The 55995-nt window shown below is 43.8% G+C and carries 40 protein-coding genes and 1 pseudogene; 18 read left to right on the top strand and 23 right to left on the bottom strand.

Annotated features, from left to right (window positions below; translation table 11 throughout):
* Both RTV33_RS02085 and RTV33_RS02080 read right to left on the bottom strand, forming a co-directional pair.
* Positions 1-5869, bottom strand: a 5869-nt coding sequence (locus tag RTV33_RS02085; protein ID WP_312641045.1) for a lamin tail domain-containing protein, incomplete at its 3' end; no start/stop codon positions are given.
* 69 nt (positions 5870-5938) lie between these two features.
* Positions 5939-7009 carry a hypothetical protein gene (locus tag RTV33_RS02080; RefSeq protein ID WP_312641043.1) on the bottom strand — a complete coding sequence of 357 codons (1071 nt, stop codon included), beginning with the start codon at positions 7007-7009 and terminating at the stop codon, positions 5939-5941.
* Between the two features lie 367 nt (positions 7010-7376).
* Here RTV33_RS02080 and RTV33_RS02075 point away from each other — a divergent pair, with 367 nt between their 5' ends.
* The 8 genes and pseudogenes from RTV33_RS02075 (at position 7377) to RTV33_RS02045 (ending at position 15884) form a co-directional block, all read left to right on the top strand.
* A complete protein-coding gene (locus tag RTV33_RS02075; protein WP_312641041.1) occupies positions 7377-7682 on the top strand; it encodes an imidazolonepropionase in 306 nt (101 codons plus the stop codon).
* A 390-nt stretch (positions 7683-8072) separates the two neighbouring features.
* Entirely contained in the window at positions 8073-10541 is a 2469-nt protein-coding gene (locus RTV33_RS02070; RefSeq protein ID WP_312641039.1) for an Ig-like domain-containing protein, read from the top strand.
* Positions 10542-11368: 827 nt separating this feature from the next.
* On the top strand, positions 11369-13846 hold the full coding sequence (locus RTV33_RS02065) for a bifunctional UDP-sugar hydrolase/5'-nucleotidase (RefSeq protein WP_312641037.1): 2478 nt from the start codon (positions 11369-11371) through the stop codon (positions 13844-13846).
* 130 nt (positions 13847-13976) lie between these two features.
* Positions 13977-14102 carry a hypothetical protein gene (locus RTV33_RS02060; protein WP_312641035.1) on the top strand — a complete coding sequence of 42 codons (126 nt, stop codon included), beginning with the start codon at positions 13977-13979 and terminating at the stop codon, positions 14100-14102.
* Positions 14103-14179: 77 nt separating this feature from the next.
* Positions 14180-14785 (top strand): DDE-type integrase/transposase/recombinase, encoded by a 606-nt coding sequence (locus RTV33_RS02055; RefSeq protein ID WP_312641033.1) that lies wholly within the window; start codon positions 14180-14182, stop codon positions 14783-14785.
* A complete protein-coding gene (locus tag RTV33_RS15620) occupies positions 14778-14921 on the top strand; it encodes an integrase core domain-containing protein (protein ID WP_396327203.1) in 144 nt (47 codons plus the stop codon). The genes RTV33_RS02055 and RTV33_RS15620 overlap by 8 nt, the downstream gene beginning before the upstream one ends.
* 66 nt (positions 14922-14987) lie before the next feature.
* Positions 14988-15518, top strand: coding sequence for an MATE family efflux transporter (locus RTV33_RS02050; protein ID WP_312641347.1), 531 nt, complete (start codon positions 14988-14990; stop codon positions 15516-15518).
* Positions 15499-15884, top strand: a pseudogene (locus RTV33_RS02045) (DUF2871 domain-containing protein). Before RTV33_RS02050 ends, RTV33_RS02045 begins: the two are co-directional and overlap by 20 nt.
* A gap of 336 nt (positions 15885-16220) precedes the next feature.
* Here RTV33_RS02045 and RTV33_RS02035 read toward each other — a convergent pair.
* Entirely contained in the window at positions 16221-16508 is a 288-nt protein-coding gene (locus RTV33_RS02035) for a hypothetical protein (protein WP_312641031.1), read from the bottom strand.
* An 889-nt stretch (positions 16509-17397) separates the two neighbouring features.
* Between RTV33_RS02035 and RTV33_RS02030 the strand changes: the two genes are divergently transcribed.
* The 9 genes from RTV33_RS02030 (at position 17398) to RTV33_RS01990 (ending at position 27982) form a co-directional block, all read left to right on the top strand.
* The gene (locus tag RTV33_RS02030; protein ID WP_312641029.1) at positions 17398-19167 is read left to right on the top strand and encodes a histidine kinase; all 1770 of its coding nucleotides are present in this window, start codon (positions 17398-17400) and stop codon (positions 19165-19167) included.
* A complete protein-coding gene (locus tag RTV33_RS02025) occupies positions 19167-20723 on the top strand; it encodes a response regulator (protein ID WP_312641027.1) in 1557 nt (518 codons plus the stop codon). The genes RTV33_RS02030 and RTV33_RS02025 overlap by 1 nt, the downstream gene beginning before the upstream one ends.
* A gap of 116 nt (positions 20724-20839) precedes the next feature.
* On the top strand, positions 20840-22357 hold the full coding sequence (locus RTV33_RS02020; RefSeq protein ID WP_312641025.1) for a glycoside hydrolase family 31 protein: 1518 nt from the start codon (positions 20840-20842) through the stop codon (positions 22355-22357).
* Between the two features lie 214 nt (positions 22358-22571).
* Complete coding sequence (locus RTV33_RS02015) at positions 22572-23870, top strand: extracellular solute-binding protein (RefSeq protein ID WP_312641023.1); 1299 nt, start codon at positions 22572-22574, stop codon at positions 23868-23870.
* Between the two features lie 74 nt (positions 23871-23944).
* A complete protein-coding gene (locus tag RTV33_RS02010; protein WP_312641021.1) occupies positions 23945-24826 on the top strand; it encodes a sugar ABC transporter permease in 882 nt (293 codons plus the stop codon).
* Positions 24823-25656 carry a carbohydrate ABC transporter permease gene (locus RTV33_RS02005; protein WP_312641020.1) on the top strand — a complete coding sequence of 278 codons (834 nt, stop codon included), beginning with the start codon at positions 24823-24825 and terminating at the stop codon, positions 25654-25656. Before RTV33_RS02010 ends, RTV33_RS02005 begins: the two co-directional genes overlap by 4 nt.
* Before the next feature lie 492 nt (positions 25657-26148).
* The gene (locus RTV33_RS02000) at positions 26149-27030 is read left to right on the top strand and encodes a hypothetical protein (RefSeq protein WP_312641018.1); all 882 of its coding nucleotides are present in this window, start codon (positions 26149-26151) and stop codon (positions 27028-27030) included.
* Entirely contained in the window at positions 27002-27610 is a 609-nt protein-coding gene (locus RTV33_RS01995; protein WP_312641016.1) for a hypothetical protein, read from the top strand. Before RTV33_RS02000 ends, RTV33_RS01995 begins: the two co-directional genes overlap by 29 nt.
* Positions 27611-27805: 195 nt before the next feature.
* Positions 27806-27982 (top strand): hypothetical protein, encoded by a 177-nt coding sequence (locus tag RTV33_RS01990; protein ID WP_312641014.1) that lies wholly within the window; start codon positions 27806-27808, stop codon positions 27980-27982.
* A 9-nt stretch (positions 27983-27991) separates the two neighbouring features.
* Here RTV33_RS01990 and RTV33_RS01985 read toward each other — a convergent pair whose 3' ends face one another.
* From RTV33_RS01985 to RTV33_RS01890, 20 genes are all read right to left on the bottom strand, one after another.
* Positions 27992-28261, bottom strand: a complete 270-nt coding sequence (locus RTV33_RS01985) for a hypothetical protein (protein ID WP_312641012.1) — start codon at positions 28259-28261, stop codon at positions 27992-27994.
* Positions 28262-28382: 121 nt separating this feature from the next.
* Positions 28383-29120: a uroporphyrinogen decarboxylase family protein gene (locus RTV33_RS01980; RefSeq protein WP_312641010.1), complete on the bottom strand. Its 738-nt coding sequence runs from the start codon at positions 29118-29120 to the stop codon at positions 28383-28385.
* 834 nt (positions 29121-29954) lie between these two features.
* The gene (locus RTV33_RS01975; protein ID WP_312641008.1) at positions 29955-35408 is read right to left on the bottom strand and encodes a glycoside hydrolase family 97 catalytic domain-containing protein; all 5454 of its coding nucleotides are present in this window, start codon (positions 35406-35408) and stop codon (positions 29955-29957) included.
* A gap of 160 nt (positions 35409-35568) precedes the next feature.
* The gene (locus tag RTV33_RS01970; RefSeq protein WP_312641005.1) at positions 35569-36195 is read right to left on the bottom strand and encodes a cohesin domain-containing protein; all 627 of its coding nucleotides are present in this window, start codon (positions 36193-36195) and stop codon (positions 35569-35571) included.
* Positions 36196-36359: 164 nt separating this feature from the next.
* A complete protein-coding gene (locus tag RTV33_RS01965; RefSeq protein WP_312641003.1) occupies positions 36360-37415 on the bottom strand; it encodes a galactose ABC transporter substrate-binding protein in 1056 nt (351 codons plus the stop codon).
* An 18-nt stretch (positions 37416-37433) separates the two neighbouring features.
* Positions 37434-38399: a substrate-binding domain-containing protein gene (locus tag RTV33_RS01960; RefSeq protein ID WP_312641001.1), complete on the bottom strand. Its 966-nt coding sequence runs from the start codon at positions 38397-38399 to the stop codon at positions 37434-37436.
* A complete protein-coding gene (locus RTV33_RS01955; protein ID WP_312640999.1) occupies positions 38396-40201 on the bottom strand; it encodes a sensor histidine kinase in 1806 nt (601 codons plus the stop codon). The genes RTV33_RS01960 and RTV33_RS01955 overlap by 4 nt, the downstream gene beginning before the upstream one ends.
* Positions 40191-41819, bottom strand: coding sequence for a response regulator (locus tag RTV33_RS01950; RefSeq protein WP_312640997.1), 1629 nt, complete (start codon positions 41817-41819; stop codon positions 40191-40193). Before RTV33_RS01950 ends, RTV33_RS01955 begins: the two co-directional genes overlap by 11 nt.
* Positions 41820-42400: 581 nt before the next feature.
* Entirely contained in the window at positions 42401-42586 is a 186-nt protein-coding gene (locus tag RTV33_RS01945) for a hypothetical protein (protein WP_312640995.1), read from the bottom strand.
* A 573-nt stretch (positions 42587-43159) separates the two neighbouring features.
* Positions 43160-44071 (bottom strand): RraA family protein, encoded by a 912-nt coding sequence (locus tag RTV33_RS01940; protein ID WP_312640993.1) that lies wholly within the window; start codon positions 44069-44071, stop codon positions 43160-43162.
* Positions 44058-45041 (bottom strand): beta-propeller fold lactonase family protein, encoded by a 984-nt coding sequence (locus RTV33_RS01935; RefSeq protein ID WP_312640992.1) that lies wholly within the window; start codon positions 45039-45041, stop codon positions 44058-44060. The genes RTV33_RS01940 and RTV33_RS01935 overlap by 14 nt, the downstream gene beginning before the upstream one ends.
* Positions 45042-45044: 3 nt before the next feature.
* Positions 45045-45515, bottom strand: coding sequence for a RidA family protein (locus RTV33_RS01930; RefSeq protein ID WP_312640990.1), 471 nt, complete (start codon positions 45513-45515; stop codon positions 45045-45047).
* 24 nt (positions 45516-45539) lie between these two features.
* Positions 45540-46004, bottom strand: a complete 465-nt coding sequence (locus RTV33_RS01925) for a RidA family protein (RefSeq protein WP_312640988.1) — start codon at positions 46002-46004, stop codon at positions 45540-45542.
* Positions 46005-46043: 39 nt separating this feature from the next.
* Entirely contained in the window at positions 46044-46886 is an 843-nt protein-coding gene (locus RTV33_RS01920; protein ID WP_312640986.1) for a carbohydrate ABC transporter permease, read from the bottom strand.
* 3 nt (positions 46887-46889) lie between these two features.
* Complete coding sequence (locus RTV33_RS01915) at positions 46890-47759, bottom strand: sugar ABC transporter permease (RefSeq protein WP_312640984.1); 870 nt, start codon at positions 47757-47759, stop codon at positions 46890-46892.
* Between the two features lie 116 nt (positions 47760-47875).
* Positions 47876-49141: a sugar ABC transporter substrate-binding protein gene (locus tag RTV33_RS01910; RefSeq protein ID WP_312640982.1), complete on the bottom strand. Its 1266-nt coding sequence runs from the start codon at positions 49139-49141 to the stop codon at positions 47876-47878.
* Between the two features lie 54 nt (positions 49142-49195).
* Entirely contained in the window at positions 49196-50428 is a 1233-nt protein-coding gene (locus RTV33_RS01905) for an AGE family epimerase/isomerase (RefSeq protein WP_312640980.1), read from the bottom strand.
* 12 nt (positions 50429-50440) lie between these two features.
* The gene (locus tag RTV33_RS01900; RefSeq protein ID WP_312640978.1) at positions 50441-51553 is read right to left on the bottom strand and encodes an aminotransferase class V-fold PLP-dependent enzyme; all 1113 of its coding nucleotides are present in this window, start codon (positions 51551-51553) and stop codon (positions 50441-50443) included.
* 125 nt (positions 51554-51678) lie between these two features.
* Positions 51679-52464: an SDR family oxidoreductase gene (locus tag RTV33_RS01895; RefSeq protein WP_312640976.1), complete on the bottom strand. Its 786-nt coding sequence runs from the start codon at positions 52462-52464 to the stop codon at positions 51679-51681.
* 14 nt (positions 52465-52478) lie between these two features.
* Complete coding sequence (locus tag RTV33_RS01890) at positions 52479-53522, bottom strand: LacI family DNA-binding transcriptional regulator (protein ID WP_312640974.1); 1044 nt, start codon at positions 53520-53522, stop codon at positions 52479-52481.
* A gap of 289 nt (positions 53523-53811) precedes the next feature.
* Between RTV33_RS01890 and RTV33_RS01885 the strand changes: the two genes are divergently transcribed.
* Entirely contained in the window at positions 53812-55044 is a 1233-nt protein-coding gene (locus tag RTV33_RS01885; protein ID WP_312640972.1) for an amidohydrolase/deacetylase family metallohydrolase, read from the top strand.
* Positions 55045-55995 lie beyond the last annotated feature (951 nt).

The raw sequence follows: 55995 nt of genomic DNA, 5'->3' as shown, positions 1-55995 counted from the left end.
GCTTGCCCGGCTCAATGTTTGTAATATCTATGGTTACAACATCATCGGGCAGAGCATCGCCTTTATCAACATCAACGGTTGCTGTTCCTCCAATTACTTCTACGGAAACAGGATAACTACCTTCAGGTACAGGTCTTAGTACAATTTCGTCGGTATCGCGTACCCTCATTCGGTTTCCTTCAGGGTCCATAGAGATCATGCCGCAGGCAGAAATAGTACGTCCAACCTTAATATTGGGATCCCATTTACCCGTCTGTGCATATTTCCCCGAAGAACTTCCGATATAACCCTCCACAAAGATTCTTGCTTCACCGGTACCATCATTGACATAAAGATTTTGATCATCCATTCGGACAACCTTACCCTGTATTTGAGCCAGCCAGCCCATATTTGCCTTTGTAATATCTTTAGTTGCAAAGTTCCTAGGCTGAACAGATTTAACGGGAGTATTCAACACTACAATGCCCATCTGCTCACTGTCAAGCTGAATTTCAACATCTCCCGCGTATTCATCCACAAAACCTCTTACAATGACCTCAGTGCCAAGTGGGATATCCCGCTCTGAAACGCCAAACACTGTGATACCACCAGTAGCGTCCTGAACGTACATCACATCAAAGAACGAGTTGGAGCGTCCAAGCCTCTTAGATGTTCCGCCCGGTTGTGTGGTTACGCGTCCTTTAATCTCCACATACTGATCTTGCATGTTGTCAGCATTTTTCTGGACGTGTGCAATCGTAGTATTCTTGGTCTGGTACATCATCCAGCCCAGAATATTTTCAAATATTTCAATGTTGCTATACTGTGCCGCATTGCTCCCATCAATCTCAAAATCTGAGAAGAAGGTGCTTCCTCCAACCACTAGGCGTCCGCCGGAGGGTAAAATTTCTGCAGCAAGTGAAAATTTCTGGTCGCCTTCCTTCAGCATCATATCGCCCGCACGATCCTTATCATCTTGGAAGCAGTCCTCGTGCAGTTTGACAAGTACTTCGATATTTTCTTTGTTGGCGTTTCCTTCATCCACATAAAGCGATGCGCCTGCATAAGAGCTGTACATTTTAGGCGTTGTAGGGTTTCCGGAATCATCGAGATCGTAGCCAATATTAGCGGTAAGATTGTATTTCGGGCTCTCACCGTAGCGCGTATAATACATACGATAATTGTTGGCGTCACCCTGACATATGGTATCGTCGTTGGCACGCAAGGCACTGCCGATGGGTACTAGAATTTGATTGAGCTGATAATCTTTAGAAAATACCTTGTCACCCGCAATATCATAAGAATCGCGTTCGGATGACATAATCAGATTACCGCCATTATCCATATACTTCTTAATTGCATCAAGCTCTGCCTGTGTATATTTTACTTTTTCTTTATCTGCAGCCACAATTTCCCTGGTGCAAGGGTCCGATATAATTAGTATATCCACACCCTGTAAAACAGCATCACTGAATCTTTGTTTGTTTTCTTCCAGGAATATCCCTCTGCCGTTGAGAAACTTTTCGAGCGAGGTCATCTTGCCATTGTAGTAACCTGACACATAGTTATTGCGATGAGCTGCGTCGATCATAACGCGTGGTGTATCTGTCGGGTTTTCAACTCGTAAAACAAGCGATTTATAGAAAGCTTCCTCTACATCGTTGATATTCATGGTTACTTTAATAATATAGTTTAATTTGCCAATTTCTGATGTGGGGAAATCGTAACTGCCGGTAAAGGTCGCCCCAATCATTTGTTGATTAATGCTTTGGGTCCAGACTGGTTCTCCCTGTTCTTCATCTTTCCATATCTCGACTCTGTCTACCTTAACACTGCTATTAGTGTTATTGTTATACAGCTCGACATTCAATTTCAGCGATTCATTCAGCTTAACGAGCGATTTTTCAAACGCAATATTGGTAGCGCCCGCCATTTTCTCTTTTCCTGTCCAAATCGGTGCGGAAACTGCAATATCTTTATCGGGTTGATCGACTCTTACATAATAATAAGCATTATCGGCTCTCAACTCCAGTTTCCATTCCGCAGTGCTTTCGCTGAAATTCTTACTGGCTACCGTCTTGCCACCATTGGTGATGATAGATATCTTTCCTATTGATTCGCGATCCGGATCGGAAATCTTGATTTCCATGGCCAGATTTGTAGGGTTATTTAAAATAGTACCCATAACCTCGCCGTTTACAAAATAGGACATAACAAGGTTTTTATCCTCGGTTGCATAGACATGCCGCTCTCGCATAGCATTTTTCAGCTCATCGCGATTTATAGAGGGAGCAAGAACGACACTGCGGGCGTCATTTGCGGTGCCCCAACCTTTTTTGTGATTATCCTGATTATTGGTGGGGGCAACATGCCATCCTTTATCCAAAGCCTTGTTGTATTCATCGTAGCTTGGGAAGTATCCAGTACCACGGATAGGACCTTCACCATTTCCTACTTCCAGTAGATTAATAACATTATCGTATTCAGGCTTATAGCTTCCAAACTCTTTAAAAGATCCAAATAGGGTGCCAGGATGATTGAATTGACTGATAGATTGGGTGTCTTGTGCGATTCTATCATAATATTTCTCCATATCCTGCATTTTAGAGTCATTACGGTCGGCGAACCATGCTGTATTAAAGGTGTTCATATGCCCATGAGGCATTTTCTTTCCATTTAGAATATATGGGTTTGTACTGGTGCTGCCATTCCAAGTCATTTCAAATCCAACCAGCGTTACAAAGGGATTGGTTGGATCATTTGGCTTGTTAAATTCATCCGCTACTGCATGCTGACGAATCCATTTGCTGTTACCGGTTCCCTCCACTGTGGTTGCATTCAGGCAGCTGTCTGCGGTTCCATAGCTCTCACCGGTTCCGCCCTGCATGTACCAGTTGGAGTGATCGGTAATTGCCATAAAATCTAAATCCGCTTTGTCGCGTGCCCAAGCATAAGCCTCTGCCAGAGTTCCGGTACCGTCCGACTCGGCTGTATGCGCATGCAACTGCCCGAAAAACGGCTGGTAATTTACCACCCCAACACGGAAGGTCCATTCCTGTGAGAAAACATAAGTATGGCCGGAGATACTTTTGTCAATCAGCTCTGCTTTCATTTTGTGGATTCCGTCCGGAAGAAGCTCTGTAAATTTTCCGGTAACCTCCGAAGCAGTTTGGTCAACCGACTTGATAAGCTCTTTGGGTGCTGCCGCATCATCTACCAAAGAAACTTTAATATCATATTTCGTGGAGTTAATCACTTTTACTAAAATATCCGGTTTGCCGTTTTCACCCACACCGCCGTTGGGAGCAAACTCGCCTACAGCAGGTAAGTTTTTAATGTTTACCGTAGCTTCCGCATTCTTTTTGCTGTAATTTCCGGCAGCATCCTTTACTCTGGCGTAAACAGTCATTACGTCAGATGACTTGGTGGGCAAAACTTTTACTTGCTTCACCAGGTTTTCCACTTTGGATACATTGCCGTCAATCGGGTATGCCGTCCACTTAAGCTCATCGGCAGTGTTGTAGGTTACTGCAATTTCAACTGCCGCAAGGGTGGATTCTTTAGAGTGTGCCGAAAGAATTGTGACATCCATCGTACCGCCGTAAGCACCATCGTAACTCGGGGCAAGTGTAATGGTCGGTGCATCCACATAAACAAACGAGCTGTTTCTGGGGGTGCACTCAGCGGGGTAAAAATCGTTTTTATTGTCGTTGGCGTTATAACCGTTGGTGGCACCGGTTGTTCCGCCGTCGTTATCTTTTCTTTGATGAGACTCTCTATTGTTACCGGTATCTGTGGTAGGCCCCGTGCCTTTAAACAATTTGGCGCCCGAACCATAACCCACCAGATCTACGATTGCAGGGTCATCTTTACCCGTAATTTTTGCCGTACTGTTGGAGAGCGTTACAATACCGGAAGTACCCGACATATTAAAATTATTGGTAAAATCGGGTTTCGGCAGGTCTATGGTGCCGCCCGCTCCGGCTGAGCATTGAATCAAATAGTAGCTGCCTGCCTTTATGGTACCGCTTAAAGCGCTTGGGCTAAAACTGGTGCCTGCTGAACTGGCATACTGAATCGACCATCCCGTTAGGCTTATATCTTGGGAAGTGGGGTTGTACAGCTCGATATAATCATTTTTATAATAAGCACCGGCGTTTCCGCCCGCACCATACACCTCGCTGATAACCAGCTGCAGCGCGGAGGTAATGTCTTTCGCATCGGCTACTCTAATTTGGTACACGTTAAACTGTCCGAGCACACCGACGACGTTTACCAAATCCCCTTGCTTTAACGGTGCTGGATCTGGAATTTTAAACATGTTGAGGCTGGAGTCCCCTTGAATCAGCGGGGTGTCACCACCAGTATTGACCGCCCCGAGCACAGCCCCCATAATTTGAATACGACGCGACTCATAGGCCTCTGCTTTTGCCGGGTCAGAAAGCTCTTTGAGGGTGACAGTTACAGGCAAAGGTGATTTTTGACCGGTAGCTTCAACCGTAACCTTGTCATTTGCCGGGTTGATTTGGAGCAGACCGTTGTATTGGCTCAAATAGCCAATCGCTGTAATCTTATCGCCGCGGCCAAGCTTGAGTGAACCACCATACCTTACACAGATTCCGGCCTCATCATCCTGAATGGTGTAGCTTTTTCCGTCCACAAAAGTGACGATGCCACTAACTGTAACAAGCTTATTTTTGTCCTCTACAGGGTTTGCAGTCCATTTGCCCCTTGCTTGTGCAATACTGCTGACTGCATCCACAGTATAAGCAAACAAGGCCTCGATGGAATCACGCATATCCGTTTTAGACGCTTTTGCATAGAGGGTAACTTCTTCATTGACTATAATTTTTGTAGTTCCAGCAATATAATTTGTATAAGTGCCCTCAGCACCCAGCTTGTACTGGATTTGGGCATCAGCCGTTGCAGTGGTTAGGATTACTTCAGTGCCCGGAGCAACTTTGCCCGCCGTAGGTGCCGCGGTTACTGGTTGTACACGGTCAAGTGCTTCTTCCGTTACAACAATATCCGTTACCGGGTCACCGATAAAGATTTGATAATCCTTATCAAATTGCCCCACCACACCGATGATATCGATGGTATCACCTTCACTGACAGTGGAACCCACAGGTAGTACAAGTTTGCGGATAATGATCGTCCCACTCGAATCGGTCAGCAAAGTATTCCCTGTAGGAAGAATATCACCGATTATTGCCCCGCTCACTTTTATTCGCATGCCTTCAAGCTCTTCACCAATCACCGAAATGCTCGCAACTTCTGATGCGGCTGGCAAGTCTGCCGAGGCATTTGTAACCGTGATATCAGTGTTTTCCGCGAGCTGAAGCTGCAACATCTCTCTATATACGTTCAATGTTCCAGTCGCCTGAACCTCTTTGCCAATGGTAAATTCTTTTACCGTGTCATTTGTTTTTAGGAAGACACAGATGCCGGCAGTGCTGTCTTGAATAAAAATACTTTTTCCATCCACAGCCGTTACCACACCTTGCAGGGTAAATCTACCCTCCTGAGCTTGCCTTGCAGCGGCAATCGTTGAAACTGTCTCCTCCAAGGCTGTGGTTGCCTCAATTGTATCGGCAGGCAGCGGTATTGTCCCGGTGTCTTCCGACTCTCCCTCGCTGGGCTCTGTCCGCGATGTTCCAGTTTCTATTTTTTCCTCATCAGGAGCAGGGACTAGAGGTGCTGCTTCAGGGGTATCTTGAATTGGCGCAGGAGAAGTGTGTGTTTGCTCTGCTTCACTTTCGTTAGAAACTGAAGACGATACCTCAGCTGATACGGGAATTGATGTCTGAGCAAATACGGTTACGCTCATATTCAGTATCAGAGAAAGTGCCAGTAGAATTGATATACATTTAGAAACACTTTTTTTCATATTATCCTCCCACTTCTTGATGTCGTATACTATGCTGCTTCTTTCATGTGCGGGGGCACCCTCTATTGTTTATCCTCCTCCTTTTCGCATAAGCCCCGTAATTTCTTTTTCCAATTCCGTTTTTCCGAAGGATCCAAGCATCGGTTCACCCGTCATTGTACCATCACTTGTAATGAATATCGTTGTTGGCTTTATACTGACTGCATTCATTACTCCTTCACGCAATTGGTCATTCGGCAAAATATTTAGAAAGGTAACTCCGTTATTCCTTAATTTTCCTTGTATAGAGTCCGCATTACCTTCATCTCCTTCTATTGGCACACCTAAGATTAAGATGGATGGATTCCTTTCACCAATTTCTTGTAAATTCTTCAACTCTTCCATGCAAAAGTCGCTTTCAATACTCCAAAAGCACATAGCTGTTAGCCCGTATTCTCTGAAAATCTCTTGCGTAATAGCGGTTTTATCTAGGGTTTGAGTATCAAAGCTGATCTGCCCAGTTTCCAGTAGCGCATTTTGAGGCGTTTTTGGGGTAAATACCTCTATAGAATCTTTTACCTGCTGCAAATCTTTTGCTAGTTCCTTTAGCATCTCTACCGCTTCATCCGAAAGCTCGTCTGGAGAAAAATTGTTATTATACAGGAAATGATAATCCTGATTACCATTGGCTCCAATGAAGTCGTCATAAGAATAAACGGATTTAAATTCTTTTATAAAGTTTAGGTATTCTTTATTTGTATTTTCTTTCTCGCCAATTAAAACTGCACATATTGGTCTCATACGATCGGGCAAGGTTTCATTAAATGCTTTTTCTTCTTCGATAGTTAGTAAATTATCTTCTATATCACGAATTGTTTGGACATCCTCCCGTGACATAAAATAGAGCGACATACCATAAGGCACATGATTGTACTGAATCAATACATTTTCTAAAGAAAGACTACGCCAATCAGCTGGAATCGTAAGTGTAAATCCTAATTCTGAGTAATCGTATGTATAGGAAAGAAGTTCTGCCTCCGACCGGGTGACAGCGGATGCTTCCGGTTGCAATGAAGTATGCGCTTTTTTATCTGTGCATCCCGTAATACATGCTAGTATTAGTGTTAGAGTAATCAAGAAGAAAAATTTCAGCTTTCTCATTGTCTTTCCTCCGCATGTAATTTATTTACATAAATTTAAATTTGAGTTAACTTTTCCATTGTTTATTATATAAATAGTATTACTTTTACCAATAATTGTCAAGGATTTTTGTTTTAATTCTAACATTATAACATTAATAAATTGTTGTTTTGTTTCATTGTTAACGTTTATCGTTATATAGATTAATTTGTAAATATAAAGTTAAAATTCAAATATTATTTTAGATTTTCAAAATATTTATTAACCAATTAGGTCAAAAGTTAAATATAAAAAGAGTCGTACAGAATGTGAACTATACCGCAGAAAACGGACAATGACAAAAAGAGCCTCCTGTCGTAGAATAGAAACTACGACAGGAGGTTTTGTTATGCATAGAAAAAAAGGGACGTTGAACACACCACAAACAATTATAGACGAAATCGTGGTCAGGCATAGGGCTGGCATTATGATTAGGGAATTGGCAGAAGACTGCAACAAGTCATATAAAACCATTAAGTCGATGATATACAGAGAAAACTGCAAAGAACGTCAAAAAGAATTCGGTTTGCCACCTAGAAAAGCACGCGGCAGGAAGCCGGCCGTATCATTGCAAGATTACAAATATGAAAACAAACGCCTGAAGATGGAGAATGAATTATTGCTGGATTTTCTCTATCTCGCTGGAAGGAAGTGAAAGCCACTACCAAATATCGTGTCATTTATAAGCATAGGGACAAGCATGCCATATCCACCATGTGTAGCTTTTTCTCAGTTTCACACAGCGGTTACTATGATTTTGTGGGGCGCATAGATAAACCGGATAGAGATGAAGCATTAAAAGAACTGATTGAGGAACGTAGAGCACAGCGATATGGGCAAACACTGGGATGTTGCAAGATTTTGTTGTATAACAATTTCTTTATTTTCCTATATTTTAGTATGAGTATAATTTACAAAAAATCAAAATAATGTAATTTTTAACTAAATTTATAGAAATTATTACCTATTTGGTGATATAATAAATTAATAATAATTTTAAAGAGTTTTGCACATTGTATCATAATTAAATAAGGAGAATCAGGACATGAAAAAATATTATTTGCGCTTTGCCAATGTTTTTCTTGCAGTAGCACTTGTTACTCAAACAGCGTTACCGGTATTTGCATTAGCAGATGCAGCGAAGACTCTCCCCACATTGCCCGTGACCGAAGTAACGGATGTAGAAAATACGCAAACCGAACCCACATTGCCCATGACTGAATTAGCCGATGCAGAAAACACGCAAATCGAACCCACATTGCCTATGACTGAATTAGCCGATGCAGAAAAAGACGAAACAGAAAAGGTTACTGCCGAGGAAGCAAATCTGAATACTATCATGGAAAATGAAAGCACGATGGCGCAAACTGTTCCCGAAGACAGCTATCCGATAACCACACAGGTGATTGGTGGCAAGGCAACAATAAACGTTGATAAAACAAATCCCAAACCAGGCGAGCTAGTAACAGTAGAAATTACGGACATTGAATTAGAGAATAATAAGCATATAAATGTTTGGATTCATCTAACAGAGAATAAAAATATATATGTTAGAATGAAGGATATATCTGAGAGCAATCTAAAATACCAGTTTCAAATGCCGTCAAAATCCGTTAACGTTAAGGTAGAGTTCCAAGATATCATAACCATCATATCCCAGCCAGCATCACAGACGGTTACAGAAGGCAATACCGCGGTATTTAGGATTGAAACAAAAAGTATAGGTAGTTCGGATAGAACTTCATATCAGTGGCAAACGCTGAACGAATACAATCAATGGACCGATATTTACGATGCAACACAAAAATTTTATAAAACAAAAAACACGGCATTAGATGATAACGGTAAACAATTCCGCTGTATAATAACATGTAGGAATAATTATACTTCATCTTATAGTTCAACAATAGCCAGTGACACCGTAACTCTCATAGTACAGGATGTTCAGCCAACTGATAGAACAATTATTGCAGTGGCCGACTTTCAACCGATTAAAGTGAAATATTATGAAAAAGAAAATTTGCTGAATTTGCCAAAGGTGGTTACCGTTACACTGGATGACAATAGCCAAGAGCAACTGGCTGTTGCGTGGGATACCTCTAATTATGATAAGCACATCCCCGATGATTACATTTTAATTGGCAATCTGGTATTACCTAACGGAGTTACCAACAGCAAACAGCTGACAGCCCAAATTAAAGTAACAGTAAGTGAAGGTGGCCCAGAACAATCACATAGAGATGATTTAATTGTAAGCTTAGAAGTTGCATACAGCAGATTCCAATTAATACCGTATAGAATAACAGACAGATCTGCTCTGATTCAAGCCATTATAAAGGCTGAAAAAGCGATGGATATGGAACAGCCGACATCACGCGATTACGTAACAGCAGTAAGAGAATTAGATGAGGCATCAGATAATTACTCTCCTGATATTATTGCGGAAGTAATTGACCCCGAAAATCCCGGAAGGGAAGGGCTTAATACATGGGTTAAATACGCACCGGATTTGGCAAAAATCAATTTGTTTACGCAGCACAGCCGAGACCGTTTAATGGATGAGACAGAAGCGGCACAACGGGTACTGGATAATGAAAATGCAACGGAAACTGAATTCAGTGATGCTTACAAAGCGCTCTTAAACGCAGTCAAATCTTTGGAACGAGTAAGAGCATCTGAATATCCGGGTAAGAATGCATTAAAAGCTTTACTCAAGGTTGCTCAAGAAAAAGCTGCTGACCGCAAGTATACGCAGGAAAGCCGAGATACTTTAAATAAAGCGATCAAAACAGTACAAGCGGTTCTTGATAATCCAAAAGCAATTGATAATGAAGTTTTCGATGCTGAGTCGGCATTGATGAGTGCAATAGAATATCTCGAAGTAAAACCGAATACAGACAAACCTTCGACAGGAGGAGGTTCAAAAAGAAATCGCTCTTCTTCCTCGGGCGGCGGAAGTTATGTTCAGCCTAATCCGGATACCATATGGGATATTAATGACAGCCTAACCAAGTCTTTATACGGTGTAAATGTCACCGTAAGCCCCAATTACAAGCTGAGCACCGCTTTTTTAAATGAGTTGATGGTGAATAAACAGAAATCGGTCACCCTAAAAGGTGGCTGGTATAACTGGAACTTTTACGGCACGAGCATCGAAAGCACAATGCCCGGTGTGATGTGGTTTGATACCACAATCAGCACTGTAACATCCATACAGCCGCAAATCAGCAAGCTTACCGGTAAAAGCGACATCACGGTTCTGCACTTTGCTTATCAAGGCAAGCTACCAGGCAAAACAAAAATTGATGTAGATATCGATAAATATGCAAACAAAAAAGTATATATCTATTACCACAACGCAGCCAAATCACAGTTGGAGTTGGTGCAATCTAACGTAAGTGTAAATGCAAACGGTATTATGGAGTTTACCATCTCTTATTGCGCGGATTATGTTATCAGCCCTACTGTCATCAAAGGTGCAGTAACGGTTGCAAAGCCTGCACCCAAAAAATAAATATCATTAATCAAAAAGCCCTGCTGTACCGAAAAGTATAGCAGGGCTTTTTTAGAATCTCTATTCCATGGCGACTATTCCATTTTTCTAAGTTCATCATTATTTTATCTTTACGGATCAGGTTAACTTGCCGATACCCCTTTCTTTGCGCGGCTCATTTTGCGTTTGACCGCTTGCTTGATATTCCGATACTGGTTTTCACACTACGTTTAGTTGCGATAATTTACCTCCGACCTTTGGATCATTATGATATTTCTTTTTCAGCTTTTACAGGCGGGTATTATTTGACGGTTATCCATTTTGTTATGAGCTAAACTGTGTGGAACCACTTGGCAGGCGTTCTCTTTCGTAGTACGTCCATAATAGAAACAAGGGAAACACAGGGAGACACAGCATACATTGCTCTCGAATGGATAAGGCCCAAACATAATTGAGCAATCTCGCATCGCAATTGGGTTCGCTGTCCGCTGCAACCAATTTAATATTACGTCCATCTTAATGTGCTGCTTTACAATCAGCTTCTTGGTTTCATCGGTAATTCTCATATCGAATCGCTCTTTGTCTTATAGATACTAAAGTCCATTAGATACCGGTGTCATAAATTTAATATATCACTACAATTTGAGCACCATATGTCAATAGTATTTTAGCCAAGATTGTAGAGTTTTGACTTTATAAACCGAATGGTATCGTAGTTGGCCTGTGATGAAATCAATATTTAGTAATTGAAAGCACTATATACAACAATGTTACAAATTTTTCCAATGTGCATTTCTATAATAAAAGTACGAGGTCATTCTAATAAAGAGAGGAAGAGGAATATGAATATGACAGCACAAAAAAGAATATGGTCTGGTATTTTGGCACTGGTCGTATGCATCTCGATGGTTTATGGTAGCACAATTTCCGCTTTTGCCGAAGGAGTGGAGCCCGATGCGCAAACAACAGCGGGCGAGCAACCCCCTGCCGCTCCCGATGTTTATGACAGTGGCAATCCCGTCGTTGATTCAGGAACACCTAACGATAGTGAGAACCAGCCCTTGGAAGCAGCAGCGCCACCTAGCGACTATAAGACTATCACTATTTTACATACCAACGACATACATGGCAACTTTGCAGGTGATAAGTTGGTAAGCGCAGACTATGTGGCGGCGCTCAAACAAAGCATACCGGGTTCCATTCTGGTGGATGCGGGTGATGCAACGCAAGGTAGCTCGTTTGCAACGCTGACCAAAGGAAAAGATGTAATTCGCCTGATGAACTCCGTGGGGTATGATGTAATGGCGGCAGGCAACCATGAGTTTGATTACGGTTTAGATGCGCTTTTGAGTAACGCTAAGCTAGCGGAATTCCCGATTCTTTCGGCAAACGCAATTAAAGATGGAAAACCTATTTTAGAAGGAGTCGCATATGGCTCGAAAGGTAAGGTTAATAACGGTGCCTACGAAATATTCGAAGCAGACGGCATAAAGTTAGGCTTCTTCGGTATTACAACCCCTGAAACTGCGGTAAAAACCAATCCAGCCGGCATTGTCGGGGTGAGTTTTGGTGAGGATAATGTGGATACGGTGGCAGCTATCTGCCAGCAAAATATCGACGAACTGAAAGCCGCAGGTGCTGATGTGGTAATTGGTATGATGCACGTGGGCATTGATTCTTCCAGTGAAGTTACCACCCGGAAATTGGCAGAAAAACTCACCGGAATTGATGTTATCATCGACGGCCATAGTCATTCAATGGTAACCGAAACCCAAAATGGAATTCTGATTGGGCAAACCGGTTCCGGCTCCAAAAATATAGGAAGAATTGAAATTGCAATTGGTACCGACGGTAAAAAAACTATGACCAACAAGCTGTTGGACCTTGACGCAGTCAAAGCACTGGGTATTACCCCCGATGCAGAAGTGGCTTCGCTTGCCAAGTCTATTGTGGATTCACAAAAAGAGCTGCTTTCCCCTGTGGTAGGTAGTACAAAAACTTCACTATGGGGTGGTACGGTCAACGGCCTCAGTGAGGCGCGGCTTTTTGAGACCAACCTTGGTAGCTTGATCGCCGACTCAATGGCCGATGCCGCAAAAAACCTAATTCGTGATGAACGGTATAAAGACCTGCCAATCGTGGCGCTGCAAAACGGCGGCGGTGTGCGCGCTGTTATTAAGAACGGTAAAATTACAAAAGGCGATGTCATTAACGTACTTCCGTTTGGCAACAGCCTTGCGTTTAAGCTGGTTTCACCTAAAGTGTTGTATGAAGTATTTGAAACCGGTTTGGCGATAACAGGTCAGGATTTCGAAACCGGAAGAATTGATGGTCCGGTAGGTGGTTTTCCGCAAATTTCGGGTGTACGTGTAGAATTTAATCCTGATTTAGCAAAGGGCTCCCGGGTTTATGCCATTTATCTCAGCGGGAAAGATCGGGCACTTGACCCAAACGATGAAGCCGAAAGCATCATTCTTGCATCAAACGACTTCCTCATTGCAGGCGGTGACGGATACGATGTACTAAAAGGACTTACCCATGTGGGCGAAGGCGGCGTACTGGATGAGATTTTTGAAAAATACTTAACCGAACTGACTGCGAAAAGTGGCGGGGCGTTTTATTATCCCATCACTGCAGGCCGCATGAAGACAGTGGGTGCCTATCAGCCCAAGCCTTATACCGCATCAATTTTAGTAACAGATGAAACGCAAGTACCGCTGAAGGACGTAAATATCCGTTACCGTATCGACAATGGAAGTTATCGGATAGGTACGACGAATGCAAATGGTATGCTGGTGCTTTCTAATTTACCGGTTGGACCTCATGGTGTACTGATTGAAGGCGCCGATGAAGTGTTGGTGAACAACTACAGCGGTGCGGGTATGAGCAAAGAAGTAAAAGCGATAGGTGCAATTAAGCAGACTGCAACTTCAACGAATACCTCTTCTTCTGAAAAACAAGCATCGAAAGACTGGAGCAATGCAATTGACCGTGCAAGAGCAGCGGCAAGCGGCGACAAGCTTTCTCTGTATCTGGAAAAAGATGATCAGATTTCGGCTACTATCTTGGAAGCAATTGCCGGCAAAGACGTAACCCTTACCGTCAGCTACAATGGCAGTGATTATGTTATCAGTGGCAAAAATATAAAAGTAGATGCCTCTCGAATTTACTATACCCCCGAAGACCTGATTAAAATGGTAGCACCAATTGATTCGGATACAGCCGTGAACCCCGACACCGGTTTATATGTCGATGGCGGCTTGGTATTTTCCACAATCGTTCTATTCGCCACAAGTGCATTACTTCGTAAAAAGAGAAAAGTATAAGGCTGTTCCTCATCAAAAGAGTAATCAAAATTCAGTTTATATCTATTAGCCAGATTAAGAGCAAGAGCGACATAGGGAAATTCCCCATGCCACTCTTGCTCTTTGTGTTAAAATACCCTTCTACGGTGGTATGGAGGTCAATGAGGCAAAACGGCTCAAGCAGCTCGAAGAAGAAAACCGACGTCTCAAGGATCTAGCAGCAGACCTGACGTTGGACAATCATATTTTGAAGGATGTGCTCTCAAAAAACGGCTAAAGCCTGCCGACAGGCGCAAAATCGCCTGTGAGATACAAGAGCAGTATCATCTCAGCGAACCCAGAGCGTGCAGGCTTATGGATCTTGGACGTAGCAGTAAACGCTATGTTCCCGTGGATAAGACTGAAGATGCAGCAACCATAGAGCGACTCACTGTGTTAGCAGCCAGGTGGAAACGTTTTGGGTATCGACGATTGCACATCATGCTCGAGCGTGAAGATATCCACATCAATCATAAGCGCACTTATCGGCTGTACAAAGAGGCCGGATTGAGCATTCGGAAACGCAGTAAGAAGAAACGTTATGAAAAACGTGGCATGCCAGATCGGACATGTCTTACATACAACTCCAGATGGTCTATGGATTTTGTCTGTGATCGGACTCGGTATGGCGGACATATACGCATTATGACATTGATTGACGAGGCAACAAGAGAATGCCTTGCCCTTGAAGTAGACAGTTCTATCACCGGAAGAAAAATAACTTCCGTGTTAAATCGGGTTGCCTTGTTTCGTGGATTGCCAAAAGAAATTCTGCCTGATAATGGTTCCGAGTTTACAGGTAGCGTATTGAATGCTTGGGGTCATGACCATAAGGTAGAACATATTTTTACGGATCCCGGTTGTCCTACGCAGAATGGATATATAGAAAGTTTTAACGGTAGCTTCGAGATGAATGCCTGAATCAAAACTGGTTGCAAACCTTTCAGAGGTCAAAGGAATCATTGAAGAATGGCGACTGGAATATAACAAATTGAGGCCACATTTCTCTCAAGGCAATTTGACCCCAGAAGAATATGCCCTCAAAATATCGGGGTGATGACTAACATTCCAAGTGGTCGGATCTGGGGGGCAGATCGATGCTGGGGGGTAAATTGATGTGTTTATGGGGTTCAGCGCCGGCTGCCAGCCCTTGATGGGCTACAACTACGGCTCTGGGAATTATGAGCGCATGACAAGCTTTATCAAAACAGGAATACTATCCACCAGCCTGGTTGGAGTGTTTATAACACTAGTGTTGGGAGCTTCGTCCCCCTTTCTTGTTTCCGTGTTCACACCATTGGGAGAAGTTTGCAGCAGCGGTTCCACCATCCTGCGCACTCTGATTCTATCCCTTCCCTTTATGGGTGGCATAACGCTGTGTTCGACTACTTTTCAGGCTATGAGTAAGCCTCTTAAAGCTTTCATTTTAACCATATCGCGGCAAGGCTTATTGTATATTCCCTTATTGTTCCTTCTAAACCACCTGTTTGGCCTGAGTGGAATGGTATACTCACAACCCATAACCGATTTGATTATGCTTCTTGTCTCCAGTTCTTTTATATTAAAGGTACTACATTCACTTAAAACAGATATGCGAGAAACGGATAATTTGAAGGATATATGCGGAGGGGTTGATGTTGAAAAAATATATTAATATTTCATTTGTTTACGCAATAATCGCAATTGCTTGCGGCGTATTCTATCGGAAGTTCACAAAATTTCTTGGCTTTTCTGGTAAAACAACTTTAGCGATCGCACATCTACATTTTTTTGTTTTGGGTACAATCATGTTTTTACTGATTGCCGTTTTATGCTACTTTACAATACCGGATTACCTTTTATGGTAACAATGTTTTTTGTAAGAGGTGTCACTCAAGTGCTTGGCATAGAACTTTCAAAAGGGGCTTCTGTAGCGATTTCAGGTGTTTCAGGTATTGCACATATTATCATGACAGTTGCTATTGTTATGATGTTTTTGGCACTTAAAAAGAGTCAAGTCGTGACTAATGCGGTAAAATGAGCAAATGCCCCGCAAACACGCATTCACAACCATTGAATAAAATTCGACTAGCTTCAAGCAGAATAGAGCCGCTACACTCCAACTTTGGTGCAGCAGCTCTTGCTTTATATCCCCCAAATAGTCCAAGCTATCATCCGCAGGTAAAGGCAAGGACAATGCATGCAGTAGACAGTTCTATCACCGGATGAAAAGTAGCTTCCGTGTTAAATCGGGTTGCCTTGTTTCGTAGATTACCAAAAGAAATTCTGGCTGATAATGGTTCCGAGTTTACAGGTAGCGTTGACCATTTCAAGTGGCCGGATTTAGGGGGCAGATCAGGGGATCTATCTTTACTATTTATTTTTTATGCTGACTCCCCTGTACGTCTATATTGAAATTATCATAGTAAATGATCTCCCCTACTGTCTTGAAAATGTAGCCTTTACCCTTTAGTTGGGCAATAATTTCCGGCAAAGCTTGTACAGTGTTCTTCTTCCCCACATGAAACAGCGTAATGCTGCCGTTTTGCACACTGCTCACCATCTTCTTTATCATCTCATCGGCAGGCGGGTCTTTCCAGTCACGGGAGTCGTTATCCCATACAGAGTACAACTTCATGTTTTTGTCTAGAAAAACAGGCGGCACATTTTGTGCCGCCTGTTTGAAATAATAAATTTTTATAAGATTGGGGATTGTTGGCTTTCTACTTTAATTCATCTGCCAAATCTATATATTTTTTGTACAATATTATCCCTACGACGCCTGCAATTGCTACTATTCCAACAACGGTAGTTATCCATGGAAAAAATTCACGGCGTTCTCTGTAGCTTCTGTAATAATTTGCTCGTTTGATATTAATGATTGTATTTTAACGCATTTATCAAACCCATATCTGCCAAAGTGCTTTGGGGATTTTTGGCTCAACCCGGATATTTTTGCAGTTACCAATTGATGAGAAATAGAGCATGGTATTGCTTTCAAATTACCTTATAGCGAATTTTTGGTTTTTGAATATACTTTACCAGTTGTTTTCGGGTTTCGGATACACAATAAGTAGGCTTCCATCTTTCGATGATTTTCAAGGAAATGGTAGTGGGTACTTGAATGCGTATCTGCAATATATTAAGGGCTGAAAAAACCTCTACCACTTTCAAATCATTAGAAACTGGTAGAGGTTTACCGTATTCAGTTTGCTTTTCCTTAAATTGTCCTTGTTGGAATTTGCCATTAGCCACATTTCCATAGTGAAACATTAAAAAGTGGCTAATGGTGGGGCATCTATCGGCAGACAGTGAAGATTCGCTGTCTGCCGATTGCCTTTTTGTGCAGCTGCCCTTGGCTTTGTTTCATAATTGCCCTTAGGAGCCAGGCTATGAGGGGCAATTATTCCACGGTCAGGTTGCATTAATTAATTAATTTGCCTTTATACGATGAGGGTAATATAGTGATAGAATAAATTGCATTGTCTCGCCGTGGTATTTTATATATAATTAGTAGAGTTAAAGCGTTAAATAATTAAAGGACGGTGGATAACATGCAGTTATCCTTGCGGCAAAAGCTGGTTATTAGTTTCTCGCTGGCGTTTTGTGTAATTATCGCTGGCTTTGGCATTCTTATACTGCACAATAATGGAGAGCGGTATCAGGCGCAGAGCTACGCCTATTGCCGACGCATTGTTCAAGCCAATATCTCGCTGATTGATAAATATCTGGGGCAGCTCAAAACCGTTACGCAGATTGTCGCCTCCGATCAAGACATACTTAATGCAGTAAATTACCGTGAGAACAATCGGAATATTGATTATTCGGTAGAACTCTATAGCCAAAGGCGGGTGTCGGTAAAAATTAAGCAGTTTGATGTGCTTAGAGATGTGCAAAATGCGGTTATTATAGGCTCTGACGGAACTTACCTCTATTATTATGGTGAGTCACCGGTACCCAGCTATAATTTTAAGCAGCAAAAGTGGTTCCGGGAGGCAGCAGACGGCGATAAATCTGCTTTTATTAACTACCACCCTACCGATTATTTGCTGAGCAGCAATGACGGGCGACAAACAGTTTCGCTGCTATTACCAATACTAAATTCCAGCCAGTTTTTCTATGGACAGCCCACGCATCTTTTGTGTGATTTTGGGCTGGAGCCAATCATTTTGCATGCAGAGCGTGATGATGAGGTTCAGATTGCAATTTACAGCGGCAGTGAGCCGGTGTATTTCCCATCTCAGTTCGAGCTCAGCAAGGATCAGATGGATACTTTAAGCCACAATATCAAGAATGGCGAGCATTCCTTTGTTCTTAATGGCGAAAAAGGAACCGCCAAAGCTTTTTTAGTCGTGGTAGAAACCTCTCAAGTCTCGGGCTGGTCAATGCTGGGCATCATGCCACTGGACAGTATTAATGCCTTGCGACAGACAAATACAATGTTTGTGGTGTTTTTGATGCTGGCAGCATTCGTGCTTATCCTTTTGGTATCCAACCTGCTTGCACGCTCGGTACTTGTGCCCATGAATGCCCTTATTAATACATTCAACGCAATCGGGCGTGGGGAAAAGGGCGTACATTTTGAAAAAACCTCCAGCATGGAGGTGGATCGCATCGCCCAAACAGCCATGCAGATGCTGCAAAAAAACGATGAGCTGACTGCCGCAGTGGTGCAGGAAAGTCAGCAGCGAGCGCAGGCACAGATACGTGCGTTGCAGCACCAAATCAATCCGCATTTTCTCAACAATCTGCTGCAATCGATGAAAGCACTGGCAATTTGCGGTGATACCGAAACAATTTCTAAAATGACAACCCTTTTAGGTAAACTGCTTGCATATTCGGTATATAACCCTTATGAGATGGTGCCCCTAGAAAAGGAGTTCGAACATACTGGAATCTATATTGCACTGCAAAATATCCGCTTTGAAAACAAAATTGTTTGCACGCAGCATCTGGCTGATGAGGCAAAGGATATTTTGGTGCCCAAGCTTATTATTCAGCCTCTGGCAGAAAACGCCATTGAGCATGGCTTCTCTGCCGCAGAAGGCGGACAAATCACCTTAAGCGCAGATGTTGACGAGGACGAGATCTGCATTGTGGTTACAAATACTGGACAGGTCATCAATCCGGAAAGGGTTGAGGAGCTGAACAGCAGGTTGCACCAGAAATCAGCAGACGCACAGAATACCAGTATCGGGCTACTTAATGTTCGGGCGCGTATATGCAGTAGCTTCGGCGAGGCAGCCGACTTGCAGATAATGTCCCGGAATGGTATGAACACCAGCATTGTTTTAAGCCTGCCACGGCGAAAGGAGGATGACTAATGTTGCGTATCATGTTGGTTGATGATGAGGAGCTGTCCCTGCGAATGCTGGAAAGCATTGTGGACTGGAGCCGCTTCGGAGTGGAGGTTGTGGCAGAGGCGCGCAATGGTAATGAGGCACTGCAGCTTTTTATGGAGCTGCGCCCCGAAATTGTGCTAACCGACATTAAGATGCCGGGGTTAGATGGGATATCGCTAATGCGCAGTATCAAGGAGCTTGCACCCCAAACCGAAGTGATTTTGATAAGTGCTTATGCGGATTTTGAATATGCTAAGGAGGCCCTTGTGCTGGGTGGGGCAAACTATCTGCTCAAGCCGATAGATGAATTTGAAATTGAAAAAACACTACACAAAATCTCAGATAAGATTGATTCCAGGCAGGTCGCCCATCGCATGGCGGAAAGCACACAGAGGCAAAAGCAAATAATGGTGCTACACTCCTACATGCGTAGCGGAACAGGCAAGAGCGGTGCCCAAAAGAGCGCCGGTCAGCTTGGATTGGATTTCAGCAGTTTTGCGCTCATGGGTTTTATGCTCAATGAGACATCTATGAATGATTACATTGAAAACAGCTTGCAGCTTGATACACAGTTGCCCTATTTACAGGAGAGGATGTTAAAGCGGCTTGGCTGCTGGGGCGAATCCTTGCTCTTCGGTTTTTTTGATGCTTCATGGTGTGCGTTGATTTCGGACAGGCAGATTGTCTTGGAGGATTGCTCAAAGGATATGTCCACATTTTTTGCAGAAGAGCTACATATGGAGATACATGTTTGCTTTACGCAGTTTGCAAGTGGGCTTGATGCGTTACCTCAGGAGTTTCGTGCGCTTCAACAGCTAAATCAATACAGTTTTTTTATTGGTGCGGATGTGGTTTTGGGATATGGCTACAATTGCGAAAAAAGCGAATTTGATCAAGTTGCGCTGGCAGATGCACAAAAAAGCCTGGAGGTTGCAATACGACAGAACGATCAGGTAAGAGCGCGGCAGATACTTGAGTCGGCGTTGCAGGATATAGGTCATGGCAACCCCGCCGAGCTTCCCTATGTCTACGATTTCTGCTATACCTGTGTACGAGCTGTGCGTGCGGCGCTGCCGGATGAGGCTTCCCCGGAGCTGCGAAACCGCCTGTCCCGCATTACCTCGCAAACTCTTATCGGATATACAACGCTCGACGAGCTGCGGCTGTTTGTATCCGATATTTTGGCTGCTCTGCACGGACAGGAAGTGGGGCGAGAGCGGTACAGCGAGCTGGTGGAGGAGGGCATGGAGTATCTGAAAAAGAATTTTGACCGCAATATCTCATTGGAAGAAATCTGCAACACTTTGGGGGTCAGCAAAAATTACTTTTGCTATCTCTTTAAAAAGGAGACAGGGAAAAATCTGTGGGCATACCTGACCGATATTCGATTGCTCAGGGCAAAAGAGCTTTTGAGCACCACTCAGGACAAAACCTACACCATAGCCTATCAAGTGGGCTACGACAATCCAAGTTATTTTTCTAAAATATTTAAAAAGAATATTGGTTGCTCCCCAAATGAATATCGTAAAATTCAGTAATAAAGTGTTATAAGGTCGGAAAAAGCTTTCTTGTATGGCAGGGCATCTCTTCTTATAGTATAAACAGACAGTTAATATAACCGTGCAACTGTTATATTTAAAAGGGAGGAAGAGATATGAGAATCAAGATACTCAAAGATGAGTTTTGGTATGGCGGGTGCACATCGTGGGGGACGGAGATGCCGATAGGCAGCACTACGAGTACAGAGTTGATTTTTGCCCCAAACCAAACACCGAATCAAGCCGTGCCGCTACTGCTTTCCAGCAAAGGCAGGTTTCTTTGGCTTGACAGGGTTTCCCACGTAGCCATTGAAAATAGAGCCATTGTATGTGATGACTGTGCAGTGCTGGGTGAAAGCGGCAGCACGCTACGCAGTGCCTATCTTGCAGCAATGCAGCGGTGGTTCCCCTTTAGCGGAAAAATGCCTGCCGAGGAGCTTTTTTCAGCTCCAATCTTTAATACATGGATTGAAATGACCTTTAACCAAAACCAAGAGGATATTTTGCAATACGCCCATAGCATTGTGGAAAACGGCTTTAAGCCGGGCGTGCTGATGATTGATGATGGGTGGTCGGAGTGCTATGGCGACTGGAGCTTCCACACAGGACGCTTTCCGGACCCCTCTGCAATGTTAGATGAGCTGCACAAGCTGGGGTTTTCGGTGATGCTGTGGATCTGCCCTTACATTACACCCGATACGCAGGCATACCGCGAGGCCCTCAGCAGCAATGTTCTGCTCAAGCAGCCCGATGGGCGACCCTACATTGCCCAGTGGTGGAATGGATTTTCGGCTGCGCTGAATATATCTTCCCAGACTGCCCAACAATGGCTGGCTGCACAGCTTGATAGGCTGCAGAAGATGGGGGTAGACGGCTTCAAGTTTGATGGAGGAGATCCGCTGCATTATGCGGCAGGCGGCTGTGGCTGCGACGGTGCCACTCTCGATGCTAATGAACTGTGCCGAAGCTGGGCTTTGTTTGGCGAGAGCTATCCATTCAATGAATACCGTGTGACATGGAAAGCGGCAGGACGCCCGCTCTTTCAAAGGCTGTGCGACAAGGAGCATAGCTGGGGTGCCAAAGGTCTGGCAGCTCTTGTACCCGATACGCTGGCTCAGGGCATAACGGGCCATCCTTTTGGCTGTGCCGATATGGTGGGCGGCGGAGAATATCTAAATTTTTTAAATAATAGTAGCAGCTTGGATGGCGAGCTGTTCGTGCGACATGCAGCGGTAAGCTGTCTTATGCCTGCAATCCAGTTTTCGGCAGCTCCGTGGCGCATTTTGACCGATTATCAGAATAGACAGATACAGCTTCAGCTTAAATTGCGCAGTCAGCTTTGGCAATATCTAAAAAACGTATTGTACAACTGCTGTGATACAGGCGAGCCGGTCGTTCGCTACATGGAGTATGAATTCCCGCATCAAGGCTTGGAGGCTGTCTGCGACCAGTTTATGGTGGGTGATAGCCTGCTTGTGGCACCTGTGCTAAAAAAGGGAGACAATGAACGTTCAGTGTTTGTGCCGGCGGGTAAGTGGATTTTTGAAAATGAGATTTTGGAAAGCCAAGGCGGCAGACGGAAGCTCGCAGCAAACGATACCGCTGTTATAGTACTTAAACGCTGCGATGCTTAATTTAGTTTTATAAAATCAACAATAAAGCAGAATAAAGTGATAGCATGCAAAAAAATGCACAAAAAACTCTTTTATGCTTTGGTAGCAGCTCTGAATTTATTTGCAGTGATGCGAAACAGAGTTGATTTCTTTTCCTATTGCACGGCAGTATACTTATAACTGTAAAACGGAGCACACAAACAAGACGATTTTACAGTAAACAGGAGGAGATATTATGAAAAAGGGAATGCTCGCATTAATTTTAGCAGCATCTATGCTCACTGCGGTATTCGCAGGATGCGGTGCAAAGCCGGCAGCGCCAAGTGCAGATACACCCACCCCTCAAAATAGCGGCACTCAAGCGTCCGAGACGGTGGAAATCCGCCTTATGGCTTACAACGCAGAGGCATCTCGTGCAACCTATTTGGCACTGCTTAAAGAAAAGTTCCCCAACATCAATGTCACATTCGAGTTTGTTTCGCTGGATAACTTTAACAATGTACTTAACTCGCAGCTGCAGGCAGGACAGGGCCCCGACATTATCGAGGTGGGCGGCGAAACCCGTCTGTTGGCAAACGCAGGCTATCTAATGGATCTTAGCGGCGAAGCTTTCACAGGCAAATATGCGCAAGCCGGTTTAGCACCATATACAGTGGACGGCAAAGTTTATGCCAACCCGCTCCAGAGCTGGTATGAGGGCATCTTCTACAACAAGGCTTTGTTCCGTGATGCAGGCGTTACCCCGCCAAAAACATTTGATGAATTTATTAAGCTGCACAAGGATTTGGCAGCAGCAGGCATTAAGCCGCAGATTATGGGAGCGCAGTCATGGGAACCCATGATGAAGCAGAGCATAGGACTGGTTAACAATGAGTTTTATTCCGATCCTTCAAATAAGGCTTTTGATGAGAAGTTCAACAAGGGCGAGGCAAAGCTTGCTGAGGCATGGCATCCCTATGTGACAGCATGGAGCAAGGTAATCAGCGAAGGCTGCATCACCCCGCAAATGCTGGGTCTGAGCTACGATCAGGCACTGGATGAGTTTGCCACCGGCAAGGCGGCTATGTGGGAGAGCGGTCCTTGGGCAGTTAACACCATTATGGAGAAAAACCCCAATATCGAGCTGGGTATGTTCCCAATCCCTGGAATAAAAGAGGGCCCCGGTTGGCTGGTGGGAGGCCCCGGAAGCGCACTGGCTGTTAACGCAAAGACCAAGCACCCTGATGAGGTAAAACGGATTTTGGAATTTACAGCAACTCCCGAGGCACAGCAGGCACTTATCAAGGATAACGCAGGTAGCTCCTTCCTAATTGGAGTACAGGTTGACTTGGGCGATATCTATGCAGACTGTGATGAAGCCTTTAGGGCAGGCAACGTATATGCTCCTTGGACTGCTGCATGGATTTCCGGCAACCCGATTGTTGAGGGCTACGGCAAATCACTCCAGGAAGTGCTGGCAGGCACCAAGACTGTGCAAGAAGCACTTGCCGATGCCGACAAAATCAATGATGCAATGCGAGAAAGCCTGGGCTAATCGCAAGCGTGGGAGGGGCCGGAGCATTTCTCCGGCCTCTCTTTAATATTGTCTTGGAAGGAGCTGAAACCGGGATGAACATCCAAAACCGTGATCGTATACTTTTTGCAATGATTTTACCTGCTTTTCTAGGCTTTATGGTTTTATTCGTCGCACCAACGCTGATGAGCTTTGCTTACAGTGTCACCAACTGGTCTGTGTACAATCCACAAATCAAATTTGTAGGCCTGAATAATTTTACAACCCTCTTCTCGGACGAAAAAACAATGGCGGCTATAGGGCATTCGGTAAAATACGCTTTGCTGATTACCGTTATACAAAATTCCCTAGCTATTCTCTTTGCCGTTCTGCTATCTCGCAAGCTGATTATGTCTGGCATTGTTAAGTCAATCTTTTTTCTTCCCGCTGTTTTGAGCATACTGGTAGTTGGCTATCTGTTTCAATATATTATGACCAGTGCGGATTACGGCTTGCTAAACAATATTTTGCAGTACTTCGGCTTTGCGCCAGTAAACTGGCTGGGCGATAGTAAAATTGCTCTCTATTCGGTGCTTGCTACGCAGGTTTGGCAATGGACGGGCTGGAGCATGGTAATCTATGTAGCCAATCTGAAAAGCATCGACGGCAGTCTATACGAAGCAGCGGACATTGATGGTGCGGGAAAGATTCAGTGCTTTTGCCGCATTACCTTGCCGCTTCTCTATCCCGCAACATCCTTTAATGTGCTTATGAGCCTAATCGGCGGTCTAAAGGTGTTTGATGCCGTTTTTGCAATGACCAAGGGAGGCCCCGGATATGCCACAGAAACGATTATGACCACTATGATACGTGAGGGCTTTAATAACGGGCGCAACGCATACGCCTGTGCATTTGCCGTTGTGTTCTTTGTAGTTGTATTCTGCATGACAAAGGCCATTACATGGCTGCTGGGGCGTTGGGAGGCGAGTATTTCATGAAGATAAAGAAAAAAGCTTGGAGCATCCTGCTCAATGTGCTTTACGCGCTGGTTGGTGCAGTTATGCTACTGCCGATCTACTATCTGCTAGTGACTACCTTTAAGACACCGGCTGAGGCTGCTGCCAGCCCGCTGGGATTGCCGGTATCCTTTACCCTGAGTAATTATCAAAAGGCGCTGGGTGCCATGGATTACATGCGTGCTCTGAGAAACAATTTGATAATAACCGGTTGTGCAGTAATTTTGCTGCTTATTTTCTCCTCTATGGCTGCCTATGCCATTGCACGTAGCAAACGCAGGGTGTTTAAGTGGATGTATTCGATATTTATGCTGGGGCTTATTGTCCCTTTCCAGGTCGCAATTATCCCACTTTACAAGATTATTTCGGGGCTGCATCTTATGAATACACTGCCGGGTGTTATACTAATTAATGTTTTTTGCATCAATCTGCCACTCTCCGTCTTTCTCTTTAGGGGCTTTATAAATACAGTGCCTAAGGAGCTGGAGGAAGCTGCCTACATAGACGGGTGCGGCACATTTCATACCTTTTGGCTAATCATATTTCCCCTGCTTAAGCCAATTGTATCTACCGTGGCAATACTTGATGCGCTGGCTGTATGGAATGATTTTATGACGCCGCTGCTCTTTTTGCAGGATCCAAACAAAGGGGTTCTTTTGCAGGAGGTTTACAAAAATATAGGACCCTTTTCCACCAACTGGACTTCGTTTTTCCCCATGCTGGTACTGGCAACACTGCCACTTGTCATCTTCTACCTTATAATGCAGCGAAGCATCATTGAGGGTGTTGTTGCAGGCTCGGTGAAGGGATAGGTAAGTTTGGCGTGCAGACGATTGATGATATAGGGTTGGTAGGCTGATATTGGATACAAACCCCGCAATGCTTTAGCTGTAATGCAGGTAGCCTCAAGCTCTACCTTTATTACATTTTTTAGTAAATGGCTAAATCCGCTGCTACAATGATTTATATTTATCTTTAATGTTCCGGATGGTAAAAACATCCGCAAGAAGCTGACTCTCCGAGCTGAGAGTGAAGCAATCATGCTTCTTATAAGTGGCATCAATTCCAATATAAACCATGATGATACCTCCGGCATATTACTTGGCACTGTTTAGGAGCACAGCACACTTTACCCTTGCGGCCCTGTTCTAAATAAACCATACGCCGGTATCTAACTGGTTAACAATACTGAAAAGGGCTGTGGTAGGAGCCTAAAACCAATCCACAGCATCCCAAACAGTGTTGCACATAGCCCTTGGAGAGGGGCTCTAATAACTACTACTTCATAATGCGAGGATTTCCGTATGAAAAAGAAATGTAAATCTATACGTTTTTGGGCTTTTCTTATGCTATCCTCTTTGGTTTTAAGCGCCCTTGCTATTCCGGCTTTAGCTGCCGAATGGTTGCAGCGGATTGAAGCTGAGAGCGGGACAATGACAGGTACTGTTCGGACAGAGAACATTATAGGTAGTTCCGGAAAAACCGTCAGCTTTATCGACAATGGATCGGCCAATGCACTGGAAATCAAAATTACTCCGCAAACAGCAAATGGATATGTAATGAAGCTGCGCTATCGTTCGGGCGAGATGCGCAACCTAATGTATGAAATAAACGGGCAGAATGCAAGTATAATTACAGGTTTTAACAGCGGAAGATGGAGCCTTTTTGCTGATATGGTTCTGCCTGTGGTGTTGCAGCCCAACGTTCAGAATACAATCAAATTCTATGCGCCGGACGGTGAAAACGGTCCAGGATTGGACTATATCGAGTTTTCGGCATCCAAAGTCCCGTCATTAGAAAAAGCGGGTTATCGGCTGATTTTTAATGATGAATTTGATGGAAGTACACTTGACAATACGCTCTGGGTGCCGGAGTATCTTTCGTCGTGGACATCTAAACCTGCGCTGGCAACACCCACATATTCCTTGGAAAACGGCCTTATGCGACTGCAAATATTTGAAGATACTGCACCGTGGTGTCCGGAGTATGATGGAAAAACGGTGGTTTCAGGATTTTCCACGGGAAACCGCAACGCACTGCATAATTGGAATGGCAACAATGTTGTTCGCAATCCGGTAGATACTCAGATGACGCATATAAACCAGTATGGGTATTATGAATTGCGAGCAAAAGGACAGCCTGGTTCTTCTGCCTGGAGTGAAATCCTATGTAAATGTTTTGTATAACGATGGCGTTGAGACACAAGAGTTTGTAAAGTGGCCTACGCTGAGCAAGGAGCAGTTTGCACAGCTTCAAAACGGGCAGGATGTGGTATTGCAGGGCTTTTTGCCAAACCTATCGATTGATACTTGGGGCTATACCCCACCTGTTTTGACCCTGGCGCCAACACCTTGGGATACTAACCTAAATCCCAACGGCATAGAAAATCTGTTTGATGGTGACCCTGTAAGCACAGCCTCATGCTGGACAGAGAAGATGAACCCCCTGCCGAAGGGCGGATATATATCCTATAACTTTGGAGAGGCCTGCACTGTAAACCGAATACTTTTTTCTGTCAACTATGGAAACGGACAGGGAATAAGCAACTTTACCCTTTCGCTATGGAACGAAGTCACCCAAGCCTGGGAGGATCAGGGAATTACATATACAATTCCATGGACATCGGCAGGTAATGTTGAGGCGGGAGAGACTGTAGGTGTGCAGCTAGCCGAATCAATTACCACCCCAAAAATACGCATAAATATTACAGGTGCGAACACAAAATGGGAAAACAAAATAGTAATGCGCGAGATAGCTTTTGATTAAGAGAACTTTTTAATGTGGTCAGCTCACAGCGCGTGGATATAGCTAAATAGCAAAATCCCCTTGATACAGCCTTAAAATCTGTATTCAAGGGGATTTTTGTGTGCATTTTTGTTAGGAGCTGTTAGTGTCACAGCCCATCATTCGGTATTCAGTTCGCTTTGCCTAAATTGTCTCTATGGGAGTTTATCTTTCTGTGTGCCGATTTTTTCAGGTTGCGCGGGAGTGTTCGGGGTTTCAGGTGTTGCCGGTGTCTCCACCACTGCCGGTACTTCTACCAGAACACTGCCCGTTTCGGAGTTAGTACCACTTACAATGGCATTCGCCGCGCCTGCAATTGCGGTTTTGCTCAGACATAATCCGAGCAATGGGTGATGACAAACTTCACCCAGCCTTTTGTATGGCTTTAATGTTCTGTTGTATTAGCTCCGCACAGTTTTTCTCGGTGTTACTATAATACAGGTTCAGCGTTTTGCCTGCTTTTTCGGGTATCTGAACGCTCATTTTCACCTTACTGGGGAGTTGACCGTGGAAGTTAAAGTACAGCGCAACTACTTCCGTGCCACCGGTCAGTTTCGCGATTTTCTCCGCGTCGGGGGAAACATCGCTGATGGTGGTATCGAACCACACAACACCCGTCATGTCATTCATCATCTCCGCGCCTTCAAAATGTCACTCGTAAACATATACTGTTTCGAGTAAGTGTTTTCGTTCCGGTGAAACACTTCCATATAGTTCTGGAAATACTCAATTCCATGCCCTCACCTGAAGGACATTATGCTTTTTCGCGCACAATTCTAGATAAAAGCTCAAACTTTTCAAAGGAAACGCCGGGCGGGCGGCTATCGGAGTTTGCCAGTACAAAAGGACGCCCTTTCATCACGTTCAGCAATTCTTTTGTGTAAGCTTCAAGTTCATCTAAATTAGAACTTTCAAATATAACCGCTTCGACCCCGCCCACAACAAACTTTTTCGGATCAAGTCGCCTTGCAACCTCTGACATTGTGATATCCCCGGTAGGCGGCGGTGACAATGATTCTATGCCGCTCACCTTGGAAGCTGATATGATATCGATAATATTTTTAAGATGCCCGCACGCGTGCTGCATGTACATCTTGCCTTTTCCAGCCAGTATGTCGCTCCATTCATTGAGTTCGGGGACGATATAATCTTTGTACATGGATGGCGATATGTTTGTGGTAGATGAGTCCTCCCATGTGATAAAGCATTCCGCTTGCGAATCCGCACAGAGCTCGGCCGCAATGCGGCTTATGCGATGCATGCTTTCCAATGTTTTTTTAACTTCTTCCGGATAATCGGCCATTGCGTAAGCGATTCCTTCTGTTCCCAACCAAAATTCCACCATGGACTGGAACCCGCTTTTCATGTTGATTTCAGGTGCCAGCATCGGAATAATGAGCGCATCCTCGCCATATTGCTCGCAAAGCACGTCATAATCGGTGCTGTTTGGCATAAGCGTCATATCGTCAAACAGGGCGCGTACCGCTTCCAAATCCTCCGGCTGCTTAACGGGATGTTCCTTTAAGAACCAAGTTTCGCCTCTGGAGGAAAGTATATATTTCGCCTCGAGATTTCCTGCGGGCGTAAGCTCTTAGATAAGCCCACAAAGCGGACAATATCAACAGTATGCGGCATGACCGCTGTTTTAGCGAGTGCAAAAACTTTCGCCCTCTTGAAATTCGGCTTCAAACACCATATGCATGTGTGGTGTGGATTTTCGCAATTTGTTCATTAGTATAGAAACCGCATTGTGGGCTATTTTTTCTTCTGGTTGCTGAAGAATATGCCCTCAAAATAACGGGGTAACGACTAACATTTCAAGTGTTCGGATTTAGGGGGCAGGTCAAAAGCTTTTCCGAACCACCGACACAGTCGGCGGTTTAGTACTACAAAAGAATCCCCAAGCACCTTTCACGGTGCTTGGGGATTTCGCGCATCACAGGGTTGCCTTAGATAATAAATTCTCAACCTATTTGCTTGACAGCCTTGAATTTACTTGTTTTTCTGCAACTTCCCTATGGAGTCCACCCTTTCGTTGGACTTTTTCGACATGCTGAGGCGGTACAAAAATGTACCGCCTCTTGCTATAAAGAGAAAAATGAATGAAAAAGCTATTTTTTAGGGCAGCCAAGGTTACTATGTGGAAACTTATCAAGATAGGGGAGCGCAGAGCATACAACAACGAGCGTATTTGCCTAAAAACGAAGCTGAGATATTCTGTGATAGCCCTTTTTATTTCTGTCCGTTTCCATTGGAACAGTTCAAGAAATGACAGCCTGTTTCTTCTTTAATGGAAAGATTGAAAAGCTACTAAAATAATGCTTGTTTAAATCGATTCGTCTTTTGCAGCTTTACGTTTTTTGTAAGTTGTTACTCCGGCAATACCTACAATTATACTAACTAGAACAACTATAGTAGCCCATGGGAATTCGCTGGATTTTTCCATAACTTCTTTAATAGTTTGCTCCTCTGGTGTTGCCGGAACCACGATTTCGGGTTCTGCTGATTTCTGAACTTTAGCGTTCTGTAAAACAGGTTGCGCTAAATCTACTCCCCCTGTTTCCGGATTCTCAATGCTTGCCGCTGATTCGGTACCGGTTACTGCCCCCGCAATGGGAGTGGTGCTCACTACATAATCAGAACAATGGGTAATTGCAAATTCAATCCAGCCGTTTTCATCTGCTTTAGCATTTGATTTGACAAGTTCCAGCCTGTTTTTTACAGGGTTAAAGTAATAAACATAGATTGTTTTGTTCGCGTAATCGTTAAGTCTTACACGGATAGTTGTCTTGCCCGGAAGTTCACCCTCATAATTAAAGTAAAGATTAGAGGTATTTGCATTCCCGGTTAGCTTCTTGATTGCGCCTGCATTTGGGGAGCTGGTGTTGATTCTGGTATCAAAATAAACAACACCCGGCATATCGTTTATTATATTCTTACCATCGAATATCCACTGGTACCAGCCGCCTTCGAGCGTAATGGATTTATCTTTATTTTTCAGAAGCACGCCAAATACACTGGTGCCAAAGTTATAGTTTCTTTCTACATTTACCGAAACATTAGCATTTTCAGATGCACCTTGGAGCTTATCCTTTACATCGGACACCGGAGCTATATTGGGAATCTCAGATCCGCCGGATGGATTTTTTGATGGGCTGCTAGGTTTGGAGCCATCTTTAACAATTACCTCAATGCTTGCTTTTAAGCTATCGGGGTTCGTGATTCCATCCATCATGGTCAGCGTACCTGTCAGTGTATAGGTGCCTACGGCATCGCGATTGTAACCTTCGCCACTCCACACAACTGCAAAATCTTTGTTTTCGCCCGTTGCGAGGGTTGCGCTTACCGTTTTGGGCAAAGCTATTTTGTCAAACGCTGTACCTTTATTTACGGTTATACTGCTCGGGTTTTCAATTGCGGTTACAATGGTGGATTGAGATTTTTCTTTAACCTCCACATCAATGCTTGCTTTTAAGCTGTCGGGGTTCGTGATTCCGTCCATCATGGTCAGCGTACCTGTCAGTGTATAGGTGCCTACGGCATCGCGATTGTAACCTTCGCCACTCCACACAACTGCAAAATCTTTGCTTTCGCCCGTTGCGAGGGTTGCGCTTACCGTTTTGGGCAAAGCTATTTTATCAAACGCTGTACCTTTATTTACGGTTATACTACTCGGGTTTTCAATTGCGGTTACAATGGTGGATTGAGATTTTTCCTTAACCTCCACATCAATGCTTGCTTTTAGGCTGTCGGGGTTCGTGATGCCGCCCTCCATCGTCAGTGTACCGGTCAGCGCATAAGTACCTACGGTATTTGCATCGTAACCCGCATCGCTCCACACAACCGCAAAGTCTTTGCTTTCTCCTGTTGCGAGTGTTGCGCTCACGGTTTGGGGCAGAGCTATTTTATCAAAAGCTGTGCCTTTATCTACAGTTATGCTTCTTGGGTTTTTAATTGCAGTTACGTAATTGGTTTTTGTGGCTGCGAATGCAATTGTTTCACCATTTACTGTAAAGTCTTCAAATACAACAGGAGTAGGGGCATTAACACCATTTCCGTTGGTAGCATAAAGTCCAAGCTTAAGGTTTTGGCTCCCCGTTACATCGTTATTTGGATTCGCTGTACCAATTTTCACCCAGTTGAGATTATCGTAGCTGTAGTAACCGGTAAAGGTATCTCCTACTCTCTCAAGCTTCAGCCACGCTGCGCCATCCTTTTTATTGTCTGAGAGCTTTTTCTCATCGTATCCCCCATTATAAGAGAATAGCTCAAAAACATTGCCGCCCAGACCTCCATGATGCCTTCTCATAGTCGATATTACTCTTGTATCATTTGCATACGCGGTTAAAGCAATTGTCTGATAGTTTTTTGCAAGCGCTGAGTTGTTCACCTTTACGGTGGCAATAAAGTCGCCCTTTGGCGCATCCCGGAGTAAAACGTTTTGCGCTGTAGTGTGCTCTCCAAGGTCGCCCGGCAGTGTTACCATCTGCAGCTTGTTTTCTCCAAGCAGCTTTTTGTTTGCAGTGTTTTCACGGATAAATCTCCAGCCGTCCGCCAATTTGTAGGGCCACATCAATACGGTTACAGTACATTCTGCTTTGATGCTTGCATCAACCTTAGAGCTTGCCGTAATGGTTGTTTTGCCGGCTTTTAGGCCTACCACAACACCATTGCTGTCAACGGTTGCTACCTCAGGGTTGCTGGAACTCCATACAATTTGGCTTATATCGGGATTTACCGGATCGATAGTCGCTTTCAGGGTGAGTGCTTCTTCCTCCACCACGGTAGCTACGGTTTTATCCAAAGTGATATTACGAATTAAATTGGGCGCTTCGGTTGTTATTTTGACAGTGCAACCGCCGCCAAACGACATAGGAATGGTAAGCACGCTTTCAGAGGTTACTTCTTGATAATCGACAATAAGATCCCTTCTGCCTGCACCATCTCTATAAATCGTTGCATGATAATTTCTCCCGGTATCCAGAAAATCCAGTGGAATCTCGGCATCGCGTGCTTGATTTGTAATTGAAGATGCAAACCATGTATCCCCGCTTCTGCGTGCCATGGTCATAAACTTTCCGGGGTACCCATCAATAAAATGGGTATCGTCCCATGCGGCAGGCAGGTTTTTAAATAGCGGCAGCGCCGGGCTGCTCTTGTAATCTTCGATACTGCTCGCCATACAAGGCATACCGCTTTCAAAGATTATATTCAATGCAATTTGCTGGCCGGTTGTAGTTTTGCTGCCACCGCCCGGATAGATACGCGGAGTCCAATCAGAAGGGCCTACCACACCGCGTGTAAAGGGTAGTATGGTGGTTTGTAAAGGTTGGTTGTTATTCTGTTCCTCACCATAAATCGCCTCGCGGTTGAGTGCATTCGGCCAAGTTCTGATTTCACCTGTGGGCTTGTTGGAGCCATGGTAATTCATAACCAGTCCCAAATCGGCGCATTTCTCATACAGGACATTAAACAACTGCATACGATCTTGCGACTCGCGGTCAAAGAAATCTGCTTTAATGCCCTTTATTCCAATTTCTGCCCATTCATCTAAGATCTTACGTTCCTCGGGGGTATCCAAATCTCCGCAGATTACCCATGCAATAAGTCCGATACCTTTAGATTTAGCATAGTTTACAATACTGGTAGGGTCGTCCTTATTTTCGGGATCATAAAACCATTTGAAGTAGCCATTATACTTCTTGCCACTTCCACTCTGTGCGTTTGGCTGCCATCCCTCATCCAGAATATAGTATTTCCAGCCCATTTCAGCGGCAAAATCAATTGTCTTTTTGATATTGTTGTAATCACGCTGACCATCAAAGTAGCTGGTCATCCATGTCCAAGCGGTAACTCCCGGTTCAATCCATGAAGTATCGCCTTTAATTTTGTTTGGCGGGCTTACATTTTCCACCATAGTGCTTTCCACAATATCCCCCAAGGTTCCGGAAATCGCTAGCCTCCATGGTGATGTGAAAGGAACCTTGGTTTTTACATTGCCATTTTGCTGAGCAGGGAACTTCAGGCCAAGCTCTGTGCCGGCTTCACGTTTTACCACAGAACCACTATAGGTTCCATCCAGTACCGCTTCGGTCAGTAGAGTCCATGCCCCATTGGGGGCCTGATACAGCAGAGGTAGTGTTTGATCCCCGTTTAAATTTTCAATTTTTTTCTGGTCAAAATAGTCTTCATGCGAAGTTGTATCGCCCATTCTGTTCGGCATCGCTGTAACGTCGGAACCAGCCGGAATTACGAATGAGCTTGTCTCTTCTGAAATCTCAATCTCCGCGCTACTACCATCCGCTTTGCGGATTGCATTGCGAAACGCAATGCCATCATCGTATGCCCTTACAATCACGTCAAACTCCATATCGGCTTTTGTATTTGTAAAAGTATAGGTCACTTCATTTGCGTGGTTAATATACTTCGATTTCTTTCCGGAAATGGTATCGTAGGTTTCATTAATCTCTTTTATCTCTCCGCTGTCTTTATAGGTGAGCCCGTTAGAAAAATCTCCAAGAGTTGTTTTCATTCCAATGGGAGAAAGCTCGACAATCCGTTTTCCATCCTGAGTTGCAGAATAAAAAATCTTGCCGTCTATTAAGCTGACTTTTATTTCCGATCTCTTGGACGGGGACTGTACAACGCCCTTCACATTGGTATCTGGAACAACCTCAATTGCAAAGGTTCCTTCTTTCGTAATGCCGTCAACAGTAGCTTGGCAAGTAATCGCCGCAGTACCCACCGATACCGCTGTAGCCAGGCCAGTATCAGACACAGTAGCCACTGCAGGATCGCTGCTTGAAAAACGGGGGCTGCTCCCATCAAGCGAAATATCGGTGCCGTTGATAGCGACCCCTTTGGCGATAAGCTGACTGATTTCTCCTTGTGGAATACGTGGGGCTCCACTAATTTCAATATACTTTAAGCTAGTAAGATCTGTTACCGGCATATAAAGCCTAGGCTCTACCCATACAGCATGATCACAGGTGTTCCTATCTCCTGCGTCTCCGCCAATCAGTTTTAAGCTTTTTGCTCCTGCCGGAATTTCAATATCGATTACACCATGATTATTTTTCCTGTAGATAGTTCCGCTTTTAAACACCTCTTTACCATCGATTTCAACAGTAAAGTCGCAGCTGCCCGCCTCTTCAGGCTTCTTATCTCCTGCTATGTAGTTTACACCAATCAGGGCAGTAAAACGGGTTGCATCCAATCCGGAAATATCGTAGGTGACATAACCCGGTGCATGGTTACAAATACCTTTTGTATAGGTTTTAACTTCACCGCTATCTAACAGCTGTAACGGACCGCTTACAGCTTGGCCGTTAAATCTGTAATCATTCTGCCAGCCACATACCAGATCCTGATATTTCAAATCGGTCAAATATATGTATCCTGTGTCGTCTGCCTCTTCTAAAGGTTTCTCCTGCTGGAATTGATCCTGCGCAAGAGTCTCCCCAAGCGGGAGTGCCTCCGGTCCAGCTACCTCTGCTGTAGGCGTCTCGGGTACGATTTGCTCGGGTATAGAAGCTTCTGCCTCAGGTATCTCGGGTATGATTTGCTCTGGTATACTGGTTTCTGCCCCGGGCGCTTCCGGCGCGATTTGCTCAGGCACATCCACAGTTATCAATTCTTTTTCTTCTGGCTGAGCTGCGGATACCGTGATATCAGTGACAGTGCTTTCTGCCACTTGTGCAAATGTGATGACTGTACTGCCCAATGTCATTTGCACGGCCAGAACCAGTGCAATAACTGGCCTCCAAATACTTTTTCTCACGCTACCATCCTCTTTCTTTCCTTTTATTATGCTAAAACAAACATAATTTTTACTTTCCACATTATATAAGATCCTTTCTTACAATTCAATGAATTTAAGCAAAGTCAATATAAAATCTATAACAATAGGAAAGAAATCATATGATTTGACATTAAATTACTTATTTAACCCAAAGAGCCGCATTCTTTACAGACAGAGGATTGATTGGGTTTGATGTAGACAAGCTCGCCGTATTTGCATCTCCTGACAGCGTTGAAAATACTACATCGGTCAAAAGAAAATACACTTTCCTATCTTGCAAAGGTATATCTTTAAGTTTAAAATTTAATCGCAATACAATATTTTTTGTTTTTTTATCAAACCCCGCCTTGCAATAAGCAGTGTTTTCTCCCGTCATATCAAGGTACATCGTCTTAATCTCTCCCGACTGATTTGAAACATCCACATCGCAGTTCCATAGAGGCACACTTCCGGACAAGGTGTCACTCTGCAATTCATTGGAAGGGGGGCTGCTTCTACAGGCCATCATGGTACCTGGTTTAACACCAATAAACTCAAGTTTGCTGTTATCAAATTCTACAGTTATGCTTGCCGCCGGGTATTTATCGTTTGGCAGATTAGACATCACCAGATCTACCGTAAATTCTTCATTGCATGAGGCCACGATTGATTTTGGTGGTACTACAGATAGGCGCGGATTTGACTCTGTCTTCACGAAAATCCACACTGCCCAAGCTATAAAAATGATAATTAGTAAAATACAAATACTTTGCTTTCTGTCTTTCATCGATACTTTCCTCTCGGCTGGTATTTTGCCATTATAGCGTAAGCCTTTAAGCCACTCAATAGAGATTGGATAAGTACAGATGAAATCCACAGTATTAAGCATAAAAACAACAGATTTATAAAAAACGCCCCCTACCGGTTTTACCGGACAGAGGACGTTTTTATTCAGTATCCCATTGTCTGTACTACTTCATCAACATTATCAATTGTTACGGCGCTATGCGGAATCCAAATATAACGCTGAGAAATATCTTGCGGGTTTTCTACAGGATCTTCATCCATAGCCAGTGCATAGGCAAGCTCGAAGATTGCCTCCCCCTGTCCCTTTGCGTCGTTAAGCACTGTACCTACCAACATGCCGTTTTTTATTGCCTCCAGTGCCGGCTGAATTGCATCAATTCCCACAATTAGCGGCACATTTGTAATTTGCGCTTCCTGATATGTATCAATGGCGCCAAGTGCCATATTGTCGTTGTTACTGATAATCATTTCAATTTGATCACCGAATTCTTCCAGCCACTGCGACATGATTACACCGGCCTGAGTGCGTTGCCAGTCCGCAGTCTTATTGCTTAATTTTTCAAGCTTAATACCGGCTTCCGTTATTGTTTTAATCGTCACCTCGGTGCGGATTAGAGAATCCTGATGACCTTGTTCTCCCTCCAGAATGACGTACTGCAATATTCCGTCACCATTCTTGTCCCATTTTTGCGGATCAGCCTGATAGATCTTTACCACAATTCCTCCCTCCAAGTTTGCGGATTCGCTTGCAAGAGAACAAACATAGTAAAGCTTATCCCAGCGCTGCATATCCTCCTCCACCGGTTCCCGGTTAAAAAAGACAATTGGTACATTCGCAGCCTTGGCACGATCTATAATTACAGAGGCCGCCGTGCGGTCTACCATATTAACACAAATAACATCATAATTCTGCGCTAAAAATTTATCCACCTGATCATTTTGTAGATTCTGGTTTCCTTTTGCATCCATAACATTGACCGTAATTTTCATATTTTTAGTTAGCTCTTTTGTTTTTGCAATATTCCCAATATAATCCGGAATCGTTGAAATAAACGGATCTTCCATCTGATATATAGTTACACCAATTTTAATTTGCTTTATTTTACCGTCTGACCTTGAAGCAAATTCCATCATAGCGCAACTACTACTCAATATTCCTATGCCAATCAATGCTATCAGTGTCGGTACTATTTTTTTCAATTCATATACCCTCGCTTTTTATCTGACGAATGGAAACAACAGCCTCTGATTGTCCATATCATACATATTCCTTTGATCTATTACCCGGTATTCTACGGTTATTTGTTTTGAGACAGTTCTTCTTTCCAATGCATCCACTGCAGCTTGAATGCTTAAATATCCAATTCCAAAATCATTTTGTACCACCGTGGCATTCACAACATCCTGCTCAATATAATGGGCAATTTTACTTGATGCCCCAATTCCAAAAAGATTAATATTTTTAATCTTCTCGTCAGAAAGCATTTGTGCCATATCCTCAAGATCTAAAGAACTAAATGCTACAACTGTACCCAGTTTTTTTTCCTTGCATAGGTTTAGGAATCGGTAGGTAGAAGACTCGGAGTTATTCAGGTCTTCCCAATCAATAGTATGAATTCCGTTCGCGTCCAAAACGGAGAGTAATCCATTACGGCGCTCCTTAATATTGTTACAATCTTTACTGCCTTCAACCAGCAAAACATTTTGATTGGGATTATCTGACAGTAAAATTTTCCTACCTACCTCTACACCCATAGCATAGTTATCTGTCGAAACATAGGAGGTAACATGGCTGTTATCCATACCATATTCAAGACAAACAATCGGAAATTTTGCAGCGATATTGTTCATTGCTGCCGCTAATTTGCCACTTTCCATTACGGATAAAATGATTGCATCCACACCGCTACCCTTTTCGCGTTCCAGAAGAGAAATTTGCTCCGCTAAACTGTCTTCTGCTGAAACTGAAATAAATGTGAGTTCCACATGCATTTCATCAGATGCCTGCTCCATACCCTGTTTTATAGATTCCCAATCGTCACCAGTCTTTCCCTGTACTATAACAGAGATATTTTTTAGCTCCGAAGGGCTTTCGGCTTTTAGCATTGCATAAGTCAGTATCAAAAAAGATGACGTTAACATGATCAGCAGAAGAACAAAAACAATTACTTTTTTTCTTGTCATTTGATGTTCTCCCTCGATTCCATGTGATGATTAATGCAAGGTAGGCGAATTCGAGCCGTTGTACCATAGCCCAACCTACTGATGATTTCAAGCCCATACTGCTCTCCGAATGCAAGCTGAATTCTTTTATTAACATTGCTAAGCCCTAAGCCAGAGCCCTTCGAGTGTGTAGTGACAGCCGCATTTAATAAATTCTCACAAACCTCCTTCGGTATTCCATCTCCGTTATCCACAACATCAATATACAAATCCTCTTTATTAAAATAGGTTTTCACTGTAATTTCTCCATCACCATCCATCAACTCCATGGCATGATAAATAGAGTTTTCCAATAGAGGCTGTACAATTAGTTTTATCGTGGTACACTTCAGGGCGGCGGGGTCGGTTTCAAATTGAACCGTAAATTTATTCTTGTAGCGCATCATTTGAATCGTGAGATAGTACTGTGCATGTTCCAACTCATCCTTCACCGTAATTCTATTATTTCCCTTGCTCAGGCTGATGCGGAACAGCCTTGCAAGTGAAGTTACCATCTTAATGGCTTCTGGATAGCGTTCATTTTCGATCATCCAAACAATTGAATCCAGTGTATTGTAGAGGAAATGCGGGTTAATCTGGCTTTGCAGCGCATCAAGCTCGCTTTTTCGCTTCGACTCCTGCTCTGCCACTATGTCATCCATCAACTTGCGCATTTGTGTCACCATAGATTGGATAATTCTTCCCAGGTGCTGAATTTCATAAGGCCCGCCAATTGCAATATTTGCGTCAAAATCCCCCTCCTCTAAGCTCTTTACCGATTTCCCTAGCTTTTTAATTGGATCGGCAATTTTAGAGGAAACAAACTGGTTAACAAAGATGATGAGAAAAATAGTAAATAAAAGAATAAAAACTGCAAACACCTGAATTTGCAAATAGTTTGCGGTAATACCCTTCATCGGGGTTACACCGATGATTTTCCAGCCGGTATAGCCCACTGATTTCACCGTAACCACACGTTTTTCCTTCTCAAAGGTTTCTACGTAGGTTCCATCGTCATAATCTGCCATTTCAACGTTGTTTTCCTTTAGGATGTTGGAGTAAAGCAGTTTGTGGCGTGGATGATAGATAATATCTCCATCCCCACTAATCAAATAAATGTACCCTGATCCACCGAGGTTAACATCCTTAAATAATTGTTCAATACCTGAAAAGTTCATATCCACTAGCAAAACACCTTGATGAACTGCGCCATCACGCGTCAATTCTACAGCGCGGGAAAGCGACACCACCCATCGGTATCGAAAATCCGGATCTTCAAACAAATTTTGGACATGCGGGATAGAGAAGTGCATATTCTCGATTTTTTCCATAGCACTTTGAAACCACTGCTGCTCATTTGGGGCCACATTTTTCTTAAGCTTGGAGAGCGGAGCCGTGCTCACCAGCTTGCCATTATCCTCCACCACCACAATACTGACCAAAAGATCCTTATTTGCATCATAGAGCAGGCTTATTTCGTCGTCGATAGAATCTACTGCAAGGTCACTGTTTTTAATGACTCGGTAATACATCGAATCGGATACACGGCGCATATTTCTAAGATATCCGTCAAGATTGAGATTCACTTGGTCAATGACGCGTTTATTATTATCTCGGATGATTTTTTCTGCAGATGATATAAACCTAGTATACAGCGATATTCCCAAGAAAATCATTCCCACCAGTGCTACCGCGGTAAAAGAAATGGAAATCAGATATTGAAAACTCTTACGTTTATAGGCTTCTTTAAAATAGCTCCACTTCTTTCTCAGGTTAGATGCCATCTTGTCCTCCTACACTGCGGTACTTGGTGGGCGACATTCCAAACTGTTTCTTGAAGACGTAGCTAAAATAAGTTGGCTCACTATAGCCGATCTTATTCGCTATTTCGCCAGCCAAATATTCGGTTGTATTCAGCAGTTTTACTGCCTCTTCCATGCGTACCTGGGTTAGATAGTTAACAAAACTCAAACTGGTTTCGCGTTTAAACAAGGTGGAAAAATACGTAGGACTCAGATGCAGATAATTACATATCGTTTCTAGTGAGAGTTCCGAATCAGAATAGTTGTTTTTAATAAAATGCTTCGCTTGCTCCGCAACCAGCTTAGAAGAATTGGTGCGTTCCTGTCGGATTAAACGGCTGATTTTAAGGCAAGTATCAAGAATCCATTTTCTAAGGGCATCCAGCGAATCAAAGCTAGAGATATAAAAATTGCTGTCAAAGCTTTTCCCCAATATTGCCGCCCCATCCAACTGATAAGTACGTATTATTTTAAGCAACTCTGCCGTCAGTTCCATTAAACTCAACTGATATTGAGACAATTGAAAGTTCTTCTCACGGAAACAGTTGATGTAGCGTTCTACTTCCCGTTCAATTTTCTCCGATTCACCAACCTTAATTGCAGCCATCATATCTTGAAAATCCACATCACAGTATTCAAGCTGTCCCATTGTCTGCGGCTCAACATCATCAATATAAATTGCTTTATCTGCACCTACCAGTACTCGATACTCTAAAGCGTTGCGTGCACCGACGGTAGAATAATGAAGATCGGTAAGTGAATCACAGGGCGATCCAATGCCTGCCGAAAGTGTTAACAATAGAAAACGTTGGGCAAGCTTACATATATAGTTTATACCATTGATAAAGCTTAGTATTTTCCCTCTTTCTTCCAGAATAGCTATTACAGCTACGTAGTCATTGTAAAGGAAGCATTTAAAATGGGTGTATGGTGATAGATTTTCATCAACGAGTTGTTTAATAACATGCGGTATCAGCTCTTTTCGGCTTGTAGCAGCATACTCCTGGCCTTCCGATTGGATGCTAGAATCAAACTCGATTAATGCCACGCTCCAGAAAGATCCAAAAATATCAATTTTATAACGCTCTATTTGCTCACTGATCCACCGTGATGTTACTCGCCCTCCCAACAAACGAACCAAAAACTGCTCACGCAAGATAGGGATACTATTTTGATAATGCTCGCGCAACCGTTCAATGTTACACTTTTCAATGAATTCGTTATCCAGCTGCTGTTTGATTTTTTGCAATACCTCCACAAGCTCCTGCGCATCAATTGGCTTTAATATGTATTCCGATACGTTAATTTTAATTGCTCTCTGCGCATATTCGAAATCATCAAACCCCGAAAATATTACCAACTTTATTTTAGGCATTTGCTCATACAAGCGTTTACCCAACGTCAATCCATCCATGAACGGCATTTTAATGTCAGTCAGTACAACGTCTGGATGCAGGCTCTCAGCCAACTCTAATGCTTCTTGCCCATTTGCTGCAGAGGCAACCAATTCAAAACCATTACTCTCCCAGTTGATTTTGCGCTTGATTCCCTCCCTAATTTCTTCTTCATCATCTACAACCATAATTCTATACAAAGACATAAGTTTACCCCATCATTCTTCGGCAAATGCCATAAAAATATTTTTCATATATGGTATTTTACGTTTAAATTGTCGCTATCGATTATAACAAATCTTGACATCTTTTTCAACAGATGATGAAGTATTGTGTAAAGCTTGCTGCGTTTAAAGAGATTAGCCCTTTAAAGTCTACGATCATTTAGCCCTTATTTATTAAAATATTCGCTCACCAGATGTTAGTCTTTGCAGGCGTATCAGTTTGCATAATACAGGAGTCAACGGACACTATTTTACATTCAAAAGAATTTACGTGATTGTGAATGTAAATTGTTGTTTAATTAATATTATAGTTAATAAGTATCTCCTTTTTTAGTATGGGGAATAAAAGAAACAAAAAAGAAGTGGTTCAATATGTACAAATTATTATTTATTGCAAACAACAAGCTGGATTTATAAGTACGGGTTAAGCCGATACAAGAACATCCACCTTGAGCAACAGTTCAAGCAACATGGACTAAGAAGGAAAGTATCTGCAGCACGAATTGTGAAGCAGATGCTTTTTTACTGTTAAGAAACTAGATTTCCAATGGAGCACATGCGTATTATTGTTTATGCTGCCTCCCCTGTACGTCTATATTAAAATTGTCATAGTAGGTAATCTCCCCAACAGTCTTAAAACTGTAGCCTTTATCCTTAATCTGGTCAATAATTCCCGGTAAAGCTTGTACTGTATTCTTCTTTCCCACATGAAACAGCGTAATGCTTCCGTTTTGCACACTGCTTACCATCTTGTTTGTTATCTCTTCGGCAGGCGGGTCTTTCCAGTCTCGGGAGTCACTATCCCATACAGAGTACAACTTTATACGACAAATTCGAATAGACCCAATAGACAAAAATATGATTGTTACACAAATCAGAAATATGGTACTAGAATTCCCATTTAGAATGTTTGTATGTCATTTATGACAAAACCTCCTATGTTTTTTGACGCGGTTGGCGAACCTGCTTCAATTTTAACATAGGAGGTTTTTCTTATTTTAAAAATTTCTATTCCCACTGGCATAGCCAATGGTTATTGTACGCTAAAGTGTACAGGTCGAAATGCTTCCTTTTGTTTTATCGAGGGGCTTTTTAAAGTTGAATAATCTTGCCATTATCTTTAAAATGTTTTTGCTGGTAGCTGCTGTTGATTTGAGGAAGTTGTGCTGATTCTACTGTCAAAACAGACTGTATTCGGCATTTAATTTCTTTGTCGTTAAATATCCATTGGTACCAGCTATCATTTAGAATAACGGTTTTTCCTTTGTTCTTTATTAAATTTAGAAAGGAAGCTTGTCGGCGTTCTATAGCAAGGCTAACATTTATTGCAGGCAGGTTTTCATCACCTGTTCCAGCGCCTGCGGGTCGCCTTTTGCTGCATCCCACTCGAGGCTCCAGTCTAAATTACGGTATTTTTCACAACGCGGGTCTGCCTGCAAAAACTTCTCCAGATCCTCCAGCATTTCCAATCTCCAAAGTGAATTGTCAATTTCGGCAGTCGTATACTTTTGGTTCGCAATCATCTCAAACCCAAAAATATCTTTTGCATGAGATTTTTGCGCCGAATTAATTACATAATCCACCTCGTGGCATGGAATAAACATCACACCGCTACCGGTGCCCAAAACAACGTCTCCCGGCAGGCATACCGCTTTACCTATGCGGCAAGGGCCATTAAAGTCAGTCATCACACAAGCACGGATTGGTGTAGGGTCAGAACCGCGGTAATATACCTGGGCATCTTTAATTTTTTCCATCTGCTCCACATCTCGCACACCACCCCATATAATAGCTCCACCGTTCTTGGTATGTGTGGCAATTGCGGTTGTAAGGTTTCCTCCCACAAAGGTGCCGTTGAACACCTTATCGTACATATCCGCTACTAAAACATCTCCCTCGGTCAGGCTATCTACCACCCATTGGTTGCCCATACCTTCCCATCCGTTTTCTTTTGCGTAGCTGTATACTACATCCTTTAAATCGGGGCGTGTGGGCATAAATGTACAGGTCACGGCACGCCCTACAAGCTTTTTGCGGTGGTGCAAAATTTTCAAATCGCCTTCGAACTGGAATCTGTATCCCTTGACATATAAAGGCAGCCAGATTTCTTCTATCGTCATTGTGCGTATCATTTCTAATTTTTCATCCGAAACACGAGGGCGCCCATCAGGAAAACGCTCACCCTTCCAGTGTGATGTTATTGCAAGGATTTCTTCTCGATTATTTATGTTCATTGTTATCATCCTCTTTCTCTGTCACCTGCAAAACGAAAGCAGGGGCCGCAAACTCTAAAGCCACTGTATCAAATTTTGCTCCTATTTTTGGTGGTACTGCTTCTACTATATTCATCTTTTGCTGCACAGCCAGTAAAGTCTTATCGGATAAAAAGGTTATCATTCGAACCCAGTCTCCGCAGAGCGGTTGGATCCTATGTAAGCGAAGCGAATCTGCTTCAACCCGGATTATTGCGATTTTGGGAACGCCACGCACACTTACGGCAATTGTTTCACTTTCCACCATACATGCGCCACCCGGCCACCCTGAACCCAGTTGTGCCAGCGAAAGTGTATACAGGCAAAAACAACCCGCTTTGCTTTTCTTACACAGCATTACGCTGTTGCTGTTTTCGCATATCAGCACAAACTTAGCGTTATCGACCGGAATAATCTGTCTTGGTCCCGTATTAGGTGCAAAAACTTTTACCCAAAGCAATTGTGGTACTTCAGCACTTAAGTCGTAACAGGCTATGCAATCGCTACCCATGTCGCAGCACAGCAATTCTTGCCCCATCAGCACGCTGCAGTGCGCATGCGCCACATCTTTTTTTGCACCCGGTAAACACATACGCCAGAGTTCTTTTTGAAGCGTGTAATCAACGGCAAAAAAATCTCCGCTTTGCCAGCAGCTACCCACCAAACAGGTATCTGCATCACTTAGATGGCATAGGCCAGCACCGAGCAGCGTAATCTCACCTTTCTGCTCCAGCGCAGATTCTTTTATACGATACGATGTAATTTTTACGCAATCTACCAGCTCGTGCCCTGCGTACAACGTTTTTCCTTTTTGGATTAAAAAAGAAGGGTTCGTACCTGTATGAAGTGCATGACAGATTTCCCCTTGCCTGCCATTCCAGTTTATTAGAGCAAGGTCTGGGGAGCCAGGCTGCGTGTACCCGCCAACGGCCAGTAAAATATCTCTGGCCACGGTTTAATCCTTTACAGAAACGATTACTTCAATTTCTACCGGTATATTGTTATTGGGTAAATTGTGCGTGCCCATGGCTGTGCGTGCATGATAACCGCGCTCTTCCAGCACATCCGCAATGGTGTCGGAAAAACCGTCCATAACACCGTCCACATCGTGGAAGCCTTCAGCGCAATTGACAAGGCCAAAAGCTTTTACAAAATGGTCAATCTTATCCAGATTGCCCAAAGTATCTTTTAAAGCACCTAAAATAATAATCGCACATTCTCTGGCTGCCCTGTACCCTTCTTCCGGTGTAAGGTCTGCACCGATTCGGCCGCGGAACAGCGGCACACCCGTAATCTGATCTTCGGGACCATGGCCTGATACAAAAATAAGATTATCTACCCGGCGCAACAGCACAATACCACGCTTCTTTTTATATACAGGCTCTATCTCTGCATTGTTTTCCACAATTCGATTGATTGTATCCATGCTTTTCTCCTATTCTTGCGCCAATCAGCGAATTTTTACAATGGCTTCCACAACCACAGGCACGTTTTGCGGCAAAGCAAAAGCACCCATTGCGCTGCGAGCATGCTGACCACGCTTGCCAAACACCTCTACCATCAAATCAGAAAATCCGTTCATTACAGCCGGCTGGCTGGAAAAATCCGCCCCGCTGTTTACAAGCCCCAGTGCCTTTACAAAGTAATCTACACGGTCCAGTTCGCCTATATAATCTTTAATTGTCGCCAGCATGTTCAGGCCGCACAGGCGCGCTGCCTGATAGGCGGTATCCAAATCCATCTCGGTACCCACCTTGCCGGTGTAAACAGCCTTACCCTCGGCGTCTACGGGCAGGTGAGCAGACAAAAATAGCAACTTGCCCTCTAATACTGCATCTACTGCGCCTTTCCCTTTGCGGTCTCTTACCGGCAGCGTAATACCCAAATTCTCAATTCTTTTTCCTGTTTCACTCATAAGTTTATAACTCCTCTTCTTTTACTAATCCTTATATGTTTATCCTTTTACAGCGCCGCTGGCAAGCCCTTCTACAAACTGTTTTTGAACAGACAAAAACAAGATAATAATAGGCAGCGTAATAATAGCGGCCGCGGCCATAGTGTCGCCCCAATCTACTTTAAAAAAGGATGAAAATTCATTTAGAGCGATAGGCACTGTTCTACTCACCTCGCTGCGGGTTAGCACGTTTGCCAACGCAAATTCGTTCCACGAGGAGATAAAGGCGTAAATACCGGTAGCGGCAATGGCTGGGCGTAAAAGCGGTACAACAACATACCACAAACTTTGTATGGTGCCGCAGCCGTCTACAACGGCAGCCTCTTCAATCTCTTTTGGTATCCCTTTGAAATAGCCTTTGGCCATCCATGTTACAAGCGGCATGGAAATAACTAGGTGCGCAATGGCCAGCCCCAGCTTTGTATCTACAAGGTTGAGGGCGTTTTCCATATAAAAAAGCGGAATCATCAGCACAGTCAGCGGTAACATCTGGCTGAGTAGCATAAACATAGAGAAAAAGCTTTTGCCACGAAACTTAAAACGTGCAAACGCGTACCCGGCACTTCCGCCCAGTAAAAGCGCCATAAAGGCCGAGCCAATACCAACCAAAAAGCTGTTTAAAAAGGCCCGTGGAATACCGCTATTGAACAGAACGTCCACATAGCTTTCTAAAACAATTTGCTTTGGAATCCAGTACGGAGGTTTTGAAAATATTTCGACAGACGGCTTGAGCGACGTACTAATAATCCAACCCAAAGGTATCAGCGTTATAAGGACAACTATGATTAAAAAAGCGTATATAAATAGATCTGCAGCAGTGGTTTTTAATTCTTTGGTTTTCACAAGTTAGTCCTCCTTGATTACAAATTTGACGTAGAGGACAGCGAAGAACAATGTAACCAGCAGTTGCATCATTGCGCTTGCGCTGGCCGCATTCAGGTTGAGCACTTTAAACTGGTTGTATACCAAAAGCGAAAGTGTAGTTGTTCCCTGCCCGCCGCTTGTCATAATCCAAATGAGCGAGAATTCGTTGATAGCCCAAACCAAAAGCAGCAGCACACAAATAAAACTTACATCTTTAAGCATGGGCAGCGTAATATGCAGCGTTTTTTGCCACCAATTTGCGCCATCCAAATTTGCGCTTTCATATAGTTCCTTGGGCATTTGCTGCAAGCCTGCAGTCATCATCAGCATGACATAGGGTGCGCATGCCCACACCTGCACAATAACCACAGAAAGCATTGCGTACTGTGGGCTCGTAAGCCATGGAATCGGCTCATTAATCAGATGAAGCGACTGCAAAATATGGTTTGCCATGCCCCCATCTGTTGCAAAAAGCCACTTCCAGGCAGTGGCCTTTACGACGCCTGGTATAATCCACGCTACAAATACAAGCCCACGCCACATACCTTTGCCACGAATGGTTGCACGGTTGATAAGCATTGCAAGCGCAAAGCCGATGATAAACGACGCCAAAACAGTTGAAAGTGTCCAGACCATGGTATTCGATACTGCCTGGGTAAATTGTGGATTTTGGAACAGTCTTTTATAATTTTTTAACCCCGCAAAACCGGCTTTTCCAATACCGTTTTCACAAAAACTCATTGTACAGATGTAAAACAGTGGGTAGATAATCAACGATGCCGTTACCAAAACACCTGGCAAAATAAAAGGTAGCGCCCTTTTTTCATCCCGTGTCAATTGCAAATGATGCATAGACAACTCCCCTCTTTATTATCAAAATCAAGTGGTACAGTTACCGCTTATGTTTATCGGTAAAAAGAATCTCCTGCTCTGCTTTTGGCAAAAGGGCAGGAGATTCTTGCCCGATATTAGTCTGCTATCAGAGTATTAATGTCTGCGGTCATTGCATTGCACGCTTCTTCAACGCTCATACTTCCGGCAATGGCGGCCTGCATATATTGATAAATGATTGGCTCCATTTCTGCCCAGCGGGTGTAGGTGGGCTCAGGGCGGGAATTATCCAACTGTTTGGCAAAGGGGGTAAGCTCCTCGCTAGAATATTGCGGATATTTCAGCGCCTCATAGCTGGCAGGGAGAGAATCGGTAAGGCGCGCTTGATTTTCGGGTGTAGTTAGGTAAGCCAGCAGCTTGGCCGCAGCTTCTTTGTTTTTGCTCTTTTCTGCCATGACAATTGTCCAACCGTTGGATGTGGTACAGCCCATTCCTCCATCACCGGGGATTACGGCTGTTTTGAAGTTCAGGTTGGGGTAATCGGTCTTAAGTGTATCCAAATCAAAGGGCCCGGTCAGGTTAAATGCAAGCTGACCACTGCCGAACATATCGCGCATTTTGGTGTTGTCAATCTCCATACTGCTGGCACTTGCATAACCTTCTTTGATAGAGTTCACAATGTTTCCCATTGCTTTTTTGCCTGCATCGCTGTCCAAAAGACATTTTGTTTCGTCTTCGTTCAGTACATCTCCGCCGTATGTATACAGCTGCTGAACCAAGCGGGTTGTAGCATTAGCCTGGTTGCCTAAGGGCCATGCAAAAGCTGTTACAGTACCGTTTGTAACCTTTTTGCTCATCTCCGTCATTTCATCCCAGGTAGCAGGGAAGGAATCGTAACCGGCTGCTTTTAATAAATCAACGTTGTAGTAAATACCCGAGCCGTCGTGACGGAACGGGATACCATAGGTCTTGCCGTCTACTGTGGCAATGTCAAGCGCAGGTTTGAGGATATCTTCCATTTTCACACCAGCGGCAGGTGCCAACTCATTGAGTGAGGCAAGCAAGCCCTGCTTTGCAAGGGGTGCTACGTCTGTTGTAAGTACGGTGCTCAGCTCAGGGGCGTTATTGGTGCTGATTGCAGTGGTAATCTTGCTTTTGTAGGTATCCCAGTCGGTAATAACCAGTTCTACCTTGATACCTGGATTTGCTGCTTCAAACTCTGCAGCCATTTCGCGGCTTTCGGGCTCGTCCCAGTTTGGGGTCCACCACTGGATGGTAACATTACCGTTTGAGCCGGCGATAGCCTGACTGGAAGCGGATTTGCTTGCGCACCCTGTGAATACTGTTGCAGTGAGAATGAATGCCAGTGCGAGAGACATCATTTTCTTAATTGTCTTTTTCATGGTTTTCTTCCTCCTTAGATTTTACTTATTTAACCGATTGACATCGGATAACCGTTACTTTATGTCCTGCAATGCCTGTTGCAGCAACTGCACAATCTGTACATGGCAGCGTACGACGTGATACGGCCCTTTTAATTCAAACCCTTTGCGCGCGTCGCTCACCTCTCCGTTGCGGTGACAGACGCTGTTCCACTCGCCCACTTCTTCATCCATAAAATGTTCCTTTACAAAGCGGTGTAATTTCATAAAATATGCAAAATGGTCATCCGCACCATTTTCCAGACTGCTCATCAGCAGCGCATACAGCCCTTCCGCCTGCACCCACCAAATTTTGTCGTCCCATAAAACGGGGACATCCACGTAGGTGTTGGTCAAGAAGCGCTCTTCAGGGGTAGTGTTTTCCACATCGACATGTTGGTAAAAGCCGCCATAGGTTTCGTCCCATGCGCGGTGCAGAACCCAATCGATAACAATCTTCGCCCGCTGTGCATAGGCGGTGGTTCCTTCCTCTTGCCCGGCACGCATGGCAAACCACATAGATTCCAGCGTATGACCAGGGTCTATTAACCTGCCTTCTCCGCGCAATACGGGCATGCCGTCTGTGCCTACATACTCGAAAGGTGCCTGCAGCGTGTCGTTCGCAAATACATATAGCGAACGGTGTATGCAGTCGCGTAAAACGGAACTGTATGCGTTGCCAAAGAGATGCTTACTCTCAAGCGCCACCAGCAAGGTCATAAAACAGACCGCATGTTTTTGCATGCCGTCGGGGATCATTTCGTCCTGTAATACAGACGGGGTCAATATATGATCGAAAAGCTGGTCGGTAAGCTGGCGAGCCCATTCTATATCCCGCGGGTTCGTTTTGCCAGTTGCTATTATGTATTCATACAACCCCTTAACTGCGAAATGGTCGGTAAAAATAGAAGTGGCACCGGTAATTGGTGTGCCGTCTTGCGCGAGCATCTGGCAAAAGCGCCCATTGGACAGAGCTGCTTTTTCTAAAAAGCTTCTGCCCTGGGTGGCAATTTCCAGCCACTTTGGGTTGCGCTTATAGGTGTTATAAAGATATGAAAACGTATACATTGTACGACCGACAAACCACCCGGGTTTTACTGTACTATAGAGTTCTCCTTTGGCGTCAAAGCAATTGAAATAACCTCCATACTGCATATCTACTACACGTGGTTCCCAAAAAGGTAAAATCTGTTCCTCCAGCTTTTGCTTGTAATACTGCAAAATTGCGGTAAGTTCTTCACAATGTTTTTTGATAAATTGTTGATTCATTACAAATCCCCTTTATACGCTCATTTGCAACAGCACATCTGTCAGCTGCTGTTTTACAATCTCCAGTTCCTGCTCATTCAGGTTTAGCGGGCTGATATACACTGCATTTTTGTTGTTCTCTGCACCTATGTAAATATGGCGATGGTACATTTCTTCTTTGATTGCTTGAGCTATATCCGGTTTAGTTAAATAGAAAAAGGCGCGTGGATAGCTTTGTCCTACCGGCCCGTAGGGTACTATTTCGCAGCGGGCGCAACCCGTTTTTTCTACTGCTTCACATAGGGCTGCCGCATACTCAAACAGGCGTTTTTCATTGGCTGAATGGTCCATAGACAAATACTGCCGTACCGCAGAATATAAACCTGCCATTGCCTCACGCGAAACCTTGCTTGAACGGCACACACCATGAACAGGTGCACCGAACCGCACGCAATCCTCAATTAATGCCTTTTTACCTATAATGAGTCCGCTGTCCTGCGGGCCGCAAAGGGTTTTTCCACCGCTAAAGATAACCATATCGGCGCCCATCTGTGTAAATTTCCACAAATTTTCTACCGGAGGCAGCTGTGCGGCTGCATCCACTACGACCGGGATTCCTTTGCTGTGTGCAATTTCAATCGTTTTTTCCAAGGACATGGAGCCGCGGCTATAAAGCACAGAAGCAAAGTAGAAAACTGCTGCTGTTTTGGGACCGATGCTGCCTGCCAGCTCAAACTCGAGCGTTTCATCCGCGTCGCCTATTTCTATAATTCTGGCACCGGAGCCTTCTATTGCTTTATCGTAGGCATTGCGCTGCGCGCGCATTACGATAACCTCGTTATGGTAAAGGCTCTGCGTATCTGGTAGCCGGCTGAAAGCGTATTCATTCGATTGCGCCATGCAAACCGCTGCTGCAAGCAGCAGGCCGCCCGAAGCACCGTTTGTAATGTAAGCGGCTTCGTTATGCGTTAAACGCGCCAGTTCAGCCCCGAGCTTTGTTTGCATTTCGTGGATATCCACAAAATGCGCGGCAGCCTCTTGCACAGCGCAAAGCGTTTCAATGGACATACGGCTACCGCCGTATACGGTATAGGTATCGTGCGCATTGATATAAGGCGTGATGTTCATCTCTTCGTAAATACTCATATAGCTTTCACTTTCCTCACAAATAGAATCGCGATGTACAATTGCTGGGATTTATTTCAGGCTTTTGGAATACAATCAAGCATTGTTTAAATGTAAACGTTTTCTTTTGTAGGTAAAAAATTACATTAATGGGCTTTTATGCTGGCCCCTCCATCTACCATTAATATCTGACCTGTCATATATTGTGACATATCGCTGGCCAAATACAGTGCCGCATTGGACACAGCAGCCATACTTCCGGGGGCAAGCGGCTGCATTTTGCACAGCATGTCCATAAATTCATCACGTGCTTTTCCCTCGGGGTAAGAGTGAATCTCATCCATCATATTGTCACTTAAAACCAGCCCCGGGCAAATCGTGTTTACGCGTATCCCATAAGGAGCATAATCCAGTGCTATTGCGCGAGCCGTCGCGTTCATTGCGCCTTTTGTACCGGCATATATCCCAAAACCGGGCATTGTCATCACCGCATGAATTGAAGAAATGTTAATGATATTGCCGTTGCGGCGTTCCATCATACCGGGCAAAAACTTGCGTGCACAGCGTAGCCCGCTTTTATAGTTTGTCTCCAAAAATTTTTCAATCGTGGCATCTTCACACAAGTGCACCGGCTGGTGGTAATTAATTCCCACCGTGCTCACCAGAATATCTATACCGCCAAAATCTTTTAAAACCTCTTCACAAGTCTGCTCGGTTTCCTGGGCCTGCGAAAGGTCGACCTGGTAACCTTTCGAGTCGGGTGCTAACTTTTGTATCTCCCGCACCGCTTCCTCCAACTTTTCTTTACTGGGGCCACCTAATGCAACGGCTGCCCCCTGCGACGCAAACAGCAACGCAATATCTTTGCCAATTCCTCTCTGACCTGAAGTAATAAATACTCGTTTTCCTGCCAGTAAATGATTGTAGTCCATTTTGAATAGCTCCTTTATCTATCGTGATATTCTGCAACAGTCTCTTTTTCTACAATGCTCGTGCTGTATGTTTTGATAACCGATTTATCGGGCAGTTTACCGCTTAATTGTTCCGACAACAACAGCACACTGTCTATTCCTATTTGCTCCAAAGGCTGTGCCACAGAGGTAATATCCGGCCCACGGTAACGATCCGGTAAAATTGCCTGATTGTCAAACCCCATAATCGATAGATCCTCCGGCACGCGTAGGCCCATGTCTAACGCTGCGCGTATGGCGTAGCTGGCAATCGCGTCATCTCCACAAAAAACAGCGGTAGGCGGCACTGGTAATTCCATTAACATTTTTAAGCGCTGGTAGCCGCTGGAATAATCTACTGTGGCATATTGGATATATCCGTCACAAACCTCCAAGTTTGATTCATGCATCGCTTGCATATAACCATTAAAGCGATCAAGGCTTACCTTTTTGTTAGGGTTTGCACACAGGCAGGCAATTTTACGGTGCCCTTTTTTTATAAGATAGTCCACCGCTTCTTTTGCACCGACTTGGTTGTCAATCAGCAGCTTGTTGCAATCGATTTCTGGCATATCGTTTTCGATCAGCACATAGTTCATAGAAGACTTTTCCTGCAAATACTGTATTACAGCTTCATCGGAAAGGTAAGATCCATACAAAATAACAGCGTCAACCACACCGTTTGTAAGATATTTTAAATACTTCTCTTTGCTCTGCAAATCACCACCGAAAACACTGCAAAACATCACGCTGTATTGTGTACGGCTGGCCCCTATCTCAAAGCCTCTAATCAGCTCGTGAAAAAAAGGGTCATGCAGGTTATGCACAATAATGCCTATGCAGCCGGTTTTCCGCTTTATAAGGGATCGCGCCGCACTGTTGGGGCTATAACCTAATCTTTCTACCGTATCCCATACCTTTGCTTGCAACCCGGGGCTGACATTATTTTCATGGTTGATTACACGGGACACTGTTGCCAGAGAGACACCTGCCTCACGTGCAACGTCCTTAATCGTAGCATTTTTGTCTAGAAATTTCATATTTATGTGTCGCTCCCTTTTACTAATTGGCTCCAAAGCAAATTTGTAAACGCTTTCATTGCTTTAAGTCTATCTTCATGTCCATATAATGTCAATACTATTTTTCAATTTCGTGTTTTCGCAAATTTTTATAACATTTCTTTGTATAATTGTACTATATTCATAGTTTTTTACTTAAAAAACATTGACTTATGTTTTTTAGGAGGATATGATAATAATAGATTTTTTGTAATCGTTTACATGGCGATTATCCGTCTGTTCTTTCTATAACAAAAAGGAGAGGTTTAAAATGGAGCATCAGTCTGCAGATTTAATTTTAAAAGGTGGCCACGTAATCGACCCAGCCAATCAAATTGACGGCATTTGCGACATGGCAGTAAAAGACAAAAAGATTTTCGCTGTGGGGAAGGATCTTTCTTGCTTGCGCTGTGCTCAAACAGTGGATGTAAGCGGCCTTTATGTTGTACCCGGTTTAATTGATATGCATTGCCATGCTTATCCGAAATTTCCCCTTGCGACAGATGGCCTTGCGTGCATTGAAGCCGATGCTCATATGTTTCAGCAGGGTGTTACCACTTGTGTGGATGCAGGCACCTGCGGTATCCGTGATTTTTACCGTTTTAAAGAGGATATCATTGACCACAGCCAGGTTCGCCTATTGGCCATGGTAAACATTTCACATGGCGGCATGGTCAATCTAGAAACAGAGCAAGACCCCGATAATTTTCATCCTGCTGCCGTTGCCGGGCTTGCAAAAGCGCACCCGGAGCTGGTTGTAGCAATAAAAACGGCTCATTATTGGGTGGGTAAGCCTTTCGACGCTACGCACCCTGCCTGGGCCTCGGTAGATGCTACGGTTGAGGCAGCAGCTTTATGCGGTCTTCCCGCTATGGTAGACTTTCAGCCCACATTACCCGGTCGTAGTTATGAGGATTTGATTTTGAAAAAACTGCGTGCCGGAGATATTCATACTCATGTGTTCGCACAGCAGTTCCCGATTTTAGATGGAAACGGACAGCTAAACCCTGCACTAATTCAAGCACGCGAGCGCGGCGTTTTGTTTGACCTGGGCCACGGCGCGGGCAGCTTTTGGTTTCGCAATGCTGTGCCTGCCTTTGCACAAGGGTTTGTTTCGGATACACTTTCTACAGATTTGTATTTTGACAATGTTGCAGGCCCTGTATTTGGACTAACCAGTATCATGTCGAAATACTGGAACATTGGTATGGGGCTTAACGAAATTATTTACCGTACCACTAAGCGCCCTGCTCAAGTTATCGGACGCCCATCCTTAGGTGATCTAAGTGTAGGCAGCTGCGCCGATGTTGCGGTTTTAGAAGCACGAGACGGCAAATTTGGCTTTGCCGATGGTGGACATGCGCGTATGGCTGCCACCAAAAAACTGGAATGTGTAATGACTTTGCGCGCAGGAAAAATTGTGTACGACCTGAATGCAATTTCCAGGCCAGACTGGCAAACGGCAGACGCCTCGTATTGGTGCTCCCCCGGTATTTTGCCTTAAGCAAACGAACGCTCTGCAAGCAATTTTTTGCAACCATCACTAAGAACTCTATAAAAAAGCAGACAAAGTATAAAAAGCTTTAGCTGCTTTTTTACAATACCGCCCTGCACATTTTAAACTATAGAATTATATCTATATCCTTATCGCCCCCTCAATTGGGGAATAATTAGATACAGCACATTCCCGAACAAGGGCGCTATTTTCCTACGATGCTTTTGTTGCGCTCTAGATATAAACGAAAAAAGTTAATTAGAAAGCGTAGCTAAATTAGGTAAAATGTAACTTCATGCTTTTATATAGAGAAGCAGGCGCATAAGACGTGCCGCTTGTTTGTAGAGGTAAATTTTTCCAAGATATGAGATTGCTCGCTTTCTATTTCGAGCACAGTCATCGGTAGTATAGAAATATTTGTGCAAACCTCCACTGTCAAGTAAACTAGAACAGACAATGGAGATTTTCGAAAATCATGCTCTTTGGTCATGCCCAACTGCACATTATTGCTATAACTAGCAATTGAGTGAACTTCGCGTTATTCGCCTAATATCTTATTCGGACTTTATTATACGCAAAGATTTAGTCCTAACAAAGGCATGCATAATATAACTATATCATCTACCTATCCCCAAGTAAATGTCTTATATCCCAAATATATACATCAGAATTCTACATATAACGCAGAAAGGATAGGGAAAGCAATTATTGCTTTTCCTATCCTTTCTGCGTTATATGTAGAATCTCGGTTATCTTCCATAAATAGTTTTTATACGGTTAATGTAAACATGTTTGATCCCAAATCTTTGCCTCATAGAGGAAACAACATCAGCTTATCGTTTTACTTTTTATACACGTATTATTGTTTATATTGCCTCCCCTGTACGTCTATATTGAAATTATCGTAGTAAATGATCTCCCCTACTGTCTTGAAAATGTAGCCTTTACCCTTTAGTTGGG

Origin of the sequence: Hydrogenoanaerobacterium sp. (assembly GCF_032017025.1) — a bacterium.
Taxonomy (GTDB): domain Bacteria; phylum Bacillota; class Clostridia; order Oscillospirales; family Ruminococcaceae; genus Hydrogenoanaerobacterium.
Note: the sequence above shows the minus strand (reverse complement) of the source record. Positions and strands in the feature narration are given on the sequence as shown.

What these genes read in the sequence shown, in the direction of transcription:
- RTV33_RS02080 (WP_312641043.1), bottom strand. Translation starts at nt 7,009, where the DNA reads ATGAGAAAGCTGAAATTTTTCTTCTTGATTACTCTAACACTAATACTA.
- RTV33_RS02075 (WP_312641041.1), top strand. Translation starts at nt 7,377, where the DNA reads ATGCATAGAAAAAAAGGGACGTTGAACACACCACAAACAATTATAGAC.
- RTV33_RS02070 (WP_312641039.1), top strand. Translation starts at nt 8,073, where the DNA reads ATGAAAAAATATTATTTGCGCTTTGCCAATGTTTTTCTTGCAGTAGCA.
- RTV33_RS02065 (WP_312641037.1), top strand. Translation starts at nt 11,369, where the DNA reads ATGACAGCACAAAAAAGAATATGGTCTGGTATTTTGGCACTGGTCGTA.
- RTV33_RS02060 (WP_312641035.1), top strand. Translation starts at nt 13,977, where the DNA reads ATGGAGGTCAATGAGGCAAAACGGCTCAAGCAGCTCGAAGAAGAAAAC.
- RTV33_RS02055 (WP_312641033.1), top strand. Translation starts at nt 14,180, where the DNA reads ATGGATCTTGGACGTAGCAGTAAACGCTATGTTCCCGTGGATAAGACT.
- RTV33_RS15620 (WP_396327203.1), top strand. Translation starts at nt 14,778, where the DNA reads ATGCCTGAATCAAAACTGGTTGCAAACCTTTCAGAGGTCAAAGGAATC.
- RTV33_RS02050 (WP_312641347.1), top strand. Translation starts at nt 14,988, where the DNA reads ATGGGGTTCAGCGCCGGCTGCCAGCCCTTGATGGGCTACAACTACGGC.
- RTV33_RS02030 (WP_312641029.1), top strand. Translation starts at nt 17,398, where the DNA reads ATGCAGTTATCCTTGCGGCAAAAGCTGGTTATTAGTTTCTCGCTGGCG.
- RTV33_RS02025 (WP_312641027.1), top strand. Translation starts at nt 19,167, where the DNA reads ATGTTGCGTATCATGTTGGTTGATGATGAGGAGCTGTCCCTGCGAATG.
- RTV33_RS02020 (WP_312641025.1), top strand. Translation starts at nt 20,840, where the DNA reads ATGAGAATCAAGATACTCAAAGATGAGTTTTGGTATGGCGGGTGCACA.
- RTV33_RS02015 (WP_312641023.1), top strand. Translation starts at nt 22,572, where the DNA reads ATGAAAAAGGGAATGCTCGCATTAATTTTAGCAGCATCTATGCTCACT.
- RTV33_RS02010 (WP_312641021.1), top strand. Translation starts at nt 23,945, where the DNA reads ATGAACATCCAAAACCGTGATCGTATACTTTTTGCAATGATTTTACCT.
- RTV33_RS02005 (WP_312641020.1), top strand. Translation starts at nt 24,823, where the DNA reads ATGAAGATAAAGAAAAAAGCTTGGAGCATCCTGCTCAATGTGCTTTAC.
- RTV33_RS02000 (WP_312641018.1), top strand. Translation starts at nt 26,149, where the DNA reads ATGAAAAAGAAATGTAAATCTATACGTTTTTGGGCTTTTCTTATGCTA.
- RTV33_RS01985 (WP_312641012.1), bottom strand. Translation starts at nt 28,261, where the DNA reads ATGATGAATGACATGACGGGTGTTGTGTGGTTCGATACCACCATCAGC.
- RTV33_RS01970 (WP_312641005.1), bottom strand. Translation starts at nt 36,195, where the DNA reads ATGAAAGACAGAAAGCAAAGTATTTGTATTTTACTAATTATCATTTTT.
- RTV33_RS01960 (WP_312641001.1), bottom strand. Translation starts at nt 38,399, where the DNA reads ATGACAAGAAAAAAAGTAATTGTTTTTGTTCTTCTGCTGATCATGTTA.
- RTV33_RS01955 (WP_312640999.1), bottom strand. Translation starts at nt 40,201, where the DNA reads ATGGCATCTAACCTGAGAAAGAAGTGGAGCTATTTTAAAGAAGCCTAT.
- RTV33_RS01950 (WP_312640997.1), bottom strand. Translation starts at nt 41,819, where the DNA reads ATGTCTTTGTATAGAATTATGGTTGTAGATGATGAAGAAGAAATTAGG.
- RTV33_RS01945 (WP_312640995.1), bottom strand. Translation starts at nt 42,586, where the DNA reads ATGGTAAGCAGTGTGCAAAACGGAAGCATTACGCTGTTTCATGTGGGA.
- RTV33_RS01940 (WP_312640993.1), bottom strand. Translation starts at nt 44,071, where the DNA reads ATGAACATAAATAATCGAGAAGAAATCCTTGCAATAACATCACACTGG.
- RTV33_RS01930 (WP_312640990.1), bottom strand. Translation starts at nt 45,515, where the DNA reads ATGGATACAATCAATCGAATTGTGGAAAACAATGCAGAGATAGAGCCT.
- RTV33_RS01925 (WP_312640988.1), bottom strand. Translation starts at nt 46,004, where the DNA reads ATGAGTGAAACAGGAAAAAGAATTGAGAATTTGGGTATTACGCTGCCG.
- RTV33_RS01915 (WP_312640984.1), bottom strand. Translation starts at nt 47,759, where the DNA reads ATGCATCATTTGCAATTGACACGGGATGAAAAAAGGGCGCTACCTTTT.
- RTV33_RS01910 (WP_312640982.1), bottom strand. Translation starts at nt 49,141, where the DNA reads ATGAAAAAGACAATTAAGAAAATGATGTCTCTCGCACTGGCATTCATT.
- RTV33_RS01905 (WP_312640980.1), bottom strand. Translation starts at nt 50,428, where the DNA reads ATGAATCAACAATTTATCAAAAAACATTGTGAAGAACTTACCGCAATT.
- RTV33_RS01900 (WP_312640978.1), bottom strand. Translation starts at nt 51,553, where the DNA reads ATGAGTATTTACGAAGAGATGAACATCACGCCTTATATCAATGCGCAC.
- RTV33_RS01895 (WP_312640976.1), bottom strand. Translation starts at nt 52,464, where the DNA reads ATGGACTACAATCATTTACTGGCAGGAAAACGAGTATTTATTACTTCA.
- RTV33_RS01890 (WP_312640974.1), bottom strand. Translation starts at nt 53,522, where the DNA reads ATGAAATTTCTAGACAAAAATGCTACGATTAAGGACGTTGCACGTGAG.
- RTV33_RS01885 (WP_312640972.1), top strand. Translation starts at nt 53,812, where the DNA reads ATGGAGCATCAGTCTGCAGATTTAATTTTAAAAGGTGGCCACGTAATC.